At 36.5% G+C, this 57671-nt stretch carries 66 protein-coding genes and 2 pseudogenes (1 of these 68 running past the window's edge); 59 read left to right on the plus strand and 9 right to left on the minus strand.

The window, feature by feature from the left end:
- Positions 1-159: 159 nt before the first annotated feature.
- Both RSC39_RS07765 and RSC39_RS07770 read right to left on the minus strand, forming a co-directional pair.
- Entirely contained in the window at positions 160-1083 is a 924-nt protein-coding gene (locus tag RSC39_RS07765) for a LacI family DNA-binding transcriptional regulator (protein WP_332536344.1), read from the minus strand.
- Positions 1083-1892, minus strand: a complete 810-nt coding sequence (locus RSC39_RS07770) for a Cof-type HAD-IIB family hydrolase (protein ID WP_332536346.1) — start codon at positions 1890-1892, stop codon at positions 1083-1085. Before RSC39_RS07770 ends, RSC39_RS07765 begins: the two co-directional genes overlap by 1 nt.
- Positions 1893-2153: 261 nt before the next feature.
- Between RSC39_RS07770 and polA the strand changes: the two genes are divergently transcribed.
- Both polA and RSC39_RS07780 read left to right on the plus strand, forming a co-directional pair.
- Complete coding sequence (gene polA / locus RSC39_RS07775; RefSeq protein ID WP_063281267.1) at positions 2154-4787, plus strand: DNA polymerase I; 2634 nt, start codon at positions 2154-2156, stop codon at positions 4785-4787.
- Between the two features lie 207 nt (positions 4788-4994).
- Complete coding sequence (locus RSC39_RS07780; protein ID WP_021037961.1) at positions 4995-5747, plus strand: tRNA1(Val) (adenine(37)-N6)-methyltransferase; 753 nt, start codon at positions 4995-4997, stop codon at positions 5745-5747.
- Positions 5748-5807: 60 nt separating this feature from the next.
- On the opposite strand, the gene RSC39_RS07785 is transcribed toward RSC39_RS07780, so the two are convergent.
- From RSC39_RS07785 to RSC39_RS07805, 5 genes are all read right to left on the minus strand, one after another.
- A complete protein-coding gene (locus RSC39_RS07785; protein WP_332536350.1) occupies positions 5808-6809 on the minus strand; it encodes a hypothetical protein in 1002 nt (333 codons plus the stop codon).
- Positions 6810-6952: 143 nt separating this feature from the next.
- The gene (locus tag RSC39_RS07790; RefSeq protein WP_003130579.1) at positions 6953-7177 is read right to left on the minus strand and encodes a YkuJ family protein; all 225 of its coding nucleotides are present in this window, start codon (positions 7175-7177) and stop codon (positions 6953-6955) included.
- Between the two features lie 107 nt (positions 7178-7284).
- Positions 7285-8625 carry a glycosyltransferase family 4 protein gene (locus RSC39_RS07795; protein WP_046124364.1) on the minus strand — a complete coding sequence of 447 codons (1341 nt, stop codon included), beginning with the start codon at positions 8623-8625 and terminating at the stop codon, positions 7285-7287.
- 137 nt (positions 8626-8762) lie between these two features.
- Positions 8763-9761 (minus strand): glycosyltransferase, encoded by a 999-nt coding sequence (locus RSC39_RS07800; protein WP_332536354.1) that lies wholly within the window; start codon positions 9759-9761, stop codon positions 8763-8765.
- A gap of 120 nt (positions 9762-9881) precedes the next feature.
- Positions 9882-11105 carry a S1C family serine protease gene (locus RSC39_RS07805; protein ID WP_063281264.1) on the minus strand — a complete coding sequence of 408 codons (1224 nt, stop codon included), beginning with the start codon at positions 11103-11105 and terminating at the stop codon, positions 9882-9884.
- A gap of 375 nt (positions 11106-11480) precedes the next feature.
- Between RSC39_RS07805 and rlmH the strand changes: the two genes are divergently transcribed.
- The 22 genes and pseudogenes from rlmH (at position 11481) to RSC39_RS07915 (ending at position 32065) form a co-directional block, all read left to right on the plus strand.
- On the plus strand, positions 11481-11960 hold the full coding sequence (rlmH, locus tag RSC39_RS07810; RefSeq protein WP_063281263.1) for a 23S rRNA (pseudouridine(1915)-N(3))-methyltransferase RlmH: 480 nt from the start codon (positions 11481-11483) through the stop codon (positions 11958-11960).
- Positions 11961-11977: 17 nt separating this feature from the next.
- The gene (locus RSC39_RS07815) at positions 11978-12676 is read left to right on the plus strand and encodes a DNA alkylation repair protein (protein WP_332536357.1); all 699 of its coding nucleotides are present in this window, start codon (positions 11978-11980) and stop codon (positions 12674-12676) included.
- A 94-nt stretch (positions 12677-12770) separates the two neighbouring features.
- Positions 12771-13103, plus strand: coding sequence for a preprotein translocase subunit YajC (gene yajC / locus RSC39_RS07820; RefSeq protein WP_011836055.1), 333 nt, complete (start codon positions 12771-12773; stop codon positions 13101-13103).
- A gap of 350 nt (positions 13104-13453) precedes the next feature.
- Positions 13454-14188, plus strand: a complete 735-nt coding sequence (locus RSC39_RS07825; RefSeq protein ID WP_011836054.1) for an isoprenyl transferase — start codon at positions 13454-13456, stop codon at positions 14186-14188.
- Positions 14188-14991 carry a phosphatidate cytidylyltransferase gene (locus RSC39_RS07830; RefSeq protein ID WP_011677190.1) on the plus strand — a complete coding sequence of 268 codons (804 nt, stop codon included), beginning with the start codon at positions 14188-14190 and terminating at the stop codon, positions 14989-14991. The genes RSC39_RS07825 and RSC39_RS07830 overlap by 1 nt, the downstream gene beginning before the upstream one ends.
- Before the next feature lie 18 nt (positions 14992-15009).
- Positions 15010-16296 (plus strand): RIP metalloprotease RseP, encoded by a 1287-nt coding sequence (gene rseP, locus RSC39_RS07835; protein WP_332536360.1) that lies wholly within the window; start codon positions 15010-15012, stop codon positions 16294-16296.
- 68 nt (positions 16297-16364) lie between these two features.
- Complete coding sequence (locus tag RSC39_RS07840) at positions 16365-18215, plus strand: proline--tRNA ligase (protein ID WP_063281261.1); 1851 nt, start codon at positions 16365-16367, stop codon at positions 18213-18215.
- Between the two features lie 14 nt (positions 18216-18229).
- Positions 18230-19561, plus strand: a complete 1332-nt coding sequence (locus RSC39_RS07845; protein ID WP_332536362.1) for an FAD/NAD(P)-binding oxidoreductase — start codon at positions 18230-18232, stop codon at positions 19559-19561.
- Positions 19562-19567: 6 nt separating this feature from the next.
- A complete protein-coding gene (locus tag RSC39_RS07850; RefSeq protein WP_332536364.1) occupies positions 19568-20104 on the plus strand; it encodes a hypothetical protein in 537 nt (178 codons plus the stop codon).
- Positions 20105-20276: 172 nt separating this feature from the next.
- Positions 20277-20870, plus strand: a pseudogene (locus RSC39_RS07855) (PolC-type DNA polymerase III N-terminal domain-containing protein); the annotation flags it as partial.
- 519 nt (positions 20871-21389) lie between these two features.
- A pseudogene (locus RSC39_RS07860) lies at positions 21390-25184 on the plus strand (PolC-type DNA polymerase III); the annotation flags it as partial.
- A 114-nt stretch (positions 25185-25298) separates the two neighbouring features.
- Positions 25299-26279 (plus strand): competence type IV pilus ATPase ComGA, encoded by a 981-nt coding sequence (gene comGA / locus RSC39_RS07865; RefSeq protein ID WP_332536366.1) that lies wholly within the window; start codon positions 25299-25301, stop codon positions 26277-26279.
- Positions 26179-27204, plus strand: a complete 1026-nt coding sequence (gene comGB, locus RSC39_RS07870) for a competence type IV pilus assembly protein ComGB (RefSeq protein ID WP_332536566.1) — start codon at positions 26179-26181, stop codon at positions 27202-27204. The genes comGA and comGB overlap by 101 nt, the downstream gene beginning before the upstream one ends.
- A gap of 44 nt (positions 27205-27248) precedes the next feature.
- Complete coding sequence (gene comGC, locus RSC39_RS07875) at positions 27249-27599, plus strand: competence type IV pilus major pilin ComGC (RefSeq protein ID WP_050574401.1); 351 nt, start codon at positions 27249-27251, stop codon at positions 27597-27599.
- Positions 27547-27990, plus strand: coding sequence for a competence type IV pilus minor pilin ComGD (gene comGD, locus RSC39_RS07880; RefSeq protein WP_332536368.1), 444 nt, complete (start codon positions 27547-27549; stop codon positions 27988-27990). Before comGC ends, comGD begins: the two co-directional genes overlap by 53 nt.
- Positions 27991-28021: 31 nt before the next feature.
- Positions 28022-28258 (plus strand): competence type IV pilus minor pilin ComGE, encoded by a 237-nt coding sequence (comGE, locus tag RSC39_RS07885; protein ID WP_332536370.1) that lies wholly within the window; start codon positions 28022-28024, stop codon positions 28256-28258.
- Positions 28221-28667: a competence type IV pilus minor pilin ComGF gene (comGF, locus tag RSC39_RS07890; RefSeq protein WP_011836043.1), complete on the plus strand. Its 447-nt coding sequence runs from the start codon at positions 28221-28223 to the stop codon at positions 28665-28667. The genes comGE and comGF overlap by 38 nt, the downstream gene beginning before the upstream one ends.
- Before the next feature lie 23 nt (positions 28668-28690).
- Positions 28691-28990 (plus strand): competence type IV pilus minor pilin ComGG, encoded by a 300-nt coding sequence (gene comGG / locus RSC39_RS07895; RefSeq protein ID WP_021037947.1) that lies wholly within the window; start codon positions 28691-28693, stop codon positions 28988-28990.
- 80 nt (positions 28991-29070) lie between these two features.
- A complete protein-coding gene (locus RSC39_RS07900; protein ID WP_011677180.1) occupies positions 29071-29508 on the plus strand; it encodes a zinc-dependent MarR family transcriptional regulator in 438 nt (145 codons plus the stop codon).
- Positions 29505-30347, plus strand: a complete 843-nt coding sequence (locus tag RSC39_RS07905) for a zinc ABC transporter substrate-binding protein (protein WP_332536373.1) — start codon at positions 29505-29507, stop codon at positions 30345-30347. The genes RSC39_RS07900 and RSC39_RS07905 overlap by 4 nt, the downstream gene beginning before the upstream one ends.
- A 178-nt stretch (positions 30348-30525) precedes the next feature.
- Positions 30526-31263 carry a metal ABC transporter ATP-binding protein gene (locus RSC39_RS07910; protein WP_063281252.1) on the plus strand — a complete coding sequence of 246 codons (738 nt, stop codon included), beginning with the start codon at positions 30526-30528 and terminating at the stop codon, positions 31261-31263.
- Positions 31256-32065 (plus strand): metal ABC transporter permease, encoded by an 810-nt coding sequence (locus RSC39_RS07915; protein ID WP_011677177.1) that lies wholly within the window; start codon positions 31256-31258, stop codon positions 32063-32065. The genes RSC39_RS07910 and RSC39_RS07915 overlap by 8 nt, the downstream gene beginning before the upstream one ends.
- Positions 32066-32086: 21 nt before the next feature.
- Here RSC39_RS07915 and RSC39_RS07920 read toward each other — a convergent pair whose 3' ends face one another.
- Positions 32087-32959, minus strand: coding sequence for an RluA family pseudouridine synthase (locus tag RSC39_RS07920; protein ID WP_332536376.1), 873 nt, complete (start codon positions 32957-32959; stop codon positions 32087-32089).
- Positions 32960-33153: 194 nt separating this feature from the next.
- On the opposite strand from RSC39_RS07920, the gene RSC39_RS07925 reads away from it, so the two are divergent.
- The 11 genes from RSC39_RS07925 (at position 33154) to RSC39_RS07975 (ending at position 43837) form a co-directional block, all read left to right on the plus strand.
- Entirely contained in the window at positions 33154-33531 is a 378-nt protein-coding gene (locus RSC39_RS07925; RefSeq protein ID WP_041931837.1) for a pyridoxamine 5'-phosphate oxidase family protein, read from the plus strand.
- Positions 33532-33645: 114 nt separating this feature from the next.
- Positions 33646-34077 carry a DUF3290 domain-containing protein gene (locus tag RSC39_RS07930; protein WP_332536378.1) on the plus strand — a complete coding sequence of 144 codons (432 nt, stop codon included), beginning with the start codon at positions 33646-33648 and terminating at the stop codon, positions 34075-34077.
- A gap of 17 nt (positions 34078-34094) precedes the next feature.
- Positions 34095-34730, plus strand: coding sequence for a DUF421 domain-containing protein (locus RSC39_RS07935; protein WP_063281249.1), 636 nt, complete (start codon positions 34095-34097; stop codon positions 34728-34730).
- Between the two features lie 386 nt (positions 34731-35116).
- On the plus strand, positions 35117-37348 hold the full coding sequence (locus tag RSC39_RS07940; protein WP_332536381.1) for a PBP1A family penicillin-binding protein: 2232 nt from the start codon (positions 35117-35119) through the stop codon (positions 37346-37348).
- Between the two features lie 101 nt (positions 37349-37449).
- Entirely contained in the window at positions 37450-39267 is a 1818-nt protein-coding gene (locus tag RSC39_RS07945; protein ID WP_332536383.1) for an acyltransferase family protein, read from the plus strand.
- Positions 39268-39307: 40 nt separating this feature from the next.
- Entirely contained in the window at positions 39308-39457 is a 150-nt protein-coding gene (rpmG, locus tag RSC39_RS07950; RefSeq protein ID WP_011677168.1) for a 50S ribosomal protein L33, read from the plus strand.
- A gap of 111 nt (positions 39458-39568) precedes the next feature.
- Positions 39569-39763, plus strand: a complete 195-nt coding sequence (secE, locus tag RSC39_RS07955) for a preprotein translocase subunit SecE (RefSeq protein WP_011677167.1) — start codon at positions 39569-39571, stop codon at positions 39761-39763.
- A 206-nt stretch (positions 39764-39969) separates the two neighbouring features.
- Positions 39970-40527, plus strand: coding sequence for a transcription termination/antitermination protein NusG (nusG, locus tag RSC39_RS07960; protein ID WP_011677166.1), 558 nt, complete (start codon positions 39970-39972; stop codon positions 40525-40527).
- Between the two features lie 98 nt (positions 40528-40625).
- Complete coding sequence (thrC, locus tag RSC39_RS07965; protein WP_332536386.1) at positions 40626-42116, plus strand: threonine synthase; 1491 nt, start codon at positions 40626-40628, stop codon at positions 42114-42116.
- Positions 42113-43402: an MATE family efflux transporter gene (locus RSC39_RS07970; RefSeq protein WP_332536388.1), complete on the plus strand. Its 1290-nt coding sequence runs from the start codon at positions 42113-42115 to the stop codon at positions 43400-43402. Before thrC ends, RSC39_RS07970 begins: the two co-directional genes overlap by 4 nt.
- 81 nt (positions 43403-43483) lie before the next feature.
- Positions 43484-43837: a hypothetical protein gene (locus tag RSC39_RS07975; RefSeq protein WP_063281244.1), complete on the plus strand. Its 354-nt coding sequence runs from the start codon at positions 43484-43486 to the stop codon at positions 43835-43837.
- 36 nt (positions 43838-43873) lie between these two features.
- Here RSC39_RS07975 and mscL read toward each other — a convergent pair whose 3' ends face one another.
- Positions 43874-44239, minus strand: coding sequence for a large-conductance mechanosensitive channel protein MscL (gene mscL, locus RSC39_RS07980; protein WP_011677163.1), 366 nt, complete (start codon positions 44237-44239; stop codon positions 43874-43876).
- Positions 44240-44573: 334 nt separating this feature from the next.
- Between mscL and rpsJ the strand changes: the two genes are divergently transcribed.
- From rpsJ to RSC39_RS08100, 24 genes are all read left to right on the plus strand, one after another.
- A complete protein-coding gene (gene rpsJ / locus RSC39_RS07985; RefSeq protein ID WP_003129973.1) occupies positions 44574-44882 on the plus strand; it encodes a 30S ribosomal protein S10 in 309 nt (102 codons plus the stop codon).
- An 18-nt stretch (positions 44883-44900) separates the two neighbouring features.
- Positions 44901-45524 carry a 50S ribosomal protein L3 gene (gene rplC, locus RSC39_RS07990; RefSeq protein WP_011836028.1) on the plus strand — a complete coding sequence of 208 codons (624 nt, stop codon included), beginning with the start codon at positions 44901-44903 and terminating at the stop codon, positions 45522-45524.
- Positions 45525-45549: 25 nt separating this feature from the next.
- The gene (gene rplD / locus RSC39_RS07995; RefSeq protein ID WP_011677162.1) at positions 45550-46176 is read left to right on the plus strand and encodes a 50S ribosomal protein L4; all 627 of its coding nucleotides are present in this window, start codon (positions 45550-45552) and stop codon (positions 46174-46176) included.
- On the plus strand, positions 46176-46469 hold the full coding sequence (locus tag RSC39_RS08000; protein ID WP_011836026.1) for a 50S ribosomal protein L23: 294 nt from the start codon (positions 46176-46178) through the stop codon (positions 46467-46469). The genes rplD and RSC39_RS08000 overlap by 1 nt, the downstream gene beginning before the upstream one ends.
- A gap of 15 nt (positions 46470-46484) precedes the next feature.
- On the plus strand, positions 46485-47315 hold the full coding sequence (gene rplB / locus RSC39_RS08005) for a 50S ribosomal protein L2 (protein WP_011677160.1): 831 nt from the start codon (positions 46485-46487) through the stop codon (positions 47313-47315).
- A 159-nt stretch (positions 47316-47474) separates the two neighbouring features.
- Positions 47475-47753: a 30S ribosomal protein S19 gene (rpsS, locus tag RSC39_RS08010; RefSeq protein ID WP_011677159.1), complete on the plus strand. Its 279-nt coding sequence runs from the start codon at positions 47475-47477 to the stop codon at positions 47751-47753.
- A gap of 15 nt (positions 47754-47768) precedes the next feature.
- Positions 47769-48116: a 50S ribosomal protein L22 gene (gene rplV, locus RSC39_RS08015; protein ID WP_010906302.1), complete on the plus strand. Its 348-nt coding sequence runs from the start codon at positions 47769-47771 to the stop codon at positions 48114-48116.
- Between the two features lie 12 nt (positions 48117-48128).
- A complete protein-coding gene (gene rpsC / locus RSC39_RS08020) occupies positions 48129-48782 on the plus strand; it encodes a 30S ribosomal protein S3 (protein ID WP_003129960.1) in 654 nt (217 codons plus the stop codon).
- Positions 48783-48785: 3 nt separating this feature from the next.
- Complete coding sequence (rplP, locus tag RSC39_RS08025; protein ID WP_011677158.1) at positions 48786-49199, plus strand: 50S ribosomal protein L16; 414 nt, start codon at positions 48786-48788, stop codon at positions 49197-49199.
- Complete coding sequence (gene rpmC / locus RSC39_RS08030; protein WP_003129957.1) at positions 49199-49408, plus strand: 50S ribosomal protein L29; 210 nt, start codon at positions 49199-49201, stop codon at positions 49406-49408. The genes rplP and rpmC overlap by 1 nt, the downstream gene beginning before the upstream one ends.
- A 20-nt stretch (positions 49409-49428) precedes the next feature.
- Positions 49429-49689: a 30S ribosomal protein S17 gene (gene rpsQ, locus RSC39_RS08035; RefSeq protein WP_003129955.1), complete on the plus strand. Its 261-nt coding sequence runs from the start codon at positions 49429-49431 to the stop codon at positions 49687-49689.
- Positions 49690-49711: 22 nt separating this feature from the next.
- Entirely contained in the window at positions 49712-50080 is a 369-nt protein-coding gene (gene rplN, locus RSC39_RS08040; protein ID WP_003129953.1) for a 50S ribosomal protein L14, read from the plus strand.
- A 133-nt stretch (positions 50081-50213) separates the two neighbouring features.
- Complete coding sequence (gene rplX / locus RSC39_RS08045) at positions 50214-50519, plus strand: 50S ribosomal protein L24 (protein WP_003129951.1); 306 nt, start codon at positions 50214-50216, stop codon at positions 50517-50519.
- A gap of 19 nt (positions 50520-50538) precedes the next feature.
- Positions 50539-51081, plus strand: a complete 543-nt coding sequence (gene rplE, locus RSC39_RS08050; RefSeq protein WP_003129948.1) for a 50S ribosomal protein L5 — start codon at positions 50539-50541, stop codon at positions 51079-51081.
- Positions 51082-51099: 18 nt separating this feature from the next.
- Positions 51100-51285: a type Z 30S ribosomal protein S14 gene (locus tag RSC39_RS08055; protein WP_003129946.1), complete on the plus strand. Its 186-nt coding sequence runs from the start codon at positions 51100-51102 to the stop codon at positions 51283-51285.
- A gap of 150 nt (positions 51286-51435) precedes the next feature.
- Positions 51436-52041 (plus strand): hypothetical protein, encoded by a 606-nt coding sequence (locus RSC39_RS08060; protein WP_332536393.1) that lies wholly within the window; start codon positions 51436-51438, stop codon positions 52039-52041.
- A gap of 206 nt (positions 52042-52247) precedes the next feature.
- A complete protein-coding gene (gene rpsH / locus RSC39_RS08065) occupies positions 52248-52646 on the plus strand; it encodes a 30S ribosomal protein S8 (protein ID WP_011677155.1) in 399 nt (132 codons plus the stop codon).
- Between the two features lie 217 nt (positions 52647-52863).
- A complete protein-coding gene (gene rplF, locus RSC39_RS08070) occupies positions 52864-53400 on the plus strand; it encodes a 50S ribosomal protein L6 (protein WP_011677154.1) in 537 nt (178 codons plus the stop codon).
- 268 nt (positions 53401-53668) lie between these two features.
- The gene (rplR, locus tag RSC39_RS08075) at positions 53669-54016 is read left to right on the plus strand and encodes a 50S ribosomal protein L18 (protein ID WP_332536396.1); all 348 of its coding nucleotides are present in this window, start codon (positions 53669-53671) and stop codon (positions 54014-54016) included.
- A gap of 18 nt (positions 54017-54034) precedes the next feature.
- Positions 54035-54541, plus strand: coding sequence for a 30S ribosomal protein S5 (gene rpsE / locus RSC39_RS08080; RefSeq protein ID WP_011836022.1), 507 nt, complete (start codon positions 54035-54037; stop codon positions 54539-54541).
- Positions 54542-54551: 10 nt separating this feature from the next.
- Positions 54552-54731: a 50S ribosomal protein L30 gene (gene rpmD / locus RSC39_RS08085; RefSeq protein WP_003129921.1), complete on the plus strand. Its 180-nt coding sequence runs from the start codon at positions 54552-54554 to the stop codon at positions 54729-54731.
- Between the two features lie 296 nt (positions 54732-55027).
- Entirely contained in the window at positions 55028-55471 is a 444-nt protein-coding gene (rplO, locus tag RSC39_RS08090) for a 50S ribosomal protein L15 (RefSeq protein ID WP_011677151.1), read from the plus strand.
- Between the two features lie 77 nt (positions 55472-55548).
- The gene (secY, locus tag RSC39_RS08095; RefSeq protein ID WP_332536399.1) at positions 55549-56901 is read left to right on the plus strand and encodes a preprotein translocase subunit SecY; all 1353 of its coding nucleotides are present in this window, start codon (positions 55549-55551) and stop codon (positions 56899-56901) included.
- Between the two features lie 170 nt (positions 56902-57071).
- Positions 57072-57671: the 5' portion of an adenylate kinase gene (locus tag RSC39_RS08100; RefSeq protein ID WP_011677149.1), read on the plus strand. Its footprint extends 48 nt past the window's final position; only the first 600 of its 648 coding nucleotides appear in the window; its start codon is at positions 57072-57074; its stop codon lies beyond the right edge, outside the window.

Here is a 57671-nt window from a genome sequence, read left to right on the forward strand (position 1 = left end):
TCGAACACAGAAGTTAAGTCCATCTACGGCGGAAGTACTTGGGGGTTGCCCCCTGGGAGATATGCGAGTGGCCAAGTGAACTAAAGGAGCTAAGGCTCCTTTTTTTTGTGTTCTTGGTTCCTTATTTCTCGATAAGTTAAAAGCCCCTAAGGGCTGTTTTTATCTTTGGAGAATGAATTCTGATTTTATGGCTAGTTGTTTTATTTCTTTTGAAATGGCTAATTCAAATGCTGATCTTCCAATTTGTAAAAAGTGATTGTCAACAGTTGGGAGATTTAATAGTTGGCCTGCAATCAGTGCTTCTTGGCCAATTATATTTGGTTTGGGGAGTTTGTTTTGTTCAAACCATCGCCAAACATTTGCAGCAATATCATCTGAATTGGCAAAAATACTATCAAATTGAGTAAGTTCTGCTCCTAAGTCGTAACCGTCTGTTGAGGAGACCGCTCCCGTTTTGATTTGGTCAGTCCTAACTGCTTGTTTATATATTTCGCTATAGGTCTGGAGGGTGACGGATGTGGTTGGGCTTTTATAACGTGAGAAAAGAAAACCGATATTTGTACAGTTTTGTTTTTTAAGCCATTTAAAAGCATCACGATATCCGATTTCTCTTTCGGCATAGCTGGCTGATATTGTCTTGGACTTAGGTTTGTGGCATAAGATAATTGGACCATATTTTTGGTATTTAAGAACAGTTTCCTCAGATATTTTTCTAGAGGTAAAGATTAAGGCTTCAAAGGCTTTTTTGCGTAATTGCTCTAAGTATTGAAGTTCTAAATTTTGATCATAATTTGAGGGAAGAATGACAATCTTATAGCCAGTTTCAAAGCTTTTATCAAGAATTCCTTCCAAAATCTGACTGAAAAATGGGTGCTTAACATAAGGTAGAACGACACCGATATTCTTGGTTGTTCCGGCAGCAAGTTCTTGTGCAATAGCATTAGGAGTGTAATCCAATTCATTTGCTAAATCTTGTATGATTGTCCGAGCTTCGGGAGATACGTAGCCATTTCCAGAAAGGGCACGTGAAACTGTAGCTTTTGAATAGCCACTGAGTTTTGATAAATCGGTTAGTGAGGTCATTAAATTACCTGTTCATTGAGGGTATTGATGGCTGATATGGCCTCTGCCACACCATGCTCTATGTTCTTTGCTACTACCATTTTAACATGTTTTTTAACTTCTGGGTTAGCGTTATCCACTGCGATGGCTAGACCTGCGGCTTTAAGGAGAGGAATGTCATTATGACCATCACCAATTGCAGCAATTTGTGTAAAATCTAATGCTTCGTCGTTAAGGATGGATTGAACCGCATTGGCCTTTGTTCTTTTATCAGATGTAATTTCTAAATACCACTGACCACTTTGTTGAATTGCGATATTTGGAATTTCCAATTGATTAAGTTGATTTTGAAGTTGATGAAGTTCATTTTGGTCAAAAACAATCATCATAATCTTATAGATTTCTGATTGTCCATCGAAAGTTTTGATTCGTGGTTCGAGGCCTGTCAATGCTTTTTGGACAAAGGTTCCTTTATCTTGTTTGTTGGTATACCAGTGAGCAAGACTATACCAGTTTAGACTTACTTTCGGAAATTCACTTGAAACATAATTTAAAATTTGGAATACTGTTTCTGAGTTCAGGGTGTTTTTATCTAAAATTTGAAGGCCGAATTGATTTTGTGTAAATGTTAAATTTCCATTGAAAGCAATTTGTGGTGTGGAAAGTTGTAATTTTTCTATCACATCACTCATTTCTAATGGGCTACGTGCTGAAACTAGGGTAATTGGTAACTCACTGTAGTATATTGACCAGTGATTGGTATCAGATAAAGCTCCATGTGAGTCAAGCAATGTTCCATCCATATCTGTAAAAATGTGTTTAATTTTCATTTTGTGAACTCCTTTTCTTTGATGATTCTATTCTAATTTATGAAACGCGTTCCATGTCAAGGATTATTATTTTTTATTTTTACTGATGGAAGTGCTTTTTTCTAAAAATGGATAGAGCTGAGCAATTCCAAAAGGAGTGTTTAAAATGTTATAATTTAGTAAAGCTCATTTTTTATTGATTTGAGAGATAAATTGATTTGAATTAAAAGTAAAATAGAATAAATAGAATAAAAAGTAGAAAAATAGAGGTAGATAATAGAGATGGAAGATAAGAATAGACTTTTGCTAATTGATGGGTCATCGGTTGCTTTTCGAGCGTTTTTCGCATTATATAATCAGTTAGATCGGTTCAAAGCACCTAATGGCTTACATACAAATGCCATTTTTGCTTTTCATACGATGTTATCTTCTTTGATGGAACGAATTCAACCGACACATGTTTTAATTGCTTTTGATGCGGGGAAAACCACTTTTCGGACGGAGATGTTTGCGGATTATAAAGGGGGACGTTCAAAAACACCTGATGAGTTTCGCGAGCAATTGCCTTTTATTAAGGAAATGATTGAGAAGTTAGGGATTCGGCACTATGAGTTGGCAAACTATGAGGCCGATGATATTATCGGAACTTTGGATAAAATGGCTGAAGCGCCTGATGTGAATTTCGATGTGACCATTGTGACCGGGGACAAGGATATGATTCAGCTGGTCGATGGAAATACACGAGTGGAAATTTCTAAAAAGGGTGTGGCTGAGTTTGAAGAATTTACGCCTGACTATCTTTTAGAAAAAATGGGACTTACGCCATCACAATTCATTGATTTGAAGGCCTTGATGGGCGATGCTTCGGATAATTATCCTGGCGTCACTAAAGTTGGTGAAAAAACGGGTCTTAAACTTTTACAGGAATTTGGTTCACTGGAAAATCTTTATGAAAATGTTGAGACGCTAAAGGCCAGCAAGATGAAGGATAATTTAATTGCTGACAAGGAAATGGCCTTTTTGTCACAGCAATTGGCGACAATCAATACGAAAGCTCCTCTTGAAATTGGTTTAGAAGATACGCTTTTAAAAGAAAAAAATGTGGCTGAACTGGGTCAATTTTATGATGAAATGGGATTTTCACAATTCAAAAGTAAGTTATTAGCTGACGGCGGTGGAGAAGTTACTGACGAAACTGTCAGTGAAGAAATTAAGTTTGAAATAGTTACTGACAAAAGTTCAGTTGCTTCAGTCAATGCTGATGATTTCTTTTATTTGGAAACTTTGGGTGAAAATTATCATCGTGAGCAGATTGTGGCATTTGCTTGGGGAAATGCTGAGAAAATTTATGTTTCAAAAAATCTGGATTTACTGACAGAAATGAAATTTCCTGAAAATACTTATGATTTCAAGAAAAATCGCGTACTTTTGAGCCATTTAAAGATTGAATTGCCTCTGGTTAAATTTGATGCTATGCTTGCAAAATATTTAATTTCTACAACGGAAGATAATAAAATTTCAACCATTGCACGACTTTTTGATGTGGGACATTTGGTCACCGATGAGGAAATTTTTGGCAAAGGTACAAAACTTGCTCTACCTGATGATGAGATTTTGTTTGACCATTTGGCTCGTAAAATCAGAGTTTTAGCTCGTGCCAAAGAAAAAATGATGGCTGAACTTATTGAAAATGAACAAGAACATCTTTTGTCTGATATGGAATTACCATTAGCAGAAGTTTTGGCAAAAATGGAGATTACAGGAATTTCTGTCAGTCAAAATACTTTGGAAGAAATTGGCGCAGAAAACGAAGAAAAATTGGCTTCGTTGACTCGTGAAATTTATGAGTTGGCTGGTGAAGAATTTAATATTAATTCACCAAAACAACTGGGAGTGATTTTATTTGAAAAATTACAATTGCCAGTAGGTAAGAAAACAAAAACGGGTTATTCAACGGCGGTGGACGTTTTAGAAGACTTGGCTGCTTTATCTCCAGTGGTGGCAAAGATTTTGGAATATCGTCAAATCAATAAAGTACAATCGACTTATGTTAAAGGCTTGATTCCGCAAATTGCTGATGATGGAAAAATCCATACGCGATATGTTCAGGACTTGACGCAGACCGGTCGTTTGAGTTCGGTTGACCCGAACTTGCAAAATATTCCTGTTCGACTGGAAGAAGGAAGAAAGATTCGTAAGGCATTTGTGCCCAGTCAAGATTCTCTTTTGTTGAGTTCCGACTATTCACAAATTGAATTGCGAGTGCTGGCTCATATTTCTGGTGATGAGCATTTGATTGACGCCTTTAAACATGGGGCTGATATCCATACGTCAACGGCTATGCGGGTCTTTGGCATTGAAAAAGCAGAAGATGTCACGGCAAATGACCGCCGAAATGCAAAAGCAGTCAATTTTGGTGTGGTTTATGGAATTTCGGATTTTGGTTTGGCAAGAAATCTGGGAATTACAAGAAAAGATGCCAAAAATTATATTGAAACTTACTTTGAACGTTATCCTGGCATTAAAACTTATATGGAAAATATTGTTCGCGAGGCTAGAGATAAAGGATTTGTTGAGACAATGAGTCATCGTCGTCGTAAGATTCCAGATATTAATGCACGTAATTTTAATGTTCGTGGTTTTGCGGAGCGGACGGCAATTAATTCGCCAATCCAAGGCTCTGCAGCGGATATTTTGAAAATTGCGATGATTAATCTGGATAAAGCGCTGACGGAACGTCAATCAAAATCAAAATTATTATTGCAAGTGCACGATGAAATTATTCTAGATGTTCCACTTGAGGAATTAGAAGAGATTCAGGCACTTGTCAAGCAAACAATGGAAGAAGCAATTGAACTTGCTGTGCCATTGAAAGTAGATGAAAATACTGGTAAAACTTGGTATGAAGCCAAATAATACTAGTCATTAATGATACTGACAAGCTTTCTGTCAGCAATTAGCAGTTGAATTTTTAATTCAGTTGACAGAGCAGCTAGCTGACAAAAAAAGGTAAATAAAAATGATAATTAGTTCGTGCTGATTATCATTTTTTGGTGTTTATCATTTTGGTATTTTAACAGGTACTGTTAGAAGATGTGTCGGGGTCTGTGATATAATGAAATTATGGAAAATATCGAATTGAAGATGGATGAGAGAATTGATGAAATCGCCAGTAGTGGGGTCAAAATTATTCAAAGCCGAGAGGTTTTTTCTTTTAGCATAGATGCGATTTTGCTGGCTCGTTTTCCGCGCTTGCCAAAACGTGGAAAAATTGTAGACATGTGCGCGGGAAATGGGGCAGTGGGTCTTTTTGCGAGCTCTAAAACCAATGCACAGATCATTGAGCTAGAGATTCAAGAACGTCTGGCTGACATGGCGCAGCGTTCGATTGAGCTTAATGAACTTACTGACAGAATGTCGGTCATTAATGATAATCTCAATCAGGCGCTTAATCATCTTCATACTTCTAGTACAGATTTGATTTTTTGTAATCCACCCTATTTTAAAGTAGACTCAGCTGACAGTCATCTAAATGAAAGTCAGCATTATACTCTAGCACGCCATGAACTGACAACAAATTTGGATGAAATTTTTGAGATTAGTAAAAAGTTACTGAAAACGAATGGTCATATTGCCATGGTCCATAGGCCCGAGCGCTTTTTAGAAATTGTTGATAAGATGCGGGCTAATAATTTGCAGCCTAAATGGATTCAGTTCGTCTATCCCAAAGCGAATCAACCAGCTAATATTTTGTTGATTGATGCCATTAAAGATGGAAAAGAAGGGGGAGAAATCTTCCTCCCACCTCTCATTGTCCATAATGATGATGGGACTTATACCGATGAAATTGATGAAATTTATTATGGAAAACATTAAAAAAAGTTACTGACAGAAAGCCTAAAGTTAAGCTTTTACTTGTCAGTAACTTTTTTAATCTTAGGCTGCACTTGCTTGGTTCATCAGTTTTTCAAATGCTGCATTTTGCATTTCTTCAAGTGTATTAGTGTCTGTAGAAGCAGGTTCTTTAATGGCTTCTTTTAGTTTGCTGAGTGTTGAATTCAGTGAAATGTCGAGGTCGGCACTGGTTTTTTCTTTTTTGTCAGAAAGGCTACCAGAGAGATTTCCGGTCATTTTGTGTGCCTTTTTATCAATCGTAAGTTTAACTGAAAGTTTGCTGATGTCAAGATTCTTACTTTCCTTAATCAATTGTTCCATTTGTTTTTTAGGGATGGAGTAAGTAGTACTGAGCTGATCAATCAAATCTTTGACTTCAATATCTTTACCAGAGAATTTTACACTGACTTTATCACCAACTTTAGTGAAATTAGAATTTGGAATATCTTTAAATTCTTTTTCTAAATCAGCTTGTGTCACTTTTTGTGTCGTTTTAAACATTTGTTTAAAAGTTGATTCCCATTTTTCATCAGAACTTTGACCAAGAGAATCAATTGTTTTCGAATCAATCAATAAATAAGATTTATTCAGACTATCAATCATTGCTCCGTAAACAGTTGCTATGGCGTCAGCAGAACTTGGAATTAAAGCTTTATTATTATCATAAAGTGATTTGATATCTGTGCTAGCGAGATAAAGTCCTTTTTGTGACATCATCATGCCTAAATTATAATCTTTTTTATCTAATGTAAATTTCCCAGAAAGTGCTGCAAGCTGATGGGTTCGATCAAGTCCAATGTTTAAATCAAGCCCAGCACCCTTACTGAATAATTTATTAAGCTCTGAACGGTCTTCGCCATGAAGTTTAAATTCATTAACATCGATTTTAATATTTTGTGCATTATCGGTTTTTGAATTATTCAAAGCAACTGTATCTGAGATAAAGGCTTTTTTTGCCGCATCAGAGTTTTTAGTCGAGCAAGCAGAGAGAGTGACGACTGCAAGAGCAGTGATTCCCAAAGACATCCAAATTTTCTTTTTCATAAATGACTCCTAATGTATTTTATTGATATTTTACTATAAAAAAAGTAAAATATCAATAATAAATCAGAAACAATGAAACAAAAGAACAAAAAAATCACTGACAAACGATCAAGAGCGAATCTAAGTTGTTTGTCAGTAATTTTTTAATAAATCATATCATAAATTTCAATGGCAACAAGGTCGATGTCATCGAACAAAGAAGCGTCTTTTTGTTTAGGATAACGTAAAGCAAATGCTTCATCTTCTGGGCTGTAGCTCACTGTGAGCATTACTTCGCCTTCACGTTCAAAATTATAAGTTTCTTTTGGATCGCCACCTTCAACTAAACGATTTAAGCGATTCATAATTGCTAACAAATGTGATTTCATTTCTTAAAAATTCCTTTCGGCGTTTTGCAAAGCAAAACTTTGTTTTTTATAAAATTGTTTTTACTTACAATTGATTTTCAAAGGAACAGCTTTCAGGATTAACCCCATTAGTCCTGTTCTTTGTCCTTATCTATTTTAACATAACTTTGTAGATTTTTGGCAAGTTTACTGGCTTTTCTAGCAAAATATTTTGCCCGAATTTGTTCTCTTTTAAGTGAACGTTTAACAGTAACTGGCATTTGGCGAATGGTATCTTCCATTTTCATTGGGAAACGCTCCGCCTCAATAGATTTAAGGTTATTATATTCGATAATTGTATCAATATAGAAGAGATAAACTTTTTTAGCAAAATTTTCTGCTGAAATTTCATAGAGTTTCTTTTCAAATTTATCTTTATCAATTGGGTGTAAGTCACGAATCGCACTTTTAGTAACTTCAGCTAAATCGTCATCACCGATAAAAAGTCTTCCAAATTCATCATCATTGATTAATTCAGATAAATAAGGATTTTTTGCTGCTAAAACTCTTGTTCCTGCTGCCATTGCTTCAAGATAAGTGAGCCCTTGTGTTTCTGAGGTAGAGGCAGAGATGAAAAAGTCTGCGGCTTTATAATAATAAGCAGTTTGCTCATTTTCAACGGAACCTGTAAAGATAACTTTATCAGATAATTCGAGTGAATCTACTAAATCTTTTAGCGTTTCAGCGTAGGGACCATGTCCAACAATCACAAGTTTCACGGGAAACTCTTCTAAAATATCAGGTAGCGCGTGAATAACCGCTTGGATATTTTTTTCGGCAGCAATTCGTGAAAGGCTGAGTAACATGATTTCATTTTCTTGTAAACCAAGCTCAGCGCGGAGTTTTGCGGATTCTTCAGGTTTAATATCGTCACGTTTGAATCGGTCGATTTCAATTCCTGTTGGAATGACCCGTTTAGGAAGGGTTACGCCATAGCTATTGACTGTTTCCAGAACCATTTCACTTGGGCAAATAATCGCTTCAGTTCCTCGTAAGAAATTACGAATCACATATTTGACCATACTTGGACGAATCAAACGTCCTTTAGCGATGTAATAAACGTAGTCTTCATACTTAGTGTGTAAAGTATGAATGACAGGAATACGTAATTGAGCAGCAACCATTTTACCCAAGATTCCCATTCCAAACTCAGTTTGGGTATGAATGATATCTAAGTCATATTCTTTCGCAATCAAGTAGGCAGCAAAAACGCCTTTGAGTACAATTTTTCGTTCAGCCAAGCTCACAAACGGAATAGATTGCAAGCGAATGATATTTCGTTCGTGGTCCACATCAGCATTTGGGTCTGTTGTTGTAAAAATGAAAACCTCATGCCCTAGTTTTTCAAGCTCTATGGCTAAAGTGCGAATACTTGTTGCTACACCACTGATTTGTGGAAAGTAGCTATCTGTAAAAAGTCCAACTCTCATAAATAAATTCCCGTTTATATTTCTGTAAAGTCTATCATTAATTTAATGATAGACATTTTTGTCAGTTAAGATTACTGACCAGTCTAGTCTGTCAGTAAATTCATTTATCCCATTATATCAATAAATCATTCAAAAAATCAAAGTTCCAAAGTCTGTTGATAGGCATCAGCCAATTGTTGCGCTACTTTTTCAATTGTCCGACTTTCAGCCACTTGATAAGCGGCTTCTGTTTTATCTACCTTCCCATCTAAAACATCTTGGAGCTGGCTAACAAATCCATCAATATCGCAAGCCATACTTACAGCATTTGAATCAAGCCAGCCATGATAGACCGGAATATCTCGAACGACGGTTTTTTGATGACTAGCCAAAGCCTCAAGAACAACGATTCCTTCTGTTTCTTCACGTGAAGGGAAAAAGAATGCGTCAGCAGAAGTCATAGCACCTTCAAAAATATCGCCTTTGATATAGCCAGGGAAAAGAACATTTTTAGGATGATTTTTCTTCACAATGCGACGAATCCATCCAGGAATGGTCCATAAATTTTGGTAACCAAACCAGATGAATGTCACGTCAGGCATTCTTTCAGCGACTTTGATAAAGTCATCAATTCCCTTACGTTTAAAATAAAGAGCGGCGGTTACGACAACTTTTTGGTCAGTTTTCAAAGAAAAATGGTCACGAAAAGCTTGTTCTTTAGCTTCACTTCGGGAATATTTAGCCAAATCAATTCCATTTGAAATGGGGAGGATTGGGCATTTAATTCCATAAGAACGAAGCAAACTAGCAGAATAATCAGTTGGTGTAATCACTAAATCAGCTGCCCGATAAAAGTGCATTAAATATTGTTTAAAGAAAGGAGCGGCAATATTTGAGCCGATAAAGGAATTTTGAAAATCTTCTTTTGTCGAATGACCATGAAAGATTACTTTTTTTCCTGCTTTTTTGGCTTTCTTTAACATTTTCCAACTGCTAAAACCATAAGTATTTAAATGGAGGATATCATAATCATCCTCAGGATTTTTTGTCCAGTCAATGCCCATTAAATCAAGGGCGCGTTGTTGATGTTTCATTGCACGACCAATTCCTGAATGACTCAAAAATTGTTCGGCTTCTAAGTAAAGTAAAATTTTCATGCTTACCTTTATTTTACCATAAATCAATAAAAGAAAAATGGAAAATTATTATTTTACAAAATTTCAGACTTTAGTATGAAAAAAGCCTTCTTTCAAGAAGACTTTTTTATCAATGATATATTAATTAGAAGAAGATGAACTATTTGTTTCTAAATCGCTTGTTGATTTAGAGAGTTTAACATTTGCTGTGGCTGATTTACCATCACGGTAGTAGGTGACTTTCACAGTATCATTAATATTGTGTGAGTAAAGAGCACTTTGCAAGTCTGTTGATGAAGTAACAGCAGTATCTCCCACTTTCGTTATCACATCGCCAGCTTTCAGACCAGCTGTGGCAGCAGGAAGACCCGCTTGAACAGAGTAGACAACCACTCCACCAGTTACGCTGCTAGGTAATTTCAGTTGAGAACTATCATTTGTTGATAATTGAGATAGGTCAACCATACGGATACCTAAGGCAGGACGTGAAATCTTACCATCAGTCTCAAGTTTATTAATGATGTTTACCACATCATTAGATGGGATAGCAAAACCTAAACCTTCCACAGAGGTAGAACCATCTTCGGTCGTTGTGATTTTACTTTGAGTAATACCAATCACTTGACCTTCAATATTAATCAAGGCTCCACCTGAGTTACCAGGGTTAATGGCAGCATCCGTTTGAATCGCATTGATACTTGTTGTTTGACCATTTTCTTGAGTCAAAGTGACTTGACGACTTGTTGCAGACAGAATGCCTTCCGTTGCAGTATTAGCAAACTGGCTACCTAAAGGTGAGCCGACCGCAATAGCTGGTTCACCAATAGTTAATTTGCTTGAATCAGCGAAAGTTGCCACGTCTTTAACATGATCAGAGCTGATTTTAAGAACGGCAAGGTCAGTGTATTCATCATAACCAACAACTGTGGCTTTAACTTTTTGCCCACCAGAAAGTAAAACGTCGAGTGAGCTATTTCCGGCAATAACGTGATAGTTAGTGACCACGTAAGCCTCTCCACCAGATTTTTTATAAATAACACCAGAACCCTCACTGGAAAGTTGCAAGCCGTCATTAGCTGAACTTGAGCCGCTATTTCCACCAAAAATTGAACTAAAATCACTTTGTGAATTCTGTTTTTGATAATTCATAACAGAAACGACAGAATTTGAAACTTTTTTAATTGCAGAGGTAACATCGGTATTGACATTTAACGAAACATTACTAACCTTTGTGCTCGTCGTATTTGAGCGGTTAGCATTTCCTAGTTGATTTGTAGTGCTTTGATAGATTGCACTTCCTCCGAGTGCGATGGCTCCACCCACAACACCAGTTAATAGCAATTTTCCTATATTAGCTTTTGCCATAAATAATTCCTTTCAATTATTACTCTTTGTAGCATTTCTATGTTGTAATTATAACTACTCTCACTTAATAATACCTTAATAGTAACAAAAATCAAACTAATATAGTTTATCCACATTTTTGTGGATAATTTAAAAATTAATGAGGATAAGTGGATATTTAAGAGGAGTTTTCCACACAAAAGTGGAAAAAAGTGAAAAAATGTTGATAAATCATGCTTTCATCTTGTTTTCAATGGGGGAAAAGGGTAAAATTATAAAATAAATTTAAGAATTTATAAATGTTTTTATTGCCTAAGGTGTAAAAGTGAGTAAAAAATTGGGGAAAAAGTTTTTAATTTTTAAGTAATAAAAGCTTTGATTGGGAGAAAAATAAAGATGAAAATTAAATTAGTAGTTGTTGGAAAATTAAAAGAGAAGTATCTAAAAGATGGAATTGCCGAATATGTTAAACGAATGGGAACGATGCTTCCACTTGAAATTATCGAGCTAGCTGATGAAAAAATTCCGGATAATGCTTCTGAGAAAGAAGCAGAAGCTTTGAAGAAGCGAGAAGGGGATAAAATTTTATCTCGCATTCAAACAGGAGATAAGTTAGCAATTTTAGCAATTCAAGGGAAGTTGATGTCATCAGAGGAATTGGCTGATTTTGTAAAAAAAGCCGAGGTTTACGGAACAAGAAATCTTGTGTTTGTAATTGGAGGGTCTTTGGGACTTTCCGATGAGGTTTATAAAAGAAGTGATTTGCAAATTTCATTTGGTCGGATGACTCTCCCTCATCAGCTGATGCGTTTGGTTTTAGTTGAACAGATTTATCGGGCACAAATGATAAATCGAGGGTCGGCTTATCATAAGTAAAAATGAAAGAATGAGATATGATTAATATAATAGAAGAATTCCGCAAAAATAAAAATTTAGAAAATGCGGAAAAACAAGCGGCTTATTTACGCCATCAGTTTGAATTTATTGGTTTGAAAACACCCGAAAGACGTCTTTTAGGTAAGGAATTTATAAAGGAAAAAAAACAAAATAAAGAAATTGAATGGGATTTTATTTTTGAACTTTGGAACTTGCCTGAACGTGAATTTCAATATTTGGCGATCGATTATCTTCATCAAATGAAAAAATGGCTTACTTTTGCAGATTTAGCGAAGATAAAAAAATTAACGATTAGTAAATCTTGGTGGGACACAGTGGATTCGCTTGATGAATTAGTTGGCTTTATCTTAATGGCAAGTCGGGCAAAGTTGGTTGAAGATGAGGGGCTAGCTTATGAAAGAGTGAGTCAGCTAGTAAAAGAATGGGCCCAAGATGAAAATTTTTGGGTTCGTAGAATCGCGATAGATTGTCAATTAAGTTTAAAAGAAAAAACAGATTTAGAGCTACTTTCTTATAATATTGAACAAAATCTTGCTCATTCTCCATTTGCTGACGAATTTTTCATTAATAAGGCTATTGGTTGGGCTTTGCGAGATTTAGCAAAAACTAATCCAAGATGGGTGCAAGAATTTATTGGGCGGCATGAAAAAGAAATGGCAAAACTTTCAATTCGGGAAGCCACTAAACATCTCTAAAGCTTGATTTGACAGAGTTTTTAAACTATGATAAAATAAGAAGAATGTTCGGAAATGGACTTAAATTTGAATAAAACTTACAAAGGAGACAGAAATGTCAGGCTTATCTCTTATTTTTATCGTTGTTGTTATGGGTGGGATGATGTTCTTTATGAACCGTCAACAAAAGAAACAACAATCAAAACGTCAAGAACAATTGGATGCGATGCAACCAGGTTCAGAAATCGTAACAATTGGCGGTTTACACGGAATTCTTTCAAGTATTGATTCAGCAAAAGGAACAATTGAACTTGATTGTGAAGGAGTTATTTTAACTTTTGACCGTGCAGCTGTAAAAACAGTTAAAAGTGGTGTAACACCAGAAGCAACTGTTGTTGAAGAAACAGTAGAAGAAACAAAAGTGGAAAGCCCAATTGAAGAAAAATAATTTATTTTTTCTTGATGAGGCAATAGACTCAATTTATTTTCCTGTCAGTTACTGACAGGATTTTTTTATAAAATTATTTACTGACAGAACAATCGGTAATTTGAATTTATCAAAAAGAATAAAACTTGGATACTGACGAATAAAATTTGAGATACAAATCTATATCAAAATATGGTAAAATGGAAAAGTAATACTGTCTTTTTGAGAAAGTATCGAATAAAGTTTTGAAAATGGATGAGAGAATTTTATTTTTCAGAAAGCTCTTATCTTAATAGAACTTTAATAACCAAAGAGTATATTGGTGAGTTTATGAAATACAATTTTTGCATAAAATTCCCATGTGAGGTACTATGTTTAATAACTTAAAAAATAAAGAACAAGAAGAATTGCTTCCAGAGCATATCGGGATTATCATGGATGGTAATGGACGATGGGCCAAAAAGAAGGGGAAACCACGAATTTTTGGTCATAAAGCAGGAATGGATTCGCTAAAAGATGTTGCCGTTCATGGTGCAAGACGTGGAATTAAAGTGATGACTGTTTATGCTTTTTCTACCGAAAATTGGACAAGACCAGTAGATGAAGTAAAATTCATTATGAGCTTACCGATTGACTTTTACAGCAAATATGTTCCAGTTTTAAAAGAAGAAAATATTCAAATCCGTATGATTGGTGAACGAGCAGGAATGCCAAAAGCAACCTTAGACTCTATTGACCGTGCGGCTCGAGAAACTTCTGAAAATACTGGAATGATTTTGAATTTTGCGATGAATTATGGTGGACGTCGTGATATCATCTTAGCCATTCAAGAACTTGCTAAGAGTGGACAGGACTTAAGTACACTGACCGAAGAAGATTTATCAAAACATCTGCAAACAGCTGTTTTGCCTGAAAATCTTCGGGATCCCGATTTGATTATCAGAACGTCAGGTGAACAACGGATGTCTAATTTCTTGACTTGGCAGTCAGCTTATAGTGAATTATATTTTGCGCAAACCGCTTGGCCCGACTTTGATGAAGCGGAATTGGACAAAGCGATTGCTGCGTTCCAAAAGCGTGACCGCAGATATGGAGGAGTCAAATAATGATGCAACGAATTATCACAGGAGTGGTTGCAGGAGGGATTTTTCTAGCCCTTTTGCTCTTGGGAGGTGCTTACTTCCAAATTTTAGTCGCATTGCTTGTTATTATTGCCATGCAAGAGCTATTTCGAATGTACAAGCTTCAATTATTATCATTTGAAGGAATTTTAGCAACTTTAGCCGCCCTTTCACTTGCTTTACCAGTTGGCAAACACTGGCTAGGGCTTAATGTTGACGGTGGAGTGATGCTCTTTACCCTTTTCTTGTTTGCAATGCTGACAGGAATGGTGCTTTCAAACGGAAAATATTCTTTTGTTGATGCTGGTTTTCCATTCCTTTCGGCTTTCTACGTAGGGATTGGTTTTCAAAATTTACTGACAGCACGCCAAACAAGTGTTTATATTGTCTTTTTAGCCCTCTTTATTGTTTGGGCGACAGATATTGGAGCATACGCTTTTGGTCGGTCACTCAAAGACCGTTTCCCACAAAAACTTTTACCTTCTGTTTCACCAAATAAAACGGTGATTGGATCGCTTGGTGGGATTGTTTCAGCTGTTGTCGTTGCTCTAATTATGTATTTTCTATTTACCAAAGAGTTACCACATATTGGTTATATAAAACTTATTGCATTCACCATTATCTTTTCTGTTGTTGGACAGATTGGTGACCTCGTGGAGTCAAGTATTAAACGTCATTTTGGCGTGAAAGATTCTGGTAAAATTTTACCAGGTCATGGTGGAATTCTTGACCGTTTTGATAATCTTATTTTTGTTTTTCCGATTATGCATCTACTTGGACTGTTCTAATCTAAAGGAGGAAGTCGATTGATAGAAACTCTGATTACTTTTATTATTATTTTTGGTATTATTGTCGCTATTCATGAATATGGTCACCTTTGGTGGGCAAAACGTTCTGGAATTCTAGTGCGTGAATATGCCGTAGGAATGGGCCCGAAGATTTTTGCTCATCAAGCAAAAGATGGAACGCTCTACACGATTCGGATTTTACCACTTGGGGGCTATGTTCGTTTGGCTGGCTGGGGTGATGATAAAACTGAAATAAAAAAAGGACAAGCTGCAAGTCTGGTTGTCAGTAAATCTGAAGCAGTAAATTCAGGAGATGAAAATTCTGTCAGTAATATTGTCAGAAGAATTAATCTGTCAGAACATGTGGAATTAGAAGAAGCTGTTCCAATGTTAATCACTGAATATGATTTTGAAAAAGAACTTTTCATTGAAGGAGAAGTGTTTGGAGAAATCAAACGTTATTCAGTTGACCATGATGCCACAATTATTGAAGAAGATGGCACTGAAGTCCGGATTGCTCCTCTTGATGTTCAATATCAATCAGCAGGGGTCTTTCATAAGATGTTGACGAATTTCGGTGGTCCTTTGAATAACTTTATTCTAGGGCTTGTCGCTTTTATCGTTTTAACTTTTATTCAAGGAGGCGTTCCATCAAATTCTAATGCTATTGGGCAAGTAGAAAAAGGAACACCAGCCTACACTGCAGGCTTGAAATCTGGAGATAAAATTCAAGCTGTCAATGGAACTAAAACAGCAGATTGGGATAAATTGGTCACAGAAATTTCAAGTTCTAATGGAAAAGAATTAAAACTTGAAATTAGCCGTTCAGGCAAATCAGAAACTTTGACAGTTACCCCTAAAAAAATGGATGGCAGTTATCGTGTTGGAATCATGCAATCTATGAAAACAGGCTTCTTTGATAAAATTACAGGTGGTTTTGTTCAAGCAGGACAAGCGACCACAGCAATTTTCAGAGCTTTAGGAAGTCTGATTGCACGACCGAGTCTTGATAAACTGGGTGGGCCAGTTGCCATCTATCAACTCAGCAGACAAGCGGCAAGAGCAGGTTTACCAACAATTATTCAATTGTTAGCTATGCTCTCAATTAACTTAGGAATTGTCAATCTTTTCCCTATTCCAGTGCTTGACGGTGGAAAAATCGTCTTAAATATTATTGAAGCAATTCGTGGTAAAGCACTTTCGCCTGAGAAAGAATCAATTATCACATTAGTCGGAGTTGTCTTCATGCTTGTGCTCTTTGTGGCCGTAACATGGAATGACATTCTACGGGCTTTTGTCAACTAATATTATCTATTCGTCTTCTATTCAGAAAAAAGAAGTTGAACCATACTCATAAAGGAAATTTTAAAATTATGAAACAATCAAAAATGCTTATACCAACCCTTCGAGAAATGCCTTCTGATGCCCAGGTTATTAGCCATGCTTTACTGATGCGTGCAGGATATGTTCGCCAAGTTTCAGCAGGGATTTATGCCTACTTGCCATTAGCAAACCGTGTACTTGAAAAGTTGAAAAATATCATGCGTGAAGAGTTTGATGAGATTGGTGCTGTAGAACTTCTTGCTCCAAGTCTTTTGACAGCAGACCTTTGGCGTGAATCTGGTCGTTACGAAACATACGGAGAAGATTTATATAAATTAAAAAACCGTGATAGTTCTGATTTCATTTTAGGACCAACTCATGAGGAAACAATGACTTCTCTTGTCCGTGACGAAATCACTTCTTATAAAAAATTACCACTCAATGTTTACCAAATTGCGACAAAATTCCGTGATGAAAAACGTCCGCGTTATGGTTTATTGCGTGGTCGTGAGTTCTTGATGAAAGATGGTTATAGTTACCATGCTGACCAAGATTCATTAGATGAAACTTATCTTGATTATAAAAAAGCTTACGAAAAAATCTTTGAGCGTGCTGGTTTGAACTTTAAACCGATTATTGCCGATGCTGGTGCAATGGGTGGTAAAGATAGTCAAGAGTTTATTGCGATTACTGATGACCGCATTAATCTCGAAAAATGGCTTGTTTTAAGTAAAAATATTACTTCAATTGATGAAATTCCAGAATCTGTCCTTTCAGAAATCCAAGAAGAACTTGGTAAATGGTTGGTTGCTGGTGAAGATACCATTGTTTATGCTGAAGGTGGCGATTACGCTGCAAACATTGAAATGGCAACAAGCCAGTTTGAACCCAATGTCGCTTATACAGAAGAACTTGAACTTGAAAAAGTAGCAACACCAGGGGCTAAAACAATTGATGAAGTATCAGACTTCCTTGAAATTGATGAAGAACAAACGGTTAAAACTTTGGTTTATCATGCTGATGATGAGTTAATTGTTATTTTGTTAAACGGGAACGACCAACTTAATGAAGTGAAATTAACTAACCATCTTGGAGCGTCATTTATTGAAGCTGCAAGTGAAGCAGAAGTTGAAGAAAAATTTGGAGCTCATTTTGGTTCACTTGGACCTATTGGTCTTGAAAATGTTCGAATTATTGCTGACCGTAAAGTTGAGTTAATTAAAAATGCAGTGGTTGGTGCGAATGTTGATGGCTATCATTACAAGAATGCTAATTTCGGTCGTGATTTTGAAGTTGAAGAATTTGTTGATTTACGTACAGTTAATGAAGGTGAAATTTCACCAGATGGTCGTGGAACTTTGAAATTTGCACGTGGGATTGAAATTGGCCACATCTTTAAATTGGGCACTCGCTATACAGAAGCCATGAACGCTAATATTCTTGATGCCAATGGTCGTTCAATTCCAATGCTTATGGGCTGCTACGGAATCGGTGTCAGTCGTTTGCTTTCAGCTATTTTGGAACAATTTGCCCGTATCTATGTTGAAAAAACACCAAGAGAAGAATTCAAATTTAGCTGGTCAATCAATTTCCCTAAAGAATTGGCACCATTTGATATTCATCTTGTACCTGTCAATGTTAAAGATGAAGCAGCAATGGAATTAACTTCTGAACTTGAAGAAAAACTCCGTGGGAAAGGTTACCAAGTTTTAGTTGATGACCGTAATGAACGTGCAGGAGTGAAATTTGCTGATAGTGATTTGATTGGACTTCCAGTTCGTGTAACAATCGGTAAAAAAGCAGCTGAGGGCGTTGTTGAAGTTAAAATTCGTGCGACAGGTGAAGTTGTTGAAATCAACAAAGATGAACTTGTTAATACCATTGAAATTTTAAGTAAATAAAAAAGAGATTTACGATGAAAATTGTTATTGTTGGAAGCTCCCATGCCGGAATTTGTGCTGGTTTACGGGCGCTTGAAGAATATCCAGAAGCCGAGATTACGCTTTATGATAAGCGTAATCAGGTTTCTTTTGTTTCTCAAGGAATTATTTCTTACCTCGCGGGTCAAAAATCTGTGCTTTTTCAATCTAGCTATTCTTCGGTAGAAGAATTAAAAGAAGCGGGATTGAACATGCAGATGGAAACTGTGATAGAAGAAATTGATACAAATCATAAAAAAGTATTTTACCGTAGAAATAACTCAAAGAAAACAAAAGTTACCGATTATGATAAGTTAATTTTAGCGACGGGCTCATATCCGGCAATGACCTCGGTTCCTTTTGATAAAAAAAGTAATCTTTACTTTTTGAAGAGTATGGAAGATGCAATAAAGGCTGAAGAATTTTTGGCAACGGCTAAAAATATTGCAGTCATTGGCGGTGGAATGACTGGTGTTGAAGTTGCTCGAATCACACAAGATAGAGGAATTCAAACGACACTCATTCACCGCAATAAAAATCTTTTGAATGATTATCTTGATGAACCTGCCAGTCATTTGTTGGAAAGCTGGATGAATGCTGAAGGGACTCGTCTCCTATTAAATACTGAAGTAACAGAAATTAGCGTTGATGGAGAAAATACGGTGGTTCATACAACAAATAATCAAGAAATTGTTGTTGATGGGGTCATCTTTACAATCGGTTTTCGTCCTAATTCTTATCTTTTGAATCAACAAGTTGAGTTAGGCGATAGAGGGGCAGTCGTAGTTGATGAATATATGCAAACAAGCTGTCCTGATGTTTTTGCAGTGGGTGACGTCTCAACGACTTATGTCAATTTATTAGAAGAGAATCGTTATCTTCCACATGCGTCAGACGCTGTTCGAGATGGAGAAATTGCGGCCATAAATTTGCTAGAAGCTCGGCAAAAAATTACGAGCACTCAAGGAACTTATCATGTTCCGATGAAAAATTTGGTAATGGCCATGACTGGAATTACAATGAAACAAGCGGTTGATTTTGGTTATGATGCAGATGCTGTGCACTTATTAAATGAACATCTTGAAGGACATTTGCCAAGTAATATTTGGATGATTTATGAAAGACGAACACATCAGATTCTTGGTTTACAATGCATCGGAAAAACGAGTGATATGGCAGAATATGTTAATATTTTCTCACTTGCGATTCAGCAACAATTGAGAATTGAAGAGATTGAGTTTACAGATTTTTATTTTGAACATGGATACAAAGATCCACGAGGCTTCAATCGGATACTCGCTCGATTAGTTAGAGAAAATGAAAGGTAGTTTGTAATGGAAAAGACCGATAAAGATTTAATTTATTGCCAAAAAGTACTTCAGTTACTTGAAGATTTGGCAAAAGTAGAGCAAAATATCGAGCTTTTTTCGGAGCATTCTAGTAAGCAGAGAATTCGGCTTCATCAGGGGCAAATACTCGTTTTGAAATTAGTATTTTTCATTATTATTATAGTAGTGGGAGTCTTTTTAGAACTGTCATTGCTTCTTTTAATGTTTATCTCTCTCATATATTTTATAGTCTTCTGCCTTTTATTCAGATATGATTCAATAAAATTTAAAGAAAAAATAATTGTAAATCAAGAAGAACTAAAATATAAAAAGTCATTCAATTCTAAATTTGAAAAGCTTCTAGGAGAAAAAGAAAAAATTCAAAAAGAATTAAATCACTTTGAACGAATTCCAGCAGAATTTAAAACAATTGAAACGGTCAGCCATATGATTCGTTATATGAAACGTGGTGAGGCACAGACTTTGGAAGAAGCACTCTATTTTTGGAAAATGGATGAAAATAATCATTTAACGAACAAATAATTTTACTGACAGAACTGTCGATCATTAGTAAGTAAAAATGAATGAACTGACAGCTTTGTCAGTTATTTTATTCTTGAAAAAATCATGAAAATCATCATTTTTTTATGCTATAATGAGAACTGAAATTCTATTTATTTGAAGATAGAAAAAATAAGATAAAGGGTCGAAAAACATGGAAAATCTTTTTGAGAAATTGATGGATCAGATCAAAATGCCACCAAACTTGCGTCGTTCTAGACAGTTTGAGCATGCTGATATTGAAAATGTTGAAGTGCATACGGCAAGTAAGCTCTGGCACTTTCAGTTAATTTTTGACGAGATTTTACCAATTGACACATATAAATTACTGACAGAATTGACAGAGACAGCTTTTTCTACAATCGCTCGTACAGAAATTTCTGTCAGCAGCCGTGAAATAGTCATTGACGAGCAAAAACTTAATGATTATTATCAATATGCGCTGACACTTCCTGAACTTTGTGATTCTGCATTTTCAAGTATTTTTAAGAAATATCATCTTGAATTGCAGGAAGAAAAAATTCAGTTGATGGTTGAAGATAATCCACGAATGGACTTTTTTGTTGAAAAATACTTTCCAATTTTAGAAGAAAAATTCGCAGATTTTGGTTTCGGAAAATTAAAAATTATTCCAGTGGTTGATCAACAATTAACCGACTTACAGGTGGCTGCTCATGCCGAAAAAGTAGCCGCTCGCTTGGCCGCTCAAACGGCAGAGCAAGCTCAAGTTTCGGAGCTTAAAAAACAACGCTCAGAGGAACGTGAAAGTAAAAATACTAGAGAAGCCAAACCAGAATTTGTAGAGACGGCACTTTCTGATGGGATTTTCTTTGGTCGAAAAATCAGTGGACAAAGTCCAATTACCAGTATGTCTTTCATCGCCGGGGAAGGCTTTGGGGTTATCTTTGAAGGTCTTGTTTTTGAAGCCGCACACCGCGAATTTACAGGAAAAGAATCAGGTAAAGTCAATCATATTTTAGAATTGAAAATGGCTGATGAAACATCAACCTTTATGATTTCCAAATGGGGTCGTAAGGACGAAGAAATTGCACAATTTGACCAAATTGTCAGCACCGTTAAAGCCATGAATGAAAAAATTATTACTGACGGAGCGGATAATTTTACTGACAGCCTATCTGATGCCCTTTGGTTACGTGTGCAAGGAAATATTGAACACGACAAATACAAAGATGACTTAGTAATGACGGCAAATGCGGTTGTTGAAATTAAACCTAAACCAACCATTGACCGTGTGGCTCTCCAAATCAAAGCTGTAAAATCAGATAAAATTCAACTGGGTCGTGAAATCAAAAATAATGAGCCAGTCACTCCGATGCGTTCTGTCAGTGAATTTTCTACTAACGGTCCCGTTGTTTTTGAAGGTTATGTCTTCAAAGGGGAACTCCGCGAAATCAAATCACGGAAGACAGGAAATATCAGTTATCTTCTTGAATTTGAAATGACTGATTACACGTCAAGTTTTTATGTGCAAAAGTGGTTACGTGGCGAAGAAGAAATTCAATTGGCCAAACAAATTAAAGCGGGACTATGGTGTCGAGTTCGCGGGAATGTTCAACGGGACAATTTCAAAAATGATTTAGTGCTACAATTGACTGATTTGATTGAAATTCCGACACAAAATTTTCGTGAAGATAAGTCTGACGAAAAACGTGTTGAGTTTCATGCCCATACTAATATGAGCCAAATGGACGCGATTCCGTCAGCTTCAAGTTTAGTTGCTCAGGCTGCAAAATGGGGACACAAAGCCATTGCAATTACTGACCATGGGGGCTTGCAATCTTTCCCTGAGGCTCACTCGGCAGGTAAAAAGAATGGGGTCAAGATTATTTATGGAGTCGAGGCCAATCTTGTCGAAGACAAAATCCCAATTGTATTTAATGAAACAGATGTTGATATGTATGAATCAACTTATGTCGTCTTTGACGTCGAAACAACAGGTCTTTCAGCAGTTCATAATGATTTGATTCAAATTGCAGCAACAAAAATGCACAAAGGAAATCCCATTGATGAATTTGATGAATTTATTAATCCGGGTTATCGTTTAAGCGAATTTACAACAGAACTAACCGGAATTACTGATGACCATGTCAAAAATGCCAAACCGCTTTATGAAGTACTGACGAAATTTCAAAAATTTTGCGAAGGAACCATTCTTGTCGCTCATAATGCATCCTTTGACGTGGGCTTCATGAATATGAACTATTCACGAAATGGGCTGCCGATTATTAGTCAACCTGTCGTTGATACTCTTGAATTTGCCCGTAATCTCTACCCTGAAATGAAGCGTTTTGGTTTAGGACAATTGACCAAGAAGTTTCAAATCGGACTTGAACATCACCATATGGCCAATTTTGACGCGGAAGCAACCGGGCGTTTGCTCTTTGTATTCTTGGAAGAATTACGGACCAGAAACACAGGGTGGACAAGTCTGTTAGAACTTAATGCCAAGTTGGTCAGTGAAGATTCTTATAAAAAAGTACGACCAAAACACGTGACTTTATATGCCAAAACACAAGAAGGACTTAAAAATCTCTTCAAGATTGTTAGTTTTGGAAATGTGAAATATTATGCTGGTCTTCCTCGTCTTCCTCGGTCAGTTTTGGAAGCCAATCGCGAGGGATTACTTGTTGGTTCAGCCTGTGAAGTCGGCGAAGTCTTCGATGCAGCGATTAATAAAACTTTTGAAGAAACGCTTGAAATTGCTAAATTTTATGATTTCATTGAAGTTTTCCCACCAGCACTTTATCGCTCACTTGTTGTCGGCGGCTCTTTCAAATCAGAAAAAGAATTGGAACAAACGCTTAAAGATTTGATAAAAATCGGAAAAACGCTTGGCAAGCCAGTTCTGGCCACAGGAAATCTCCATTATCTGAATCCGGAAGATGCCATTTATCGTGAAATTATTGTTCGTTCACTAGGTCTTGGGGCAGAAATTAACTGGACACAAGGACATGGGGAACACGCTAAACCATTGCCATTACCTGAAGCTCACTTTAGAACAACTGATGAAATGCTTGAAGCCTTTAGTTTTCTTGATGAGAAAACAGCGCGTGAAATTGTTATTGACAATACCCAAAAAATGGCTGATGAGTTCGATGTTCTCACTCCTGTTCGTGATGATTTATATACACCTAAAATGGTCTTTGACGGAGGAGAAACCTCAGAAGAGCGGATTGTCCGCTTGACTTATGAAAAAGCCCACGAGTGGTATGGAAATCCATTGCCAGATATTATTGATGCAAGGCTTGAAAAAGAACTGCGGTCGATTTTGGGGAATGGTTTCTCAGTCGTGTATATTATTTCGCAAGAACTTGTAAAACGTTCCAATGAGCGTGGATATATTGTTGGTTCTCGGGGATCAGTTGGTTCGTCACTGGTTGCGACCATGATTGGAATTACCGAAGTAAATCCACTGGCACCTCATTACCGTTGCCCAGAATGTCAATATTTTGAATGCTATGATGATGGATCTTTCGGTTCAGGTTATGATATGCCGGATAAAAATTGTCCTAAATGTGACCACAAACTCATCAAAGATGGGCACGATATTCCCTTTGAAACTTTCCTAGGTTTCAAGGGGGACAAAGTTCCCGATATTGACTTGAACTTTTCAGGGGATGACCAACCTTTGGCTCACTTGGACGTTCGCGATATTTTCGGGGAAGATTACGCTTTTCGGGCGGGAACAATTGGTACGGTTGCCGAAAAAACGGCTTTTGGTTTCGTCAAAGGCTACGAACGTGACTATGACCAATTTTATGGCAATGCTGAAATTGACCGTTTAGCTGCCGGCTCGACGGGTGTCAAGCGAACAACAGGTCAACACCCAGGCGGGATTATCGTTATTCCAAATTACATGGATGTTTATGATTTTTCTCCAGTTCAATTTCCAGCCGACGATGTCAATGCCGAATGGCAAACGACTCACTTTGATTTCCACGCCATTCATGATAATATCTTGAAACTCGATATTCTTGGACATGATGATCCAACGATGATTCGAAAATTGCAAAGTCTTTCTGGTATTGTTCCTCAAGACATTCCCATGGATGACCCCGGAGTGATGAAACTTTTCACCGGTACAGAATCTTTAGGTTTGACCGAAGAGCAATTGGGAGTAAAACTCGGGACTCTTGGGATTCCTGAAATGGGAACTTTTACCTCAATGAATATGATTGCCGAAGCCAAACCCAAAAATTTCGCTGATTTACTGCAAATTTCTGGACTTTCCCATGGAACAGACGTGTGGTCAGGAAATGCTCAAGATTTAATTCGTTCAGGAATTGCCGACCTTTCAAGTGTTATCGGTTGTCGGGATGATATTATGGTCTATCTCATCCATAAAGGACTTGAAAATGGTCTTGCTTTTACAATTATGGAGCGTGTACGTAAGGGAATGTGGAATAAAATTCCTGCCGAAGAACGTGAGAAATATGTGGAAGCCATGCGAGAACATGAGGTTCCTGAATGGTATATTGAGTCTTGTTCTAAGATTAAATATATGTTCCCTAAAGCCCATGCGGCAGCTTATATTATGATGGCTCTGCGGGTGGCTTATTTCAAAGTACATCATCCAATTTTCTATTACTGCGCATGGTTCTCTATCAGGGCAACGGCCTTTGATATTGGTGTCATGGGGGCTGGTCTTGAAGCAGTCAAAGCAAAAATGAAAGAAATTAAGGATAAAGGTTTTGAGGCTACAAATGTGGAAACTAACCTTTATACAACTTTAGAACTTTGTAATGAAATGTTAGAGCGTGGCTTCACTTTTGGTAAAATTGACCTTTACCGCTCTGAGGCTACGGAGTTTGTCATTGACGGTGACACTTTGATTCCGCCATTTGTAACGATGGACGGATTGGGGGAAAACGTGGCAAAACAAATCGTTGCAGCGCGTGCTGAGGGTGAATTTTTGAGTAAGATGGAACTTCGTAAACGTGGGGGAGTTTCACAAACCATTATTGAAAACATGACCAATATGGGCGTTCTTGAAGGGATGCCTGATGATAATCAATTAAGCTTATTTGATGATTTCTTTTGATTTAAGCAATTGAATCGCTAGATTAGTCATTTATATTAAAAAAAGTCGAAAGATCTTCGACTTTTTTTGTACTATTTTTAGTTACATTTACTAACAAATTGCGTATATTCTAGTATGGTACAGAAAAAAGCACAAGAACTCATTCAAAAGGCAATTGAGATGGAGGCTTCTGATATTTATTTAATTGCTTCAGGAAATCTTTATAAGATATATATTCGTCAACAATTAGGGCGAACTTTAATAGAGGAACTTAACCAAGAGCTTGGTTTAGCATTACTTACTCATTTTAAATTTCTTGCTGGCATGAATACTGGTGAACGCCGGCGTGTTCAACTGGGTGCTTGTTGGTACGAGCTAAAGGGAAGTTCAGCAAAACGTTTGCGCCTTTCAACAGTGGGAGATTTTGAAGGAAACGAATCATTGGTTATCCGTCTTTTGCATGACCAAAAACAAGAACTTGAGTTTTGGTTTGATGATAAACTTCAGGATTTTCGATGTAAACGAGGACTTTATTTATTTGCTGGGCCAGTAGGGTCTGGGAAAACCTCACTAATGTTTGACTTAGCCCACCGTCATTTTTCAAATGCACAGGTTATCACTATTGAGGAGCCTGTAGAATTAATTGATTCTGATTTTATTCAGTTACAAGTTAATGATGTAATTGGGAATAGTTATGATGAATTAATTAAACTTTCTTTAAGGCACCGACCAGATTTACTAATTGTTGGAGAAATTCGAGATCAGCAGACAGCTCGTGCTGTATTGCGTGCAAGTTTAACAGGCTATACAGTTTTTTCTACTATCCATGCGGCTTCCGTGAAGGGAGTGGTTCAACGTTTGTTGGAATTGGGTTTGAGTGATTGGGAATTAAAAAATGGATTAGAGGCAGTTGTTTATCAACGGTTAATAGCGGGAAAAGGAGTATTAGATATTGCGAAAAGTAAATTTGACACTTGGTCGCCCAAAAAATGGAATGAAAAGATTGAAAAATTATATGCAAACGGACATCTTACGGCTATTGAGACCGAAAGGGAGAAAATTAGCATTAATCAAGCAAGCAAAATTGATACAACTGATGGGGAATCTTTTGAATAATGGTTTCCATTTGGGAGAAGTTATCAATTTTTTAGCCTTATCAAAATTAGTAGAAAAAGAGTTTGTATTTAAAATGCACCAAGGTCTTAGTTCTGGAAATTCATTATCTGAAATTTTAGAGAGTCTCTCTTTTTCTAAAAATGTTGTGACACAACTTGCTTTGGTAGAAGTGCATGGGAATTTAGTAGGAACAATGCAATTGGTAGAACTGCATTTAAAAAAGCAGCTTAAGGTCAAAAAGAAATTAATTGAAGTGGCAACTTATCCAGTTGTATTGTTGGTATTTCTCATTGGAATTATGTGGGGCTTGAAAAATTATTTATTACCTCAAATTGATAAGGGAAATAATTTTGCTACTTTATTAATTAATCATTTACCGCTAGTATTTTTTTCTGTTGGTGCTTTAATCATTTTACTGACAAGTTTATCAATAATAATATTCAAACATCTTTCAGCACTCACTAATTTTACTTTTTTGGTCAAAGTTCCATTAGTAAGTTCTTTTGTTCGCTTGTATTTGACCGCTTATTTCTCCAGAGAATGGGGAAATTTAATTGCTCAAGGCGTTGAATTGCGACAAATAATAGAATTGATGAAAAAGCAGAAAAGTCGCATTTTTGCGGAAGTTGGAATTAAACTTGATTTGGGTTTGAAGGCTGGTCAGAATTTTGAGCAAGCTGTCAGTCATTTTTCGATTTTTTTACCAGAACTTTCTTTGATGATTGAGTACGGCGCGATTAAAGATAAATTAGGATTGGAGCTTTCTGTTTATGCTGATGAATGTTGGGAACAATTCTTTTCTAAGATAGACCGTCTAATGCAATTAATACAACCCCTTATTTTTATTTTTGTTGCTTTGATGATTGTCTTATTGTATGCAGCAATGTTGTTACCCATTTATTCAAATATGGGTTCTGGAATTTAAAAAAAGGAAGGAAATTTATGAAAATAGAAAATATAACTTTAAGAATGAGCAAAGCTTTGTCATTAATTAAAATTCACGGAAGAAAACTTTGGCAAAAAAAGCAAAAAGCATTTACCTTGATTGAGATGTTAATTGTGTTGGCAATTATCAGTATTTTAATTTTGCTTTTTGTACCAAATTTGATAAAAGAAAAAGCACAAGTTCAAAAAACTGGTGAAGCAGCAGTAGTTAAAGTAGTTGAAAGTCAGGCACAACTTTATGAGTTGGATCATGATAATGATAAGCCAAACCTATCAGAACTTTTAAGTGCGGGGATGATTACGCAAAAGCAAGTCACGGCCTATGATGATTACTATGACCAGAATAAAAATGAACAGCGCAATTTCGATGATTAGAGCCTTCACATTGTTAGAATCTCTACTGGTATTACTTATTGTCTCTTTTATCACCCTCTTTTTCTCAGCAGAATTGACTCAAACAGTGCATTTATTTAAGGGAGAACTCTTTGTTTTACAGTTTGAAAATTTATACAAAATAAGTCAGGAGAATGCAGCGCTACAAAGTAGTTCAGAAAATTTAGGAAGTAAAAATGGGAAATTGATTTATGAAAACAAAGAGATAGATATTCCCAAAGAGGTTGAAATGGCAGAATTTTTGATTAAATTTGATGAGAAAGGGGGGAACTCAAGTTTACAGAAAATCAAAGTTTATTTACCTTATGAGAAGAAAACAATTTTATATCAAATGGAGATGGGGAGTGGAAAATATAAAAAGAAAATCAATTAAGGGATATATACTTCTTGAGAGTCTAATTAGTATGGCATTATTGAGCTTTTTGGTCACTTTTCTCTTAAGTGCTCTTACTAATTCTCGTCAGCAAGAGGTACAAGAAAATCAACAAATTGAGTCTTTAAATGTAGCTCAGATGGCAATAGAAAGCCAACTGACAGAACTATCATTGAATGGTTCTGTTATAAAAATAAGACAAGATTCGACTGCCATCATTATTAGTGACCATGGAAAGGAAATTTTGCGACTTGAAGCTCAAAATTAGGGCATTTACTTTACTTGAATGTCTCGTAGCACTTTTGGCAATTTCTGGTTCAGTGCTAGTCATCTCAGGGCTGACTAGAATGATTGAAGAACAGATGAAAATAAGCCAGAATGATAGTAGGAAAGATTGGCAAATATTTTGTGAACAAATGCGTTCAGAACTCTCCGGAGCAAAATTAGACAATGTGAATCAAAATTTTTTGTATGTGACCAAAGATAAGAAGTTACGGTTCGGATTAGTAGGGGATGATTTTCGTAAAAGTGATGATAAAGGGCAAGGATACCAACCCATGCTTTATGATTTAAAAGGAGCAAAAATTCAGGCAGAAGAAAATTTGATAAAAATAACAATTGATTTTGATAATGGAGGTGAGCGAGTATTTATTTATCGATTTACAGATACAAAGTAAAAGGAGGGATACTTTTATATACTTTGGTTTTACTGCTAATTTTTTCTTTATTTCTACAGTTTTATTTGCAAAAACAGGTGCTTACAGCTCAGCAATTGAAAATAGAAAAGGAGCGACTGACAGCCGAATTAATGGTTTCATTGGCTCTTAAAAAGGATTTGAAAACGAGTGGTCAACTTAATTTTGATTGTGGAAATTTAACTTATAAATTACTGACAGATCTGTCAGCTGATTCAACTAGCGGTGGTCAAACTGTTAGTAATAAAACTTATTGTTTTGATGTTCGGCTTAAGGATGGAAGGATTTTTCAAATAAAAAAGTAAAAAATAATGTTAACTGGTTGACATTATTTTTACTTTGCTATATAATTAACCAGTAAACTAATTATGGAGGACGAAATACTATGAGTTTAGCAAATCAAATCGACCAGTTTCTTGGGGCAATCATGCAGTTTGCAGAAAACAAGCATGAAATATTACTCGGCGAATGCGAAAGTAATGTTAAGCTAACAAGCACGCAAGAACATATCTTAATGATTCTAGCTGCAGAGGTTTCGACAAACGCGAGAATTGCCGAGCAACTCAAGATTTCGCCAGCAGCGGTAACTAAAGCTCTCAAAAAATTACAAGAGCAAGAACTGATTAAATCAAGTCGGGCAACAAATGACGAACGCGTAGTCCTTTGGAGTCTGACAGAAAAAGCAGTTCCAGTTGCTAAAGAACATGCTGCTCATCATGAGAAAACTCTAAGTACCTACCAAGAATTAGGAGACAAATTTACTGACGAAGAACAAAAAGTGATAAGTCAATTCTTATCAGTACTTACGGAGGAGTTTCGATGAAGAAAATATTGATGTTATTTGCTATTCCGGCAGTTTTACTTCTTGCTGGTTGTCAAAAAACAGCAGACAAACCAGAAGTTGTGACAACTTTTGAGCCGATGTATGAATTTACGAAAGCAATTGTTGGAGATAAGGTTAAAATTGAAAATATTGTTCCGGCGAATCAAGAAGTTCACGAATTTGAACCGAGTGCCAAGCAAGTTGCAACAATGACAAATGCTCAAGCTATTATTTATAATTCTGATGACCTTGAAAAATGGGCTCTGAAAGTGAATAATAAAGGAGTCAAAATAGAAGCAAGCAAAGACGTTAATAAAATTAAAGGAGATCCACATACTTGGATTAGTCCAAAGCAAGCAATTATTGAAGTTAATACAATTGCTGAGGAATTAGGGAAAAAATTCCCAGAAGATAAGACAACTTTTAACAAGAATGCAGCAAATTATGTTGTCAAATTAAAAAAGTTAGATAGTGAATTTGACACTCTGAAAAATGCCAAGCAAAAAACATTTATCACACAACATGAAGCCTTTGCTTACCTTGGACGTGATTATGGTTTGAAAGAAATTGCTATTGCTGGACTCGACCCAGAAGTTGAGCCATCAGCTTCAACACTTGCTACTTTAAAGACTGAAATGGAAAAAGCCGGACTTAAAAATGTTTACTTTGAAGGAAATGCAAATAGTAAAATTGCAGAAACTTTGGCAAAATCAGTTGGAGCAAACCTAATTGGTATCAATACCGTTGAAGGCTTGTCGGACCAACAGAAAAAAAATGGGGATAACTATCTCACATTGATGCAAGAAAACTTGACAGCTTTGAAGAAAACAATCAAGTGAGTTTAAGGGAAAATTAAGAAGAAGGAATTATAATGAACTTCTTCCAAAAATATCTTTTCATAAAACTCCTTGAAACTCTCGTTCTTATGAACGGGAGTTTCGTGTTTTTGAATAAAAAATAAGAGGCACTAGATAGTTCTATAATTAGGGCTACTATTAAAGATAAAAAGAGAAAAAAATGAGATATATCAATGTTGAAAATCTGACCTTCTACTATGATAGAGAGCCAGTGTTAGAAAATATTAGCTACCATGTGGACTCTGGCGAATTTGTCACCTTAACTGGAGAAAATGGAGCGGCAAAATCAACTTTAATTAAAACAACTTTGGGTATTTTAAAACCAAAGAAAGGGAAAATAACGATTTCTTCTAAAAATAATAGAGGAGAAAAGTTGCGAATCGCCTACCTTCCACAGCAAGTTGCAAGTTTTAACGCAGGATTTCCAAGTTCTGTTCATGAATTTGTCATGAGTGGACGCTATCCAAGACAGGGGTGGTTTAAAAAAATGGGTGCTCATGATTTAGAACATGTCAAGGTAGCTCTTGATTCAGTTGGTATGTGGGACTATCGCGATAAACGGATTGGCGAACTTTCGGGAGGTCAAAAGCAAAGGATTGCTATTGCGAGAATGTTTGCTAGTGACCCTGATTTATTTATCCTTGATGAACCAACAACTGGTATGGATGATGTATCAAGTAGTGATTTTTATCAGTTGATGCATCATGCGGCCCATAAGCATGGGAAAGCAGTCCTAATGGTCACTCATGATCCTGAGGAAGTGAAAGATTTCGCTGACCGTAACATTCATCTATTAAAAGACAAAAATGGAAAGTTTGCTTGTTTTGATTTGCATACTGACCGTGATAGAGTTCTCCAAGAAGAGCAAGAAGAATTAGAGGAGAAAGCAAATGTTTGAATTATTCCAGTATGATTTTATGAGGAATGCTCTCTTAGCAGCGACAGCAATTTCAATTTTCTCGCCATTACTTGGTGTATTTCTTGTCCTGCGTAGACAAAGTCTAATGTCGGACACATTATCGCATGTTTCTTTAGCGGGTGTTGCCTTTGGCGTGCTATTAAGTTGGAATCCAACGATTACTACTTTAATTACCGTAGTGATTGCTGCAGTTTTTCTAGAATATTTGAGAACGATTTATCATAATTACATGGAAATTGCGACGGCGATTTTGATGTCGGCGGGTCTTGCTATTGCTTTATTAATTTTAAATTCTTCCAAAGGAGCAACCTCTGTAAGTTTAGAGCAATATTTGTTTGGTTCAATTATCACAATTTCACTTTCGCAAGTAATTATGCTCTTTGTTTTGGCTGCAGTTGTTCTACTCGGATTTATTCTATTTTTACGTCCGCTTTATGTGATGACATTTGATGAAGATACGGCATTTGTTGATGGACTTCCAGTTCGTTGGATTTCAATTGCTTTTAATATTGTGACAGGGATTGCGATTGCACTGATGATTCCGGCAGCGGGAGCTCTATTGGTATCAGCTATCATGGTGTTACCAGCTTCGATTGCGATGCGATTAGGAAAATCTTTCAAGGCTGTGCTTTTTATCTCAGTTATTGTTAGCTTTATTGGGTTAAATGCTGGTTTGATTGCTTCTTATTATATGGATGCGCCAGCCTCTGCCGCAATAACTTTGATTTTCATTGTTCTTTTCTTAGTTACTTCAAGTTTAAAACGATTAATTAGAGCATAAAATAAAAAAGAAGTACTGAAGTTACTTCTTTTTTATTTTATTTAGAATGTTTGAAAAGCTAGGGCTCGGTGCAGAAATGTTTAAAAGTTGATTAGTGAAGGGATGGGGGATAATGATGCTTTCAGCATGTAGCATCAAGCGCGAGGTGCTTTTTTGACCATATAAAGCATCTCCAATGATAGGGTGACCTAAAGAGGATAAATGAATACGAATTTGATGTGTTCGTCCTGTATCCAAAATACATTTAACTAAACTTTTGTCAGTAAAATTTTGTATAAGTTGAACATGTGTGATTGCTTTTTGCCCATTTTTAGAAATGATTCGTTTATTCTTTTCATGACGATTTTGTCCAATGGCTTGGTTGATGGTAAAGGTTTCTTCCAAGAAATGGCCAGCAACAAGAGCTAAATATTCACGATGAATTTTATTTTCTTCAAACATTTTTCCAAGAATTGGCAGTACGAATTGATTTTTGGCAAATAAAACAGCTCCAGAAGTTGCCTGGTCAAGTCGATGAACCACAAAAACATTTTGATTAATTGCTGCTGCAACATGATTTTGTAAAGCAATTTCATCAGCTGTATTGCCGTGAGTTTTCATTCCTTCAGGTTTATTGACTACAATCAAATGTTCATCCTCATAGAGAATATCTGCTAAGGATGCTGAGCCAAATTTTAATGACAAATTTGAAAAATCTTCTTTATCAAAAATAAGAGTCACCTTATCTCCAGCATGAAGTAGTTGATTCTCATCGATTATTTGATCATTGACTAAAGAATGTTTTTTCATTCGTAAAAAATGTCTTTGTTTACGCGGGACGAGCCAAGTTTTTTCAAGTAAATCTGAAAGAACTTGTGGGATAAAATTTTCGGGTAAAATGAAGTTAAATTCCATAATCACATTATACTATAAGTTTTTAGTTGCCCCCAAAATATAAAGAGCTCAAATTGTGAATATCGAAAGAATTACTTTTCAATTAACTCTAGGTTTGTTATAATCAAAGTATCTTCTTAAAAATACGTAATAAAAATAACTCAAAGTGTAAAAAAATGATAAATATTATGAGTGGAATTATAGAAAGAGAAAAAATGCTAACAAAAAAATTTAAAGAGACATTAGAATATGAAGGGTCAGTTTCCTTAACTTCATGGGGGTCTGACAATCATCCACATGTTACGGGAACATGGATTTCTTATTTACATCTTACCAATGATGAACGGATATTGGCACCAGCGGCAGGGATGCATTATTTAGAAGAAGACATTAAAGTAAATGATACAATTTATCTTATGCTTGGGGTTAGAGAAGTCGAAGGTAAAAATGGCTATCAAGGGATTGGCTTTAGGGTGAGTGCTAAAGCAAAACTTATTTCAAGTGGTCCAGACTATGCGATGATGAAAGAGAAATATCCGTTTTTAAGAGCAGTTCTTGAACTTACTCCGTTGGAAGTAGAGCAACTATTATAAAGATAATATTTCATCTTATGAAAGTTTATCTATAAAATTAAATGAGTTTTTGAATAATTATATAATGATTTATTAATTATTTTTTTAATATAATAGTTATTAAGGGGGGAGAACATGAAGTTTTATGATATTGAATTTTTAAAATCTCAAGCTGGACTTAGCGATTATCTTCGGTATATCTTTATTTTTGGGAGTCTTGTAGTTCTTGTTATTGTATTTGCTATATATATTAAGCATAGAATTAAAACGAAATATAGAGATCTTAGTATTATTTTATTATTATTTATTATTTTAGAAATCGGTATACAATATTCCAATTATCAAATTAACCAGTCTAAGCATACTCAATCTTCACAGATGGTTGGATTCATTGAAAGAGTCGCTAAAAATGAAAGAACGGATAAAAATAATATTTTTGTTAATTCCACACAATTAGCTGATGGCGTGATTATAAAAATAAAAGGTGATTATTATAAAGTTAATCTTAGTACTGATCAGCAATCATATACCCTTACCAAAAGTTACTTGATTAATCCAGAAAAATAAAAAATTTAGGAGTTATAATGCAATTATACAGTCCAATAATATTAAAATTTGCTTTAGGGATTATTTGTTTAATTATTCAAATAAATTTAATGGGCAAAGGTAATCTTGCTCCCTCATCAGCAATGGACCAAGTTCAAAATTATGTTTTAGGTGGAATTATTGGTGGAGTCATTTATAATGATTCTATTACGGTCTTACAATTTGTCTTGGTTCTAATCATATGGACGCTGTTGGTATTAATTTTGAAATTTGCAAAGGAGCACAATCGCTATGTAAAATTAATCATTGATGGTAAACCCTTGACTCTAATTCAAGATGGGAAAGTTAGAGTAAATGAATGTCTCAAAAATGGAATCTCTGCTAATGAATTAATGTTTAAATTACGTTCCAATGGTATCTATGAGATACATAATGTTAAAAGAGCTATTTTAGAGCAAAATGGTCAATTGACATTGATTGAATTTGGCGGTGAAAATATTAAATATCCAATTATTGTTGATGGACAAGCAAATTTTGATGTTCTCGAATTAATTGATAAAGATGAAGTTTGGCTTGAACAACAGATTAATTTGCAAGGGTACAACCAAATCAAGGAAATTTATTTAGGGGAATACTTATCAGGTGAACTTAAGCTTTACGGATATACAAAGTAAATATTAGTAGGTGAATACTTTTCTTTTAATTTAAATTTAGCTAAATTATAGATGGATTTACAAATGATAAAAGTCTCAAAAGATGATTATTTATTGTCGCTATATTGATAATAAAGATATAAATTTTATAAATAGAATTTTGATACTGAAAGTAAAACAATTGAAAAATCCTTAGAAATCTTTATAATAAAACATAAATCCCTTTCGTTTTACAAATTTATATTGTAGTCCAAAGGGATTTTTGATAAAATAAGCAAAACTGAAAAGATGAAAACTAGAGGTCTTACAAATATGTAAGGAAAAAAAATCGGAAAAGTATTAAAATAAGATATTGATGTATTCATTTGAGTAAGTATAGAAATAAAAAATATCTGAGGGAAGTATAGATGCCTGAAAATAAGAATTTCAGTCGGCGTAGTAAAAAAGAAACAGGAAAGAAAAGTTTAAAAATTCCTAAAATACGCCCTAAAAAACAAAAAAAACTTGAAGAAGAAATAGAAAAACCAGCTAAAACTAAATTTGGTAAATTTATGAGACCGATAAAACGTTTCTGGAAACGTTATAACTTAACAAAAATTACGATTATTTTTGTTTTGGTAGCGATCGTTGCGACAGGCTCATATCTTTTTTACTTGGCTAAAACAGCAAATGTGAAGGTTCTACAAAGTTCTATTTCTGCTCAGACAGTTATTTATGATAAAGATAATAATGAAGCTGGAAATCTTTATGGCCAAAAGGGAACTCCTGTTAAGATTGACCAAATTTCTAAAAATATTACGAATGCTGTAGTGGCAACAGAAGATAGAACCTTTTATGAAAACCACGGGGTTAATTTGAAACGTTTTGCTCTGGCGGCAGTAACACTTGGTCGTTTTGGGGGTGGTTCAACAATTACTCAACAGTTGGCTAAAAATGCTTACTTGACTCAAGAACAAACCATTGACCGTAAGGCGCGTGAATTTTTCTTGGCTCTTGAAATTAACAAACACTATAGCAAAGATGAGATTTTAGATATGTATTTGAATAACTCTTACTTTGGTAATGGGGTTTGGGGAATTCAAGATGCAGCCTTGAAATATTTTGGTGTTCCAGCCAGTGAAGTAACTGTTGATGAAGCAGCCAGTCTTGCCGGAATGCTAAAAGGTCCTGAAATTTATAATCCTTTATATGAAAAGGGAAAATATGCCACTGACCGTCGCAATACCGTTTTACAAAATATGGTTAATGCTGGCTATCTTGAGCAATCACAAGCAGACAGCTTTATGAAGGTTGATTTACAAGCTCAATTGCAAGATAATTATCAATCTAAAAGTAGTCAATACAAATATCCAAGCTATTATAATGCGGTAATTTCTGAGGCTGAACGTAAGTATGGTTTAACCTTACAAGAAATTATGAATAATGGCTATAAAATTTATACGGGAATGGATCAAAATATGCAGTCAGGTTTACAAAAAACCTATGCGGATCCAAGCTTCTTCCCACAAGCAGCAGATGGAACCTATGCCCAGTCAGCATCGGTGGCAATTGATCCAAAAACAGGAGCTGTTAATGCTCTCGTGGGTAATGTTAATACAGAAGGTTCTAATAGTTTTACTGATTATAACTATGCGACAATGTCTAAACGTTCTCCCGGTTCGGTCATCAAACCATTGATTGTCTATGCTCCTGCAATTGAAGCGGGTTGGTCAATTGACAAAACAGTTGATGACTCTCCGGCTGATTATAATGGTTGGAAGCCAACGGACTTTGATAATCAATGGCGAGGACAAATTCCGATGTATACGGCTTTAGCCAATTCATATAATATTCCAGCCATAAATACCTATCAAGCCATTGGTCCAAAAGTTGGAAATGCTTTGGGACGTGAATTTGGTTTGGATTTAAATAGTAAAAATGATGTTTTACCAACGGCTCTTGGCGCAGGAGTTGAAACAAATCCATGGCAAATTGCTCAGGCTTATCAAGCTTTTGCCAATGGTGGAGTAATGAATGATGCGCATCTCATTACTAAAATTGAAAATGCGGCTGGTCAAGTCGTAAAAACGGCAAAGGTAAACAAAAAACGTGTCGTTAGTAAAGATACTGCCGATAAAATGACTCAAATGATGTTAGGGACTTATACTAATGGTTCTGCTTGGAAAGCTTCACCTAAATCTTATACTTTGGCAGGTAAGACAGGGACTAATGAAGACCAAGACCAGTGGGTAGTCGGTTATACTCCAGATGTTGTGATGGCGCTTTGGGTTGGTTATTCTGATGGTAAATATAAATTGACAGGTTCATCAGAAGGACAAACGTCAGTAATTTTCCGTCAGGAAGCAAGTTATATGTTGCCTTACACCAAAGGAACACCTTTCACAGTTGAAAACCCTTATGCTCAGGCAGGCGTTGCGGCTCAACAACCTTATTGGACTCAACAAAGACAATATCAAGATGATATTGTAGACCAAGAACAGGCAGAAGCGAATACGACTGGAAATACTCCAGAAAGCTCTAGTTCTAGCACTTCAGCATCTTCTGATTCCAATGGTTTGGACCTAGGTAAAATTGGTAAAAATATTGGCGATGCAGCTAAAAATGCTTGGGATAAAGTTAAAGGGGTTTTTGGCAACTAAAAGTAAAAAAAATACTAAAAATATGATAAAATTAAGAAGAAAGCGTAGTAGTTTTAAGACAAAAAGAACTTAAAGAATAAAGATAGAAATCGAGAAGGAAAATGAAGCGTTACGTCACAGGTTTTAATGGATTACGGACTATTGGAGTTTTAACAGTTATTCTTTATCACCTCTGGCCAAATCATGTTCAGGGCGGTTTTCTTGGTGTCGTTTTATTCTTTGTCCTGTCTGGTTATTTGGTGACGGACTCTCTTTTAAGGGAGTATGAAAGAAGTAAAAAGATTAATATTTGGAAGTTTTGGGGCAGAAGAATTAAAAGACTCTATCCTTTATTAATCTCAATCTTTCTTCTTGTGACACCTTATATTATTATCTTCCAACCTAATTTGTGGGCTGGCTTACGTTCAAACTTTCTTTCGGCTGTTTTTTCAGTGCAGAACTGGTGGCAAATTTCGCAAGGAAGTTCTTACTTTGCTGATATTGCTGGGGCTTCGCCCTTTAAACATATTTATTACTTAGCAATTGAAGGACAATTTTTCATCATCTGGCCTTTGCTTTTAATTGTATTACTTAAATTTGTTAAAAAACGGGGTCGAATTTTTATCATTGCTAATGTTTTAGCTATTCTTTCAGCAATTTTGATGGCGGTGCTTTTTGTTCCTGGGGCTGACCCAACACGGGTTTATTATGGAACAGATACGCGGTTCTTTAGCTTAATGATGGGGGCAAGTTTAGCTTTCATCTGGCCTTTAAATAAACTTTCGCATAAGGTTAATAAAAGGGCGACTAAGATTGCTTGGCAGTTGACCATTGGCTTATCTTTAGTTCTATTGGTTGCTTATATCTTCATGCCGGCTCAAGGGACATTTACTTACTATGGCGGAATGTGGCTGGCCAGTCTAGCAAGCGTTATATTAGTAGCACTAGTGGCACACCCAAGTCTACCAGCTAATAAGCTGTTTTCAAATCCTATCTTTGAATACATTGGTTCGCGTTCTTATGGAATTTATCTTTGGCAACTTCCTGTTTTTGCTTTTGCTGAGGCTAAAGTATTAGCACCAACTTCTTGGTACAATTTGATTTGGCAATTAGCGCTCATTCTTATCTTGACTGAACTGTCATATCGTTTGATTGAGTTGCCTACACAGCATTTTGATTATAGTAATGTTTTGGAAATTGTTCAAAATTTCATCCGAGAAAAAGGCTGGAAGTTGAAAAAGAATATTGGACCAATGATTCTTTCTGGACTTATTCTGATAAGTTTAGGTTTCATAATTTTTTCACCTCCTTCACCACATGACCAAAGACTTATTGAAGAAAAAATCATGGCCCAACAAGTTGCTTTGCAAAAGAAACAATTAGCCGAAGCGAATAACAAGGTTCCTCTGTCTTTGAAGACAGTTGCAGAAAAATATGAAATTCAACCAGTTGTTGCTGAAAAAGCTTCACAAATGAATGTTCTAGCACTTGGAGATTCGGTCATGGTTGCCGCTTCAACAAATTTGCAAGAGGTCTTCCCACATATGTATATTGATGCAGCAGTTGGTCGTCAAGCCGAGTCGCTTGCAACAGATTTAACGAATGCTAAGGCTAAAATGCCTAATCCTGATGCTTATCTGATTGGTCTGGGAACAAATGGAACAATTAAAGCAGATGAAATTGAAGCCGCAATGAAGGTTGCAGGTAATAAACCAGTCTATTGGATGAACATTCATGCCGATCGAGTTTGGGCAAAACCTAATAATAATTTACTGACCAAAACGGCTAAGAAATATAAAAACTTAAAAATTATTGATTGGAATAAAAAAGCATCGGGTCATAACGCATGGTTTTACAGTGACAATATCCATCCAAAAGGAACAGGTGCAGAAGAATACGCGACTTTGGTGGCAAACAGTCTGATTAAGGTAGCAAAATAGTTTGCGCTTGTAAATAATTTTTGATAGAATAAGAGATAATATGTTAAGAAAAGCTGGATTAGCGTGTACCGTTTGTGGTTCACGAAATTATACACTCAATCTTTCATCAGTAGCGAAAGAAAAACGAGTTGAAGTTAAAAAGTTTTGCCGTACTTGTGGCAAACACACATTGCACAAAGAAACGCGTTAAATCGTATTACTTTAATAGGATTTGAACACGTCGAACTGACAGACTTGTCAGTAAACTTTTAATAAGAAATGGACTCTGTCAGTAATAATGTGGCAGGGATAGGAAAAGGTTATGTTTAAATTTATTGGTAGCATTGTTGAAGAAATGAAATTGACAACTTGGCCAAGCAGAAAACAATCTGTTCGTGATTTTTTTATGGTCATTGAATATACAGCTTTCTTCTTGGTGTTTATCATAATTTTCGATTGGGTAACTCAACATGGAATTACATTTAGTGTTAGCCACTTGGTACCATTTCTCAAATAAGCGATTAATCTGTCATTTTTGACAGATTTTTCTTTTCTTAACTGACAAAAGTCCTTTTAATTCAAGATAAATATGATATAATAATATTATCTGATAAGGGCTTGGCCCTTTTTCTTGTACCCAAATTACTGACAGAAATGCTCTAGAAGCTCTGTCAGCTGGGATTTCACTAATTAAGTAAAAAAATAAATACAGAGGTATTTCAAATGGAAGATAATAATTTAGTAAGTTTTGACCAAGGTTGGTTTGTTATTCAAACTTATGCAGGTTATGAGCGTAAAGTCAAAGAAGATTTGCTTGAACGTGCTGAACTTTATAATATGGCAGATAAAATCTTGCGCGTCGAAATTCCAACGGAAACAATTCGTACCGAAGTGAACGGTAAAATGAAAGACGTTGAAGAAAACTTGTTCCCAGGATATGTTTTGGTCGAAATGAACATGACTGATGAAGCGTGGTTTATCGTGCGTAATACACCAAACGTTACTGGATTCGTTGGTTCACACGGGAACCGTTCAAAACCTACACCACTTTTTGAACAAGAAATCCAAGATATCTTGGTTGGTATGGGCAAAGTTGTTCGTGAAATCGACTTTGACGTTTTTGTTGGAAAACGTGTGCGTATTGTTGATGGAGCCTTTTCAGGATTTGAAGCGCCAATTACTGAAATCAATGGCGATAAATTGACTTTGACTGTTGATATGTTTGGTCGTGCAACTCCAGTTGAATTGGACATGCACCAAATCGAAGATATTCAAGCCTAATTAATTATTATAAAAAAAGCCACGATGATTCGTGGCTTTTTGCGAGTTTACAGAATATTTGTTATAATTATAAAAAATGTGATTGGGGAATAAATATCATGGTAACTTTTTATCAATCAACACGGGATAAATCAAATAAAAAAACAGCCTCACAAGCTATCTTGCAAGGTTTGGCAGAAGACGGTGGACTTTTTGTTCCTGTTGAATTTCCAAAAGTGGACTTAGATTTTAAAAAATTAAAAAATGCTTCTTATCAGGAAGTTGCTGAACTTGTATTAAAAGCATTTTTTGATGATTTTTCTGCTGATGAAATAAAATTAATGGTGACAAAAGCCTACGGAGAAAAATTTGATAGTCCTGAAATTGCACCGCTCAAAAATCTCGGGAATCACTATATTCTTGAACTCTTTCATGGTGAAACGATCGCTTTTAAAGACATGGCACTTTCTATCTTGCCTCATTTAATGACCCAAGCGGCTAAGAAAAATGGTGTGACCAATGAAATTATTATTCTGACGGCGACTTCTGGGGATACAGGAAAAGCAGCTATGGCAGGTTTTGCTGATGTGCCACAGACAAAAATTATTGTTTTTTATCCTAAAGGTGGAGTCAGCCACATTCAAGAGCAACAAATGCTGACCCAAAAAGGAGCTAATGTTCACGTTGTTGGAATTGATGGAAATTTTGACCAAGCTCAGACAGCAGTAAAAGAAATGTTTAATAATAAAAGCTTGCATGACCAACTTCTGAAGAATCATCAGCAATTTTCGTCAGCAAATTCAATGAATATTGGACGTTTGATTCCACAAGTTGCTTATTATATTTATGCTTACGCACAACTGGTCAAAACTGGTCAAATTACTGACGGAGAAAAAATCAATTTTTCAGTTCCGACAGGAAATTTTGGAAATATTTTAGCCGCTTATTATGCGAAAAAATTAGGCTTACCAGTTGGTCAGCTGATTTGTGCCTCAAATAAAAATAATGTGCTGACTGACTTTTTCAAAACAGGGCTTTATGATAAAAATCGAGAATTTTATGTGACAAGTTCACCGTCAATGGATATTTTGGTTTCTTCAAATCTTGAACGATTGATTTTTGATTTAACTGACGAGAATGATGATGAGACTTTGGCTTTACTGACAGCTTTGTCAGCAGAAGGTCATTATCAAATTTCTAAAAAAATGATGAGTAAGTTACAAGGTTTTATAGCTGACTGGGCATCAGAAGAAGAAATTTCCCAAGAAATTAATGAAACTTTTGAAAATGAAAACTATGTTCTTGACCCCCACACAGCGGTTGCGAACTATGTCTATCATCAAATTCAACCAAAAGAAAAAACAGTTGTTGTCAGCACTGCCAGCCCTTATAAGTTCCCTAAAGTTGTTTTAGAAGGACTTCAAAAGTCAGGAACGGACTTGTCAGAGAAGATAGATGATTTTGCTGCCGTTAAATCACTTGAAAAACTCAGTGGTATTCCATTACCCAAAGCTGTGTTAGGACTTGAAAAAGCTGAAATTTTGCATCATACAGTAGTTCCAGTTCAGGAAATGCAAAAAGAAGTAGAGAAATACCTTGGTTTAAAATGAAAACAAATAAAGAAATATTAAAATTCGCCCTTCCTGCGATTATTGAAAATTTCTTGCAAATGTTAGTTGGGGTGAGTGATACAATGATTGTTGCTCACCTTAGTCTTTCTGCTGTGGCCGCAGTTTCTCTTGCGAATAATTTAATTACGGTATATCAGGCAATATTTATCGCCCTAGGAACAATTATTTCAAGTTTATTTGCCAAGGTATTTATTGAAAAAAAGGCAAAAGAAAAGCCGAAGGAATTAATTAATTCTGCAACTAAACTCACCGTTTTAATCGGTTTAGTTTTTGGTCTATTTTCCCTTTTTGCTGCTCAACCGATTCTTTATTTGTTGGGGGCTCGTCAGCAAGTTTTAGAACTTTCAATCATTTATCTGAGTTTAGTGGGTGGTTTGATTGTTCTTTTAGCTTTAATGACAACTTTTGGGGCCTTTTTGCGGGCTGATGGAAACACAAAGACACCCATGTGGGCGTCTTTCTTTGCAAGTGTTCTAAATTTATTATTTTCAATTGTTTTTATCTTTGTTTTTCATTTAGGCGTCTTAGGAACGGCACTTGGAGCAGTTCTTGCCAGAGTAATTGGGACAGCTTTCCTCTATTATAAATTAAAAGAAAAACGGCCCAGTCTTCAATTTTATAAAGTAAAACTCAATCGTCAGTTAATCAAGCTAAGTCTACCTGCGGCAGGAGAAAGATTATCCATGAGATTGGGTGATTTATTAATCATGATGATTATTGTCCGTTTAGGAGAACGTGTCTTTGCGGGAAATGCAATTGGCGAGAGCATTACACAATTTAATTATATGCCAGTCTTTGGAATGGCAACCGTGACAGTGATTTTAGTAGCACAGGCAACCGCTGAAAATAATATTGAAAATATTAAAGCTTATATCAAAAAGACTTATTGGTTGGCAACAAGTATGATGTTTATCATTGGATTAGTTCTTTTACTGACAGCTAATATGCTAAATCAGCTATTTACTACTGATAGGATTGCTATGGGCGCAAGTACGACAGTCATCTTATTTTCTTTTTTAGCGACTTTTTTCGTCACAGGAGCAACGACTTACACGGCGGCTTTTCAAGGAATTGGAAATACCAAACTTCCGTTTTATGCAACAACTTTAGGCATGTTTGGCATTCGGTTAATCTTAGGCGCATTTTTAGCTTTAGTATTGAAGCTAGGCTTAGAAGGTGTTTGGTTGGCGGTCTTGCTTGATAACTTTTTTAGATTCGTTTTTCTTAAGATAAAATTTAACTATACATTTTCGTCACGAACGTAACTTTAAGTATCTTAATTGAAATTTTGTAAAAACAGTGATATAATAATGAAATATAACATTGGATGTCTAGGAGATTTACGAATGCTTGTTTGGAGACGGAAAGGATTACTTGTTGTGTTATCCTATATTTTTGGAATTGTTTTATGGTTCGGGGTTGGAGTATTTTTAGGGCCAGTATTGGGAGAAAAATCTCATACCTTTGCAATTTTAGATGGTTCGCTGTTGCTTATCCCTGCATTCTTTAATTTTGTTTTTTGCAAATACTTTCTTAAAGATGAGACAGAAAAAGTATTAACCGATGAAAAAGGAGAGGCTTATCGAGTAAATAATTACAGCACTCTTTACTGTCTTCGAAATAAAACATGGACAAAAATCAGTATAACTGTGGGTGTCTTCCTTTGGGCTATTCAAGTATACGGCAGTTTTTATCAATAAAAAAATTACTGACAGAATGATCAGTAATTTTTTTAATTATTTTTTCAACAAGTCGCGAATTTCTTGGAGAGTTTCCAATTCTTCGTTTTTTTGTTCTTCAACAATTTCTTCCTTTTTAGGGAAAAGTTTGTTGATAAATTTGATAAGAACGAAAATAACAAAAGCTGTAATGACGAAATTGATAACATCGTTTAAGAAAGCTCCGTAAGTAAATTTAGTCTTACCAACAGTTACTGATAAGTGGGCAAGAGCGCTGCTTTGGACGAACATTCCGATCAAAGGGTTAATCAAATTATCAACCAAAGATTTAACTAAAGCAGTGAAAGCTGCCCCGATGATAACCCCAACGGCCAAGTCTAAGACATTGCCACGCAAAATAAAGTTTTTAAATTCCTTTAACATAAATCCTCCTATATAAATAGTTTATAAAACCTTTAATCAAATTATATCAAAAAGTTTAAAGATGACAAAGTGTGGGTTCTTGTCTTTTTCAGTAAATTCATTGATTTTATTTAAAATTTTAAAAGATATATAAAAAGAACTGGAAAGAATGAAAAAAAGTCTAAAAAGTCCTTGACAAGGCACATCTCCTTTGATAGAATAGACAAGTGCTGTTAAAAACAGTATGTAGCGACGAAACGAGAGGTTGCGACACACCCGAAGGTATTGCCATACCTAACGTGTCGGTTTTCCCGTGGAGCTAGCCTATTGAATACAATAGACGAGAGGAGAAAAAATGGCAACTAAAAAAATTCGCATTCGCTTGAAAGCATACGAACATCGTATCCTTGACGCAGCTGCAGAAAAAATCGTAGAAACTGCTAAACGTACAAACGCAGAAGTAAGTGGTCCAATTCCACTTCCAACTGACCGTAGCGTCTACACTGTTATCCGCGCGACTCACAAATATAAAGACTCACGCGAACAATTCGAAATGCGTACACACAAACGCTTGATCGACATCATCGAACCAACACAAAAAACTGTTGATTCACTTATGAAACTCGATTTGCCAAGTGGTGTAAACATCGAAATTAAACTCTAATTAAGAAAGGTAATTCTCATGTCAAAAGGAATCTTAGGGAAAAAAGTGGGAATGACTCAAATCTTCACAGACAACGGTGAATTAATTCCTGTTACTGTGATCGAAGCGACTCCAAACACAGTTCTTCAAGTTAAATCTGTCGAAACAGACGGTTACGAAGCAACTCAAGTTGGTTTCGATACACTTCGTGAAGTTTTGACCAACAAACCTGCCAAAGGTCATGCTGCTAAAGCTAATACGACTCCTAAGCGCTTCGTTCGTGAATTCAAAGGACTCGAAGGCGCTGAAGTAGGAGCAGAAATCACTGTTGATACATTTGCAGCCGGAGATGTTGTTGATGTTACCGGAACTTCTAAAGGTAAAGGTTTCCAAGGCCCAATCAAACGTCATGGTCAATCACGTGGTCCTATGGCCCACGGTTCACGTTACCACCGTCGTCCTGGTTCAATGGGTCCTGTTGCAGCTAACAAAGTTCCAAAAGGTAAAAAACTTGCTGGACGTATGGGTAACAAACGCGTTACTGTACAAAACCTTGTTATTGCACAAGTGCTTCCTGAAAAGAACGTTATCCTTGTAAAAGGTAATGTCCCAGGTGCTAAGAAATCATTGATTGTTGTTAAATCAGCAATCAAAGCTAAATAAGAAGGAAAGGAGATAGAAATCTATAATGGCAAAAGTATCATTATTTAAACAAGATGGTTCACAAGCTGGTGAAGTTACACTTAACGACTCAGTATTTGGTATCGAACCAAACGAATCTGTCGTATTCGACGTTGTAATCTCACAACGCGCTAGCCTTCGCCAAGGTACACATGCACACAAAAACCGTTCTGCTGTATCTGGTGGTGGTAAAAAACCATGGCGTCAAAAAGGTACAGGTCGTGCCCGTCAAGGTTCTACCCGCTCTCCACAATGGCGTGGTGGTGGTACTGTCTTCGGACCGAACCCACGTAGCTACGCTTACAAACTTCCACAAAAAGTTCGTCAATTGGCGCTTAAATCAGTTTACTCAACAAAAGTTGCTGATGGTAAATTAATCGCTGTTGATACACTTGACTTTGCAGCTCCAAAAACTGCTGAATTTGCAAAAGTAATTTCAGCACTTTCAATCGAACGTAAAGTACTTGTGGTTCTTCCAAACGAAGGTAACGAATTTGCAGAACTCTCTGCACGCAATCTTGAAAACGTGAAAGTTACAACTGCTAATTCAGCATCTGTACTTGACATCGTTTCTGCTGACAAACTCCTTGTGGTTCAATCAGCATTGACACAAATTGAGGAGGTTCTTGCATAATGTCACTTTATGATATCATCCGTAAACCTATCATTACTGAAGCTTCTATGGCTGCTATGGATCAAAAGAAATACACTTTTGAAGTTGATTCACGTGCGCATAAACTTCTCATCAAACAAGCTGTTGAAGCTGTCTTTGATGTAAAAGTTGCCTCAGTAAATACTATCAGCGTTAAACCAAAATCTAAACGAGTTGGTAAATACACTGGTACTAAATCAGGCTACAAAAAAGCTATCGTTACTTTGACTGAAGATTCTAAAACAATTGAAATCTTCGGCGAAGACGCAGAATAATAGAGGAGGAAAATCGTGGGAATTAAAGTTTACAAACCTACCACAAACGGTCGCCGTAACATGACTGGTAGCGACTTCGCTGAAATCACTACAAGTACTCCTGAAAAGAGCTTGCTTGTAAGCATGAGCAAAACAGCTGGTCGTAATAACACTGGTCGTATCACAGTTCGTCACCACGGTGGTGGTCACAAACGTAAATATCGTATGATCGACTTCAAACGTACAACTGACAACGTAGTTGCTAAAGTTGCTACAATTGAATACGATCCAAACCGTACAGCAAACATCGCATTGATTGTTTACGCTAACGGGGTTAAATCATACATCTTGGCTGCTAAAGGCCTTGAAGTTGGAATGACAGTTGTATCTGGCCCTGATGCCGATATTAAAGTTGGTAACGCGTTGCCACTTGCTAACATTCCAGTTGGTACATTGATCCACAACATTGAATTGAAACCTGGTAAAGGCGGACAATTGGTTCGTTCAGCTGGTGCTTCAGCTCAAGTACTCGGTTCAGAAGGTAAATATACACTCGTTCGTCTTCAATCAGGCGAAGTTCGTATGATTCTTTCAACTTGCCGTGCTACAATCGGTGTTGTTGGTAATGAACAACAAAGCTTAATCAACCTTGGTAAAGCAGGACGTACACGTCACATGGGTATCCGCCCAACAGTACGTGGTTCTGTAATGAACCCTAACGATCACCCACACGGTGGTGGTGAAGGTCGTCAACCAGTTGGTCGCAAGTCTCCAATGACTCCATGGGGTAAACCAGCCCTTGGTCTCAAGACTCGCAACAAGAAAGCAAAATCAAGCAAACTTATCGTTCGTCGTATCAACGACTAATAAGTCGCTTTATTTTCACAAGAGCCTTCTCGGCGTCTTGTTAAATTTGATAAAATTTATTATCAAATTTAATGAGATGTCGAAAGTGCATCTATAAATTCCGCCAACTCCGCCTTAGTAGCGGCAGTGGTACAAATATTTAAAGGAGAAACTCGCAAAATGGGTCGTAGTCTTAAAAAAGGACCTTTCGTCGATGAGCATTTGATGAAAAAAGTTGAAGCTCAAACCAACGCCGAAAGAAAATCTGTGATCAAAACTTGGTCACGCCGTTCTACAATCTTTCCAAACTTTGTAGGACTTACAATTGCTGTTTACGATGGTCGCAAACACGTACCAGTTTATGTTCAAGAAGATATGGTTGGACACAAACTTGGTGAATTCGCACCAACTCGTACTTACCGTGGTCACGCTGCTGACGACAAGAAAACACGTCGCTAATAGGAGGAGAAAAAAATGGCAGAAATTACTTCAGCTAAAGCAACTGCAAAAACAGTTCGCGTTTCACCTCGTAAGACTCGTCTTGTTATCGATCTTATCCGCGGGAAACGTGTTGCAGATGCAATTGCAATCTTGAAATTTACACCGACTAAAGCTGCTGTAGAAGTTGAAAATGTACTTAATAGTGCTATCGCTAATGCAGAAAATAACTTTGGTCTTGAAAAAGCTAACTTGGTAGTAAGCGAAACATTCATTAACGAAGGTCCAACAATGAAACGTTTCCGTCCACGTGCCAAAGGTTCAGCTTCACCAATTAACAAACGCACAGCTCACATTACTGTAGTTGTAGCTGAGAAAGAATAAGGAGGTAAAAACGTGGGTCAAAAAGTACATCCAATAGGAATGCGTGTTGGCGTTATTCGTGATTGGGATGCCAAATGGTATGCTGAAAAAGAATATGCGGATTACCTTCACGAAGACTTGGCAATTCGTCAACTTATCCAAACTAAACTTGCTGATGCATCAGTATCATTGATTGAAACTGAACGTGCAATTAACAAAGTTATTGTAACTTTGCACACTGCTAAACCAGGTATGGTTATTGGTAAATCAGGAGCTAACGTTGATGCACTCCGTGCAGAACTCAACAAACTTACTGGTAAACAAGTTCACATCAACATCGTTGAAATCAAAAAACCTGATTTGGACGCTCATCTTGTTGGTGAAGGAATTGCTAAACAACTTGAAGCACGTATCGCTTTCCGTCGTGCTCAAAAACAAGCCATCCAACGTGCTATGCGCGCTGGTGCAAAAGGGATCAAAACTCAAGTTTCTGGTCGTTTGAATGGTGCTGATATTGCCCGTGCTGAAGGATATTCAGAAGGTACAGTTCCACTCCACACACTCCGTGCGGACATCGACTACGCTTGGGAAGAAGCAGACACAACTTATGGTAAACTCGGCGTTAAAGTTTGGATCTACCGTGGTGAAGTTCTCCCTACTAAAAAATCTGTGAAAGGAGAAAAATAATCCATGTTAGTACCAAAACGTGTAAAACACCGTCGTGAATTCCGCGGTAAAATGCGTGGTTATGCTAAAGGTGGCGACACAGTATCATTCGGTGAATATGGTCTTCAAGCGACTACATCTCACTGGATTACTAACCGCCAAATTGAAGCAGCTCGTATTGCTATGACTCGTTACATGAAACGTAACGGTCAAGTTTGGATTAAAATTTTCCCTCACAAATCATACACTGCCAAAGCTATTGGTGTGCGTATGGGTTCAGGGAAAGGTGCTCCTGAAGGATGGGTTGCTCCAGTTAAACGTGGCGTTGTCATGTTTGAATTGGGCGGCGTTGATGAAGCAACTGCACGCGAAGCGTTGCGTCTTGCATCACACAAACTTCCTGTTAAAACTAAATTTGTGAAACGAGGTGAAGCGTAATGAAATTGAGCGAAACTAAATCACTTCTTAAAGATTTGCGCGCTTTGTCAGTTGAAGAATTGACAACTCGTGAAGCTGAATTGAAAAAAGAATTGTTTGATCTTCGTTTCCAAGCTGCTGCTGGTCGTCTCGAAAACACAGCTAAGCTTGACGAAGTCAAGAAAACTATTGCACGTGTAAAAACTGTGCAAGCTGAATTGAACAAATAATAGGTCAGGAGAAACTATAAATGGAACGCAAACAACGTAAAGTTTATCAAGGCCGCGTGGTTTCAGACAAAATGGATAAAACTATCACAGTTGTCGTAGAAACTAAGCGTAACCACCCTGTCTATGGTAAACGTATCAACTATTCAAAAAAATATAAAGCTCACGACGAAAACAACTCTGCAAAAACTGGCGACATCGTTCGTATCATGGAAACTCGTCCTTTGTCTAAAGACAAACATTTCCGTCTTGTAGAAATCGTTGAAGAAGCAGTTATTATCTAAGCAAAACTAGGAGGAATATAGCATGATTCAAACAGAATCTCGTTTGAAAGTTGCAGATAACTCAGGTGCTAAAGAACTTTTGACTATCCGTGTCCTCGGTGGTTCATCACGTAAGTTCGCTGGTATCGGTGATATCGTTGTAGCTACAGTTAAATCAGCTGCCCCTGGTGGAGCAGTTAAAAAAGGTGAAGTTGTGAAAGCAGTCATCGTTCGTACTAAATCTGGTGCGAAACGTCCTGACGGTTCATACATCAAATTTGATGAAAATGCAGCAGTGCTCATCCGTGACGATAAAACTCCTCGCGGAACACGTATCTTTGGCCCAGTTGCCCGCGAACTCCGCGAAGGTGGCTACATGAAGATCGTTTCACTTGCTCCAGAAGTACTCTAATCAAGCATTATAGAGATATGGTTTTGTCGGAAAATTTTTTTGACAGAGTCATATTTTACTGTTATTATTAACAGAATAGTCCCCTGATAGTAAAATATGAGGGTGCCCATCGGGCGTAAGAAAGGAAATAAACATGTTTGTAAAAACTGGTGATACAGTTAAAGTTATCGCAGGTAAAGACCGCGGTACTACTGGTAAAGTAATCAAAGCTTTGCCAAAAGTAAATAAAGTTGTCGTTGAAGGTGTTGCTATCATGAAGAAACACCAAAAACCAAACTCAGAAAACCCAAGTGGTGCTATTCTTGAAATCGAAGCTCCTATCCACGTTTCTAACGTACAAGTGCTCGACAAAAATGGCGTTGCTGGTCGTGTAGGTTACAAAGTTGTTGACGATAAAAAAGTTCGTTTCAACAAAAAATCTGGCGAAATTTTAGACTAAGGCGGAAAGGAGAAATAATATGACTAATCGTTTGAAAGAAAAATATACTAACGAAGTAGTACCAGCGTTGACTGAACAATTCAACTACACTTCAATCATGGCTGTACCAAAAGTTGATAAAATCGTTATCAACATGGGTGTTGGAGATGCTGTAAACAACTCTAAAAACCTTGATAAAGCTGTTGCTGAATTGGCTTTGATCTCTGGTCAAAAACCATTGATTACTAAAGCTAAAAAATCAGTTGCTGCTTTCCGTCTTCGTGAAGGTATGCCAATCGGTGCGAAAGTAACTCTTCGTGGCGAACGTATGTTCGAATTCTTGGACAAATTGGTTACTGTTTCACTCCCACGTGTACGTGACTTCCACGGTGTTTCAAACAAAGCGTTTGATGGTCGCGGTAACTACACACTTGGTGTGAAGGAACAATTGATTTTCCCAGAAATCAACTATGATGATGTTGATAAAGTTCGTGGTATGGACATTGTTATCGTAACAACTGCTAACACTGACGAAGAATCACGTGAATTGCTTGCTAAACTCGGCATGCCGTTCGCTAAATAAGATAGGGAGAATACATAAATGGCTAAGAAATCTATGGTTGTTAAAAACCAACGCCCTGCAAAATTCTCAACACAAGCTTATACTCGTTGCGAACGTTGCGGACGTCCACATTCAGTTTACCGCAAATTTAAACTTTGCCGTATCTGTCTTCGCGAATTGGCTTACAAAGGTCAATTGCCAGGCGTTAAAAAAGCTTCATGGTAATTTGTTAATTATCGTGTAACGAATAAAAATTACTGACAGGATTTCTGTCAGTAATTTTTTTATACCTTAGAAGCATTATGAAAACATGGTCTATTTATAGTGGATTAAAAGTGAGAATTTGCTATAATGGTGAGGAAATAGGAAGGATTTATGAAAAAAATATCAGCTAATATTAAAAAGTTTGTGGGAATTAGCTTAATTCTTTTTGGAACTTTAACCGTTTTATCGGCCTGTGGCAGTAAAGAAGGTAAAAAGTCTGAACAAAGCAGCTCCTCTTCGAGTATTAAAAATAATGAAAGTATTCAAAGTAGTAGTTCGTCTTCAAGTACAAGTTCATCAAGTTCAAATTTAAGTTCTTCCAGTCAGGAAGGATTTGGAAACAGTTCACAAATTCTTTCAGGAAACTATTCTTCTTTGAATGGAACTTGGCAGACTGCTGATGGTACTTCTAAAATTATTTTAAAAAACGGTAACATCATTTTTAGTTCAGAATATGTGAGAATAATATCAAATCCAATCGCTAAGGATGGAATAATTATTGCTGATGCATTGAATGACAAAAGACACATGGGCTTTATGTTTGCCGCTGCTTATAATTCGCCAATCTTTCCGAACTCCTCAAATTTGGATAAGACAGATTCGGGAAAAGACCGGCTTATAATAACTACGGATGAAGAAGACATAGAAATATTTGATACGATGCCAACATCATTTTATTATAAGGTAAGTAATGATACCACAAGTTTGAGTTCATAAGTTATAACAAATTACTGGCAATTCTGTCAGTAATTTTTATTCTAAAAAATTCATGACACACCCGAAAACATTGTAAAGAAAAATGTTGACAGAGTGCGGAACTTCTGCTATACTAATTAAGTTCGGTCTTTTTTATGAAAAGGACCTCATTAATTTGAAAGTGGGATTTGAACAAGCCCAAACTACAAATAAGGAGAAATTACACTATGGTAATGACTGACCCAATTGCAGATTTCTTGACTCGTATTCGTAATGGTAACATGCGTAAATTCGATGTTGTTGAAGCACCTGCATCAAAAATCAAACGTCAAATCGCTGAAATCCTCAAAGCTGAAGGTTACGTGAAAGACGTTGAATACGTTGAAGATAACAAACAAGGCGTAATCCGCGTTTTCCTTAAATACGGTAAAAACGGTGAAAAAGTTATCACTAACTTGAAACGTATTTCAAAACCAGGTCTTCGTGTTTACGTGAAATCTGATGATGTTCCTAAAGTTCTTAACGGACTTGGTACAGCAATCATCTCAACATCTACTGGTGTCGTAACTGATAAAGTTGCTCGTCAAACAAATGTTGGTGGTGAAGTAATTGCCTACATCTGGTAATTAGTTCGGAGAGGCTTCATTTATGGAGTTGATCTAAATGTTTAATATCGACTTTTTGATGATATTAAACTGACAAGCGAATTTTTCGTAAGTCAAAATTACTGACAGAAATAATTTTATGACTGTCAGTAAAATAAAAGTTCTTTTAAATCAAATTTTGATTTAAAACCCGTGAAAACAGATTGAATCAAATCTGATAATTTAACAGGAGAAAAAAATGTCACGTATTGGTAACAAAGTCATCGTTATCCCTGCAGGCGTAACTGTAGAAGTAAACGGTGCAACTGTCACTGTCAAAGGACCTAAAGGTGAACTCGTTCGTTCATTCAACGAAAACATCACACTTGAAATCGCTGAAAACGAAATCACTGTAAAACGTCCAAACGACACTAAAGAAATGAAAATGCTCCACGGAACTACTCGTGCCCTTCTTGCTAACATGGTAGAAGGTGTTTCAAATGGTTTCTCTAAAGCACTTGAAATGATTGGGGTTGGGTACCGCGCACAATTACAAGGAACTAAACTTGTATTGTCTGTTGGTAAATCTCACCAAGACGAAGTTGAAGCACCTGAAAACATTAAGTTTGTTGTTGCAACTCCAACTTCTATCGTCGTTGAAGGTATCAGCAAAGAAGCTGTTGGTCAAACAGCAGCTTACATCCGTAGCCGTCGTTCTCCAGAACCTTATAAAGGTAAAGGGATCCGTTACGTTGGTGAATACGTTCGTCGTAAAGAAGGTAAAACTGGTAAATAATTTTTGCGTTGGGCTTGCGTCGTTAGCTTTTGCTTTACGTACGTCAGTACGCTTCAGCACGGACTTCGTCCTAAAAGCTGCCTAGCAATCCTTTAGCAAAAAATGTTATCCGTAATTGGTGGTTTGATTCAGGTCAAATTGCCAGTATTTTGTCAATGCTAACTTTGTTAGACAGACAAAAACTCCCCGCTTGCTGATTATTTTATTAATCAGTAAGAAAATCGATGGCAAAAACTATCGAAATTTAAAATAATATAGAGGTAGAATTGTGATTTCTAAACCAGATAAAAACAAACTCCGCCAAAAACGTCACACACGTGTACGCGGAAAAATTTCAGGAACATCTGAAACTCCACGTTTGAACGTTTTCCGTTCAAACACAAACATTTATGCACAAGTCATTAATGACGTTACTGGTACAACACTTGCATCAGCTTCATCACTCAAATTGACTGGTACTAAAACTGAACAAGCCGCAGAAGTTGGTAAACTCGTTGCTGAAGCTGCAAAAGCTAAAGGCGTTGAAGAAGTTGTCTTCGACCGCGGTGGTTACCTCTATCACGGACGTGTTGCAGCACTCGCTACAGCAGCTCGTGAAGCTGGATTGAAATTCTAAGGAAAGGGGTAATTAAACATGGCAGAAAACAGAAGAAATGATCGCGAACAAAGCGAATTTGAAGAACGCGTAGTTTCAATTAACCGCGTTACTAAAGTTGTAAAAGGTGGACGTCGTCTTCGCTTTGCAGCACTTGTTGTTGTTGGTGACCGTAATGGTCGCGTAGGTTTCGGTACTGGTAAAGCTCAAGAAGTTCCTGAAGCTATCCGTAAAGCAATCGAAGCAGCTAAGAAAAACCTTATTACAGTTCCTATGGTAGGTACTACACTTCCTCACGAAGCACTTGGTGTCTTCGGTGGTGGTAAAATCCTCCTTAAACCAGCTGTAGAAGGTGCTGGAGTTGCCGCAGGTGGTGCCGTTCGTGCCGTCCTCGAACTTGCTGGTGTTGCTGACGTAACATCAAAATCACTTGGTTCAAATACACCAATTAACGTTGTTCGTGCAACAGTTGATGGTTTGACTCAATTGAAACGTGCTGAAGAAGTTGCTGCATTACGCGGTAAATCTGTATCAGATTTCGCCTAAGGAGGAAAAAATGGCTCAAATTAAAATTACATTGGTAAACTCACCAATCGGCCGTATCCCTGCTCAACGCAAAACTGTTAAAGCACTCGGTCTTGGTAAACTCAACAGCTCAGTAGTAAAAGAAGGTTCACCTGCTATTCTTGGTATGGTAAACTCTATTTCTCACTTGGTAAAAGTTGAAGAAGCATAATTACTATTGCATAAAATAACAATCCTATCTTTACTGATAGGGTTGTTTTTTTCTTAAAAAATCTGTCAGTAATTGAAAGACTGATAAATTTTCCGCCTCGTCATTAAAAATTTTATTTGAGAATATTTAAATAAATTTGTAAATGAGGAAATGGCTTGTAATTCCAATCGAAAAATAGTAAAATAATAGGAGTCTGTTAATAGACAAATAAATATATTGACGTATCGGCGAGTTTAATTTTCACGTTCCTTACATGAAAATTAGGCGACAGCAAGGTACAAAATAAGGAGAAAAAAATGGAACTTCATTCATTGAAAGCTGCTGAAGGCAGTCGTAAAGTACGTAATCGCGTAGGTCGTGGTACATCATCAGGTAACGGTAAAACATCTGGACGTGGACAAAAAGGTCAAAAATCTCGTTCAGGTGGTGGAGTACGTCCTGGTTTTGAAGGTGGACAAACAGAATTGTTCCGTCGCATGCCAAAACGTGGTTTCTTGAATGTTAACCGTAAAGAATACGCTATTGTCAACCTTGAAACTTTGAACCGTCTTGAAGATGGCGCAACTGTTTCAGCTGAAACTCTTGTAGCTGCTAAAATCGTTAAAGACGTTAAATCAGGTGTTAAAGTTCTTGCTAACGGTGAATTGACAGCTAAAAACCTTACAGTTAAAGTTGCTAAAGTATCTGCTGCTGCTAAAGCTGCAATCGAAGCTGCTGGTGGTTCTGTAGAAGAAGCTTAATTTTTACATTTCAATTGGCGGTTGAATTTTCAACCGCTTATTGTCTATTTACAATTAAAACGCTTTAAGGAGATTTTATGTTTTTTAAGACGCTTAAGGAAGCCTTTAAGGTAAAAGACGTCCGAGCAAGAATTCTCTTTACGATTTTCATTCTTTTTGTTTTTCGCTTAGGAGCTCATATTACAGTTCCCGGGGTAAACGTACAAAACCTAACAGAAGTAAGTAATCTTCCATTTTTGAATATGATGAACTTGGTCTCTGGTAATGCAATGCAAAACTACTCACTCTTTGCAATGGGAGTTTCGCCTTACATCACAGCATCAATCATTGTTCAATTATTACAAATGGATATTTTGCCAAAATTTGTTGAATGGTCAAAACAAGGAGAAATTGGGCGTCGTAAGCTGAATCAAGCGACACGTTATATTACCTTAGTGCTTGCTATGGCACAATCTATCGGGATTACTGCTGGTTTTCAAGCCATGAGCTCGTTAAATATTGTGCAAAACCCAAATTGGCAAAGTTATTTGATGATTGGGGCGCTTTTGACCACAGGTTCAATGGTTGTTACTTGGATGGGTGAACAGATTAATGAAAAAGGTTTTGGATCAGGTGTTTCAGTAATTATCTTTGCTGGGATTGTCTCTGGTATTCCATCAGCCGTCAAATCTGTTTATGATGAAAAATTCTTAAACGTAAGACCATCTGAAATTCCTATGTCTTGGATATTTGTTATTGGATTGGTTTTGTCAGCAATTGTCATTATTTATGTTACAACCTTTGTTCAACAAGCGGAACGTAAAGTACCAATTCAATACACCAAGTTAACTCAAGGGGCACCAACAAGTTCATACTTGCCACTTCGTGTCAATCCAGCTGGGGTTATTCCAGTTATCTTTGCTGGTTCAATTACAACTGCACCTGCTACGATCTTGCAATTCTTGCAACGTTCACAAGGTAGCAATGTAGGTTGGTTATCAACCTTACAAAATGCTTTGTCATATACGACTTGGACAGGGATGCTCTTCTACGCATTATTGATTGTTCTCTTTACTTTCTTCTATTCGTTCGTTCAGGTCAATCCTGAAAAGATGGCTGAAAACCTTCAAAAACAAGGTTCGTACATTCCATCTGTTCGTCCGGGTAAAGGAACTGAGAAGTATGTTTCTCGTCTATTAATGCGTCTTGCAACGGTTGGTTCGCTCTTCCTTGGATTGATTTCAATCATTCCAATTGCGGCCCAAAACGTTTGGGGACTTCCAAAAATCGTCGCTCTTGGAGGAACATCATTATTAATCTTGATTCAAGTTGCGATTCAAGCAGTCAAACAACTTGAAGGATATTTACTTAAACGTAAATATGCAGGATTTATGGATAATCCACTTGAAATTAGTGTGAATAACCCAATGAAATTTCCAGAAATCAAGTAGATGACTTTTAGAAAGTTCGTACTTAAAATAAAATCTTGTCATTAGACAAGGTTTTTCTTTATTTTTCAGTAAAAATACGCTAAAATAGTGTAGGTAAAAGACAGTGCACATCTGCATTTTACTGACAGAGCTGTCAGTAAATTATAAAATCAAAATCAGGAGAAAACAAAATGAATTTATTAATCATGGGACTTCCAGGAGCTGGTAAAGGAACTCAAGCCGAATTTATCGTTAAAAATTATGGTGTAAACCATATTTCAACAGGAGATATGTTCCGTGCAGCGATGAAAAATGAAACAGAGATGGGTAAACTTGCTAAATCTTTTATTGATAAAGGTGAACTCGTTCCTGATGAAGTAACCAATGGTATTGTCAAAGAACGTTTAGCACAAGATGATATCAAAGCTTCAGGTTTCTTGCTTGATGGATACCCACGTACGATTGACCAAGCGCATGCTCTTGATACAATGCTTGAAGAACTTGGCATTAAACTTGATGCTGTTGTAAATATTGTTGTTAATCCAAATATTTTGGTTGATCGTTTAAGTGGTCGTTACATCTGCCGTAATTGTGGAGCCACTTATCACAAAATTTTCAATCCAACTAAAGTTGAAGGAACTTGTGATGTTTGTGGTAGCCATGACCTTTACCAACGTGCTGATGATGTACCAGAAACAGTTAAAAACCGTTTAGATGTCAACATCAAAGAATCTGCACCAATTATTGAACATTACACTGAACTTGGACTTGTTAAAAATATCGAAGGCGAA

It is taken from the genome of Lactococcus sp., from assembly GCF_036648155.1.
GTDB classification, from domain to species: domain Bacteria; phylum Bacillota; class Bacilli; order Lactobacillales; family Streptococcaceae; genus Lactococcus; species Lactococcus cremoris.

Coding starts and splice junctions, on each gene's coding strand:
- RSC39_RS07765 (WP_332536344.1), bottom strand. CDS start 1,083: ATGACCTCACTAACCGATTTATCAAAACTCAGTGGCTATTCAAAAGCT.
- RSC39_RS07770 (WP_332536346.1), bottom strand. CDS start 1,892: ATGAAAATTAAACACATTTTTACAGATATGGATGGAACATTGCTTGAC.
- polA (WP_063281267.1), top strand. CDS start 2,154: ATGGAAGATAAGAATAGACTTTTGCTAATTGATGGGTCATCGGTTGCT.
- RSC39_RS07780 (WP_021037961.1), top strand. CDS start 4,995: ATGGAAAATATCGAATTGAAGATGGATGAGAGAATTGATGAAATCGCC.
- RSC39_RS07785 (WP_332536350.1), bottom strand. CDS start 6,809: ATGAAAAAGAAAATTTGGATGTCTTTGGGAATCACTGCTCTTGCAGTC.
- RSC39_RS07790 (WP_003130579.1), bottom strand. CDS start 7,177: ATGAAATCACATTTGTTAGCAATTATGAATCGCTTAAATCGTTTAGTT.
- RSC39_RS07795 (WP_046124364.1), bottom strand. CDS start 8,625: ATGAGAGTTGGACTTTTTACAGATAGCTACTTTCCACAAATCAGTGGT.
- RSC39_RS07800 (WP_332536354.1), bottom strand. CDS start 9,761: ATGAAAATTTTACTTTACTTAGAAGCCGAACAATTTTTGAGTCATTCA.
- RSC39_RS07805 (WP_063281264.1), bottom strand. CDS start 11,105: ATGGCAAAAGCTAATATAGGAAAATTGCTATTAACTGGTGTTGTGGGT.
- rlmH (WP_063281263.1), top strand. CDS start 11,481: ATGAAAATTAAATTAGTAGTTGTTGGAAAATTAAAAGAGAAGTATCTA.
- RSC39_RS07815 (WP_332536357.1), top strand. CDS start 11,978: ATGATTAATATAATAGAAGAATTCCGCAAAAATAAAAATTTAGAAAAT.
- yajC (WP_011836055.1), top strand. CDS start 12,771: ATGTCAGGCTTATCTCTTATTTTTATCGTTGTTGTTATGGGTGGGATG.
- RSC39_RS07825 (WP_011836054.1), top strand. CDS start 13,454: ATGTTTAATAACTTAAAAAATAAAGAACAAGAAGAATTGCTTCCAGAG.
- RSC39_RS07830 (WP_011677190.1), top strand. CDS start 14,188: ATGATGCAACGAATTATCACAGGAGTGGTTGCAGGAGGGATTTTTCTA.
- RSC39_RS07840 (WP_063281261.1), top strand. CDS start 16,365: ATGAAACAATCAAAAATGCTTATACCAACCCTTCGAGAAATGCCTTCT.
- RSC39_RS07845 (WP_332536362.1), top strand. CDS start 18,230: ATGAAAATTGTTATTGTTGGAAGCTCCCATGCCGGAATTTGTGCTGGT.
- RSC39_RS07850 (WP_332536364.1), top strand. CDS start 19,568: ATGGAAAAGACCGATAAAGATTTAATTTATTGCCAAAAAGTACTTCAG.
- comGA (WP_332536366.1), top strand. CDS start 25,299: ATGGTACAGAAAAAAGCACAAGAACTCATTCAAAAGGCAATTGAGATG.
- comGB (WP_332536566.1), top strand. CDS start 26,179: ATGCAAACGGACATCTTACGGCTATTGAGACCGAAAGGGAGAAAATTA.
- comGC (WP_050574401.1), top strand. CDS start 27,249: ATGAGCAAAGCTTTGTCATTAATTAAAATTCACGGAAGAAAACTTTGG.
- comGD (WP_332536368.1), top strand. CDS start 27,547: ATGATGATTACTATGACCAGAATAAAAATGAACAGCGCAATTTCGATG.
- comGE (WP_332536370.1), top strand. CDS start 28,022: ATGGCATTATTGAGCTTTTTGGTCACTTTTCTCTTAAGTGCTCTTACT.
- comGF (WP_011836043.1), top strand. CDS start 28,221: ATGGAAAGGAAATTTTGCGACTTGAAGCTCAAAATTAGGGCATTTACT.
- RSC39_RS07900 (WP_011677180.1), top strand. CDS start 29,071: ATGAGTTTAGCAAATCAAATCGACCAGTTTCTTGGGGCAATCATGCAG.
- RSC39_RS07905 (WP_332536373.1), top strand. CDS start 29,505: ATGAAGAAAATATTGATGTTATTTGCTATTCCGGCAGTTTTACTTCTT.
- RSC39_RS07910 (WP_063281252.1), top strand. CDS start 30,526: ATGAGATATATCAATGTTGAAAATCTGACCTTCTACTATGATAGAGAG.
- RSC39_RS07915 (WP_011677177.1), top strand. CDS start 31,256: ATGTTTGAATTATTCCAGTATGATTTTATGAGGAATGCTCTCTTAGCA.
- RSC39_RS07920 (WP_332536376.1), bottom strand. CDS start 32,959: ATGGAATTTAACTTCATTTTACCCGAAAATTTTATCCCACAAGTTCTT.
- RSC39_RS07925 (WP_041931837.1), top strand. CDS start 33,154: ATGCTAACAAAAAAATTTAAAGAGACATTAGAATATGAAGGGTCAGTT.
- RSC39_RS07930 (WP_332536378.1), top strand. CDS start 33,646: ATGAAGTTTTATGATATTGAATTTTTAAAATCTCAAGCTGGACTTAGC.
- RSC39_RS07935 (WP_063281249.1), top strand. CDS start 34,095: ATGCAATTATACAGTCCAATAATATTAAAATTTGCTTTAGGGATTATT.
- RSC39_RS07940 (WP_332536381.1), top strand. CDS start 35,117: ATGCCTGAAAATAAGAATTTCAGTCGGCGTAGTAAAAAAGAAACAGGA.
- RSC39_RS07945 (WP_332536383.1), top strand. CDS start 37,450: ATGAAGCGTTACGTCACAGGTTTTAATGGATTACGGACTATTGGAGTT.
- rpmG (WP_011677168.1), top strand. CDS start 39,308: ATGTTAAGAAAAGCTGGATTAGCGTGTACCGTTTGTGGTTCACGAAAT.
- secE (WP_011677167.1), top strand. CDS start 39,569: ATGTTTAAATTTATTGGTAGCATTGTTGAAGAAATGAAATTGACAACT.
- nusG (WP_011677166.1), top strand. CDS start 39,970: ATGGAAGATAATAATTTAGTAAGTTTTGACCAAGGTTGGTTTGTTATT.
- thrC (WP_332536386.1), top strand. CDS start 40,626: ATGGTAACTTTTTATCAATCAACACGGGATAAATCAAATAAAAAAACA.
- RSC39_RS07970 (WP_332536388.1), top strand. CDS start 42,113: ATGAAAACAAATAAAGAAATATTAAAATTCGCCCTTCCTGCGATTATT.
- RSC39_RS07975 (WP_063281244.1), top strand. CDS start 43,484: ATGCTTGTTTGGAGACGGAAAGGATTACTTGTTGTGTTATCCTATATT.
- mscL (WP_011677163.1), bottom strand. CDS start 44,239: ATGTTAAAGGAATTTAAAAACTTTATTTTGCGTGGCAATGTCTTAGAC.
- rpsJ (WP_003129973.1), top strand. CDS start 44,574: ATGGCAACTAAAAAAATTCGCATTCGCTTGAAAGCATACGAACATCGT.
- rplC (WP_011836028.1), top strand. CDS start 44,901: ATGTCAAAAGGAATCTTAGGGAAAAAAGTGGGAATGACTCAAATCTTC.
- rplD (WP_011677162.1), top strand. CDS start 45,550: ATGGCAAAAGTATCATTATTTAAACAAGATGGTTCACAAGCTGGTGAA.
- RSC39_RS08000 (WP_011836026.1), top strand. CDS start 46,176: ATGTCACTTTATGATATCATCCGTAAACCTATCATTACTGAAGCTTCT.
- rpsS (WP_011677159.1), top strand. CDS start 47,475: ATGGGTCGTAGTCTTAAAAAAGGACCTTTCGTCGATGAGCATTTGATG.
- rplV (WP_010906302.1), top strand. CDS start 47,769: ATGGCAGAAATTACTTCAGCTAAAGCAACTGCAAAAACAGTTCGCGTT.
- rplP (WP_011677158.1), top strand. CDS start 48,786: ATGTTAGTACCAAAACGTGTAAAACACCGTCGTGAATTCCGCGGTAAA.
- rpmC (WP_003129957.1), top strand. CDS start 49,199: ATGAAATTGAGCGAAACTAAATCACTTCTTAAAGATTTGCGCGCTTTG.
- rpsQ (WP_003129955.1), top strand. CDS start 49,429: ATGGAACGCAAACAACGTAAAGTTTATCAAGGCCGCGTGGTTTCAGAC.
- rplN (WP_003129953.1), top strand. CDS start 49,712: ATGATTCAAACAGAATCTCGTTTGAAAGTTGCAGATAACTCAGGTGCT.
- rplX (WP_003129951.1), top strand. CDS start 50,214: ATGTTTGTAAAAACTGGTGATACAGTTAAAGTTATCGCAGGTAAAGAC.
- rplE (WP_003129948.1), top strand. CDS start 50,539: ATGACTAATCGTTTGAAAGAAAAATATACTAACGAAGTAGTACCAGCG.
- RSC39_RS08055 (WP_003129946.1), top strand. CDS start 51,100: ATGGCTAAGAAATCTATGGTTGTTAAAAACCAACGCCCTGCAAAATTC.
- RSC39_RS08060 (WP_332536393.1), top strand. CDS start 51,436: ATGAAAAAAATATCAGCTAATATTAAAAAGTTTGTGGGAATTAGCTTA.
- rpsH (WP_011677155.1), top strand. CDS start 52,248: ATGGTAATGACTGACCCAATTGCAGATTTCTTGACTCGTATTCGTAAT.
- rplF (WP_011677154.1), top strand. CDS start 52,864: ATGTCACGTATTGGTAACAAAGTCATCGTTATCCCTGCAGGCGTAACT.
- rpsE (WP_011836022.1), top strand. CDS start 54,035: ATGGCAGAAAACAGAAGAAATGATCGCGAACAAAGCGAATTTGAAGAA.
- rpmD (WP_003129921.1), top strand. CDS start 54,552: ATGGCTCAAATTAAAATTACATTGGTAAACTCACCAATCGGCCGTATC.
- rplO (WP_011677151.1), top strand. CDS start 55,028: ATGGAACTTCATTCATTGAAAGCTGCTGAAGGCAGTCGTAAAGTACGT.
- secY (WP_332536399.1), top strand. CDS start 55,549: ATGTTTTTTAAGACGCTTAAGGAAGCCTTTAAGGTAAAAGACGTCCGA.